This window comes from Sphingomonas sp. (genome assembly GCF_042095875.1).
GTDB lineage: Bacteria > Pseudomonadota > Alphaproteobacteria > Sphingomonadales > Sphingomonadaceae > Sphingomonas.
Genome location: NZ_JBELMJ010000020.1, coordinates 1 through 53283, shown reverse-complemented (window position 1 = coordinate 53283; position 53283 = coordinate 1). Strand labels below are relative to the sequence as shown.

The window sequence follows — 53283 nt, the reverse complement described above, 5'->3', positions numbered from 1 at the left end:
TCGCGTCGGCGAAGCTGCGCGGGTAGATCTGGTAGATGACCGCGCCCTTCCACCACGGCTGGCCGGCGTTGGTCGCGCCCGTCGTCATGTCGCTCACTGCTTTCCCCCGAGTGCGCATATCGCGCGGCCCAACGTCTGGCGCACCCGCTATACCAGCTTTCGGCGCGACCTCGATCCTGCTTCTCCTCGTGTGCGCGCAGCATCTGTTGCCAGCGGACGCCCTTGTCGATGCAGGTGTACTCGCCAGCGTACCAGCAACGCTCAGTCAGACGAACATCAGCATACGCAGCGTTTCGCCAGGCGGGTTCGACTGTCGGGCGCGTCGCGAGTTCGCCTAGGCAGCGAGCTTACACATCGGTTGCGAGCACACGTATGGGTTCCCCCGCATCGACCCCGTGCACGATATAATGGCCGACTTGGTGAAGCTGTGACCGCGGAGTTGCTAGGTCGGTGACCGGAGTGTCGCCTGCTCTATCTCAGAAGATATGAGAGGGGTCAGCCAGGACGGTTCAGACCGGTGCTAATGTGCCTGCCCGTGGCACGTGATCGGAGCCCGACAGCATGGCCGCGGAGCCGATCGCGGTCAGGTGCGCCGGCAATCCGACTATTTCCGCTGCCCAGACTTCACAAGCGACGGCTTTCGGGACCAGCAAAACGGCGAGCAGGCCTGTTCGTCTCGTTTGCTTGCGCTACCATAGCAGAACCGCGACGGGTGCGTAGGGAGGACAAGCATGCAGATCGTTCGGAGAATGCTGATGGTGCTTGCCGGTGCGCTGTTGATTGCGGCGGGTGATCCCGCGCCCGTGGTACCGCCGGCGTCGACCTCCATCCGGATCTGGCCGCACGGCGCGCCCGGATCGGCGGCGCGGGCGGGCGAGCCGGAGATTGCACGCGATTACTGGGTACGAAACATCCACGATCCCACGCTGATCGCCTTTCCAGCGCCCGCCCGGCGCAACAGCGGTGCGGCGCTGGTCATCCTGCCAGGCGGGGCGCACAAGTTCCTGGTGTGGGAGAATGAAGGCACCAAGGTCGCCGCCGCGCTCAACCGGATGGGGGTGTCGGCCTTTGTGCTGAAGTATCGGCTCGCGAAGGAAGAAGGGTCGCCTTATTCGGTCGCGGGTGAGTCCGCCGACGACGTACGCCGGGCGATCCGCTGGGTGCGCGGCAATGCCGCGCGGTACGGCATCGATCCGTCGCGCGTCGGATTGATGGGGTTCTCGGCGGGCGGCGAGCTGGTGACGCTGGTCGCGGACAATCCGACGCCGACGGGAAGGCCGGCGACCGACGCGCTCGATCGGCTGTCGGCACGTCCTGATTTCCAGGTGCTGGTCTTTCCTGGACCGGCGGGGCAGCCTGCCACCGCCGTGAAGAGCGCGCCCCCTGCCTTCATCGTCGCGGGGTCGCGCGACGAATGCTGCGCGGCGCCCTCGGTAGCCTTGTACGAGCAGTTGCGGCGTGCGGGGGTATCGGCGGAGCTGCACCTGTTCGCCGATGCCGGTCACGCCTTCAACCTGGATGAAACTGATCGGTTATCGGTGCTGCACTGGCCCGACCGGCTGCACGACTGGCTGGTCGACGGCGGCTGGCTCGACGCGCGCCGACCTCAAGCCGCGGCGGCGCAGTAACGGTCGACGAAGACCTGGTGCGCCGGGAGCCGCGCGGCAGCGGCGGCGATACCGCTCTGCATTTCCGCCAGCACCTGCGCCAGCCGCTCGCGCGGCATGATGGAGCCCAGCGGATGGTAGCGCGCAGGCTCCAGCCGCTGGCCCAGCATCACCTGCACCCACGAGGCGACGCGGAACAGGTCGTGCGTGTCCTGATAGGCGTGGGCTCCTTCGGCGAACAGCGCAATCCGCTCGGCCAGACTGTCGGGCGGCGCGGTCTCGCGGCAGCGCTGCCAGAACGGCTCGGGACGCTGGTTGAGGTGATAATGGAGAATGATGAAGTCGCGCACCGCCTCCATCTCGCGGCGGGCTTGCTCGTTGTAGCGCGCCGCCGCCGCCGGGCTGATCGCGCCGACCGGGATGAGTTGCAGGAGCCGGGTGAGCGCGATCATGATGAGGTGGATCGAGGTGGATTCGAGCGGTTCGACGAAGCCGGCGGCGAGGCTGAGTGCGACGCAATTGCCCTCCCACGCGCGCAGGCGGCGGCCGGTGCGGAAGCGGATGGGGTTGGGCTCGACCAGCCGTTCGCCGTCGACGTTGGCGTAGAGACGCGTCCGCGCCTCGTCGTCCGAAAGATAGTCGCTGCAGTAGACCAGCCCGTTGCCGACCCGGTGCTGTAACGGGATGCGCCATTGCCAGCCGGCATCGTGCGCGATCGCGCGGGTATAGGGGCGGGCGGGCTCGACCGCGCCGGTCTGAACGGGCAGCGCGCGGTCGGCAGGCAGCCACCGACTCCAATCCTCGAAGCCGACACCGAGTGCCTCGCCGATCAGCACGCCGCGCAAGCCGGTGCAGTCGAGGAACAGATCGCCCGCGATCCGACGTCCGCCGGACAGATGGAGTGCGGCGATGTGGCCGCTCTCGCCGTCGCACTCGACGCGGTCGATCCGACCCTCGACGCGGGTGAGGCCGGACGCCTCGCACCGGGCGCGCAGGAAGCGCGCGTAGCGGCCCGCATCGAAATGGTAGGCGTAGTTGAGGCGCGGCTCGCCACCGATCGCGAAGCGGCCCTCGACGGCGGCGCGATGTTCCAGGCAATAGTCGCCCAAGTCGGCAGCGATGCCCTTCGCGCGCGCCTCCAGCCAGAAGTGGTGGAACTCGCCCATCCAGGTCGTGCGGCCAAGGTCGCCGAAGGAGTGGATGTAGCGATCACCGATCCGCGCCCAATTCTCGAACGATATGCCCAGCTTGAAGGTGGCGCCCGTCGCGGCCATGAACTCGGCCTCGTCCAGGCCGATGAGGGCGTGGAACGCCTGCACGGTGGGAATGGTCGATTCGCCGACACCGACGGTGCCGATCTCCTCCGATTCGATCAGCGTCACCTCGACCAGCGGGGCGAGCTGTCGCGTCAGTATCGCGGCGGCGAGCCAGCCGGCGGTGCCGCCGCCTGCGATGACGATCCGGGTCTTCATCGGTTCAGCCGATCGGACACCTGGGCGCGCAGCCGCCGCGCGGCACGCTCGTCGAGGGTGGCGAGCTCGCCGCGGACGTGGTCGGGCAGGTGGGCACCGGCGAGCGCGGGATCGCCGAAGACATAATGGTCGAACAAGGCGCGCCACGCCTCCTTCTCGGCCACTGGTCGATCGCGGAGCGACAGCAGCGCGTGCAGCAGCGTCGTCATCGGCGTGTCGGTGAAGGCAGGCGTCGCGTTCCACCAGTAATTGACCAGCACGTTGAAAGAGTCGAGCGCCTCCACATGGTGCCACCACATCGCCGGGAAGAAGAGCAGGTCGCCCGGTTCCAGCTCGGCGACCTCCGCGGCGGCGAGCGCGTCGGCGAAGTGCGGGAAGCGGACGAGGTCGGGCGCGTGCAGGTCGACGGTGCTGACGACCTGACCGGCGGGAGTCGGGGAGAGCGGGCCGGGATACAGGTTGGAGACCTGCGACGGCGGAAACAGGGTGAAGCGGCGACGGCCCACGGCGCAGACCGCCAGGTTGTTCGACATGTCGTAATGGGTCTGCGCGATCGTCCGATTGCCGATCCAAATGCTGGCTAGCGCCGCATCGTGACCCGGTGGCGGCGGGGGCAGGGCGAGGTCGTTGGCGGCGCGAAAGCCCGGCAGGTAAGCGTCCAAGTCGGTCGAGCCGACGTAGAAGGAGGGCGAAGTCGGCTCACCAAGGCTCGCGGCAATGCGATCTAGGTACTCCGACAATCCGACCCGTGCCGCGTCGAAGTTCAGTCCCGACCAGTCGTCGCGGTAGAAGAAGCGGCCGCCGATCTCCGGCGCGCCGGTGTAGCCAACCACCGGGCGACCGATGTCGAAGCGTTTGACATAGGCGATCGCGGCGGCAGGGCCAGCGCGCCCGGCGACGACCAGCGGCCAGTCGGCAGCGTAGCCGCGAATGATGGTGGGGCGCCCGTCGGCGAGCAGCGCATCGGATGCCAGCGCGTCCGGCCGGTCGATCACGCGTGTACGGCGCAGGTCGGCGAGCAGGGGCGCCGCGGGCGCGTTCATGCCGCGATCCGGCGACGCTTGAGCTCGATCAGTCGGGCGACGTTGTCGAGCGAGGCGGACGCCATGATCGCCGCGCGCAGTACGCCGCCGCGGTGAAGGTGGCCGAGGTCGGCGTCGGAGAGTGCCGCCAGACGATCGCCGTCGATCGCGTAGACGTCGTCGATTCGGTAATGCAGGCCATCGTCGATCTCTACGTCGAGGTTCACCGGCTTGATCAGCTCGTATCTGACGAGCGACTCGAAGAAGGGAGCCTGCGCTTCCACGCCGCGGCGAAGCGTTTCCAGCACGCGGCCGATATGGAGCAGATAGGGCGCAGTCCCGCCGTGTCGCAGGAACAGGGGCTCGCCGGTCGGGTCGCCCACGCGTGGGTCGTTTAGGTCCACGCAGATCTCGGTTTCTCCCGCATCTCCGATGCGGAGCACGAACGGTCTGTGCTGACGAACGGCGGGAACGTAGTGCGCCGTCCAACCCTTCGGTCCGAGGAAGAGGTTCTCGTCCAGGTCCAAGCCGGTCAATGCGATGGCGTAGAAGTCACGGTCCGGGTCCTGTCGAAAGAGGATCGGATAGTCGCGCTGAACCTGTTCGAATTCGGTCGGGAACACCGCCACCTGATTAACCGCGTCACCGAACGCCGCGTCGTGGCGGACCGCCACGGTCAGGTCGCCGTGATCGACGTTGTCGAGCTTGACGATCTGCGGGGAAGAACCGGGCGATGAAGGGGAAAGCATATCGGCCTTACCTGCTTTGCTGTGCCGCTGCCCGGCATATCCGCGAAGCGCGCCGAAAGAAAAGGGGGCCGCCGGATGGCGGCCCCAGTGGGGAGGTCGAAGGGTCAGAAGCGTAGGCGACCGCCCAGCAGCAGGCGGGGCTTCAGTTCCTGGGCGAACACCAGGGCGGTCTTGTCGCGGCCGTACTGGACCAGCGGTTCGCTGGTCAGGTTCACGCCCTCGAACGAGACCGCGAAGTTCGGTGTCACGTCGTAGCTGATGTTGAAGTCCAGCGTCCCGAAATCGTCGGTGAAGATCGGGTTGCGGTCGTCGCCCTGGTTGACGGCCGACAAGTACTTGGCGCGCCAGTTGTATGTGACGCGGGCGGACAGGCCGTCCTTGTCGTAGATGAGTGACGCGTTGGCGCTGTCGCCGAGGCCGGTCAGCGCGAACACGTTTACGTCCGGGCTGGAGGTCACGTCGACGTTCACGTTGCCGTCCACCTTGGTGTAGGAGGCGGCCACGCCGAAGCCGGTATTGCCAAAGAAGTGCTGCCCGGCCAATTCGAAGCCGTAGATATGGCCGTCCTGGCTGTTGATCGGCTGTGATATGGCGAAGTTGAACAGCGGGTCCTGCGCGTTCGCGATCACGTCGACCGCGGCGAGCAGGTTGTTGGCGAACACCTGGTTGAACTCGCCGTTGGTCGAGTTCGCGCGGTAGGTCGCGTCGGCCGCGGCGGTGTTGCTTCCGTTCTGCTGGAGCAGCGCGGTGTAGCTGAACAGGTTGACGTCGTTGATCGTGGCACCCAGCGCGCGCAACCGGTCGAGTGCGACGCCTGAGCGTGACCCCGCCGCGCCCGAGGAGGGATCGCGCAGATCGAAAGCGGAACGGTTGAAGACGCCCGAGCCCAGGAAGTTGCGGACGCGCTTGTCGAAGAAGCCCACGGACACGAAGCTCGACGGCTTGTAATACCATTCAAGCGACAGGTCGAAATTGTCCGAGACTAGGGGATCGAGGTCGGCGTTGCCGCTCGTGCCGGTTGCGACGCCGTCCAGCGCGGTCGGGCGGGTCGGACCGCCGACGGTGGTGGAAGCGAACTGGTTGCCGTAATCGGGGCGCGCCAGCGTGCGACTTGCCGAAGCGCGGGCGATGAGGTTGCGCGCCACTTCGATGTTGAAATCGACCGCTGGCAGCAGATTCTCGTACTTGCCCGATTGCGACAGGTTGACCGGTGTCGCCGTCGCGATGTCCGGCAGCAGGTTGGAATAATCGTTGTCGGACTGCCACAGGATCGCCGTAGGCGCGACCTGGCGCGCGCGTGACCGGGTGCGGGTCTGCTCGTAACGGGTGCCGAACACCAGATTGGCCTCGCGGCCGGCAATCTCGCCCTTCCAGGTAATCTGGCCGTAGATGGCCCACACCTTCTCACCCACCTGGTCGAAGTCGAAGGCGGTAGTGTTGACCGGGTTTCCTGCACTCAAGGGATTGGCCGCCGCGTAATAGGGCGACAGGATGTTGAGTAGCGAAATCGCATTGCCGCGGAAGGCCACTCGTGCCGGCCCTTCCGACCGCGGTTTGAAGTGGTCGAACTTGCAGGTCAGGCAGAAGGTGTCGACGAGGTTGGGCGCGAGTTGCGCGATGAGGCCGGGATCGCCGATCCCCCAGTCACCCAGCTGCTGCTGCGTCTGGGTGCGGGCGCTGGTCATCTTGGTCGACGTGTAGTTGCCGCCGAAATCGAAACGGCTGCCGCCGCCGAGATCCCATCCGAAGTCGACGCGTCCGCCATCGATCCGCTGACGCTGGCTGGACGCGACGGTGCGCGCTACCTGCGATCCCAGATCCCCAAGATCGAGCATGTCGTTGCCGTTGCCGCGGATACGGTCGTTGATGACCTGCACCTGCACGGGGAAGCCGCTGGAGAAGTCGACCGACTGCGCCGCGCCGACGGGGGCGCCCAGGCTGACCAGCGTTGCCGACGTGCCGTTTGGATTGTCGGGATCGGACTTGGAGATGGCGTGGTAGCCGTCGGCGTTGACGGTGAAGGTATCCGTCAGTTCCCACTTGGCGTTCAGGCCGTAGGACTGGAGCTGCGTACGGGTGGCGCGCTGCTGCTGCTCGTAGCCGAAGTCCTTGGTACCGTCGTCGGTGCGTTGCAGGAAGACGGTAGTCGGGATGGCGGGATTGCCGCCGAAACGCACCTCGTTGAACGGGCGGTTGAACCAGTTCGTCTGTTCCGAGCGCTGCTCGCGCAACTTGTTCTGCGCGAAGAGCGCGTCGGCCGTGAAGGTCAGCGTGTCCGTCGGCTTGAACTGCGCCACGCCCTGCGCGTTGATGCGCTCGCGTCGGTTTTCCGAGAACTGATAGCGGCTGTCGTTGGGCACCAGCACGTATTGCGAACTGGGCCGAGCATCAACGCGCGTCGCGTTATTGATGAAATTACCCGGCGTGAAGAAGTCACTGGTATTGACGACGTTGAAGTAGTTGGGTGCGCTCTGCACCGAGGTGCTGTCGCGGCGCTGGTAGCTGCCGAACGCCGACACACCGAACTTCTGATCCGGATCGGACCAGCTGACCAGGCCGGAGAATTCCGGCAGCACGTCCTTGCCCCGGCCATCGCTGACGCTGAAGTCGTGCAGCGCCTTGGCACCGATGGAGCCGGACAGGCCGGATTCGCGTGCGTCCAGCGGCCTGCGGGTGACGACGTTGATGGTGGCGCCGATGCCACCCGACTGGTTGGCGGCGCGGCCGGTCTTGTAGACCTCAAGCGCGCTGACGCCTTCGGAAGCGAGATTCTGGAAGTCGAACGAGCGGCTGGTGCCGCGCGCGAAATCGCCCGCGCCGCTGGTGTCGACATTGGACGCGGGCAATTGGCGACCGTTCAGCGTCACCAGGTTGAAGCCGCCCGAGAAGCCGCGCACCGACACCTGCGAGCCTTCGCCGTTCACGCGGCTGATCGACACGCCGGTGATGCGTTGCAGCGACTCGGCCAGGTTGGTGTCGGGGAACTTGCCAATGTCCTCGGCCGAGATGGCGTCCACCACGCCCGCCGAGTTGCGCTTGATGTCGATGGCGCGATCAAGGCTGGCGCGAATGCCGGTCACCACGATGTCGTCGGGTGTGGGCTGCCCCTGCGGATCCTGGCCGGTAAGCTGGACGCTGGTCGGCTCTGCCTGCGGAGCGTTGGAGGGTTGAGCGTTGACCGCCTGCGATCCGGGCTCCGTCGTCACCGTGGTCTGAGCGGCAGCGGCCACCGGCAGCGTCAGGCACGTCGCCACCGCGATCGCGGATGTCGAGCGTACGAGCGCCGCGATCAAGATAGATCCCTTCATTATCACCTCTCCCTTTGGCATCCGTGAACGCCCACCTTCACACGGTTCGTTGACCGCGATGATATCGCTACCAATTTGTCCTACGTTGTCAATCGTCGATATTATGAAAGTCGCGATATCGACAATTAATCAGGATTCAGGTCTTTGCCGCTTCCGGCCTTGATCTCGCTTGGCCGACGGGATGCCCTGGACCGATGGACCACACACGACGCAAGACCATCATCGACGTTGGCCGCCATGCCGGCGTTTCGACCAAAACAGTGTCGCGCGTGTTCAACGACGCACCCCATGTGAGCGACTCGATCCGCCAGCGCGTGCTTGCCGCAGCGGCAGCGCTCAATTACCATCCCAACGTCATGGCGCAGGCGCTGGTCCGACGGCGCTCTCACATGATCGGCCTGGTGTACGAGAACCCGTCACCCAGCTACGTGACCGAACTGCAGATGGGCGTGCTGCATCGCCTACGCGACGAACGATACCGGTTGGTCGTGATTCCGGTCGAGTCGATCGCCGATCGCGCGGGCGAGGTGGTGTCGCTGCTCCGCTCCGCGGCGCTGGACGGCGTGGTGCTGGCGCCGCCCGCGTCGGACAACCCGCGCATCTTGGACGATCTCGCGGCGGCAGGCATCCGCTTCGCGCGCATCACTCCTAATCGCCTGCTCGACGCGGGGCCGAGCAACATCGTTGATGACGTGACCGCCGCCCGCGAGATCGCCGCGCATGTCATCGGCCTCGGCCATCGCGATATCGCGATCATCAAGGGCGATCCGACCCACGCATCGTCCGATGCTCGCCTGCTCGGCTACAGCCAGGCGTTCTATGCCGCCGGCGTGATCATGCGACCCGAGTGGATCGAACAGGGACTGTTCACCCGGGAAAGCGGGCAGATCGCGGCGGCAAGGTTGCTGGCGGGCTCTCGCCGGCCAACCGCCATTCTCGCGCAGAACGACGAGATGGCGGTGGGAGCGTTGATGGTGGCGCGGGAACGCGGATTATCAGTGCCGCAGGATTTGTCGATCGCCGGCTTCGACGACTCAGATGTCGCACGGATTGCTTGGCCGCCCCTCACCACGGTACGCCAGCCGGTGTTCGAGATGGCGCAGGCGGCGGCCGACATGGTGATTGCGCAACTTGAAGGTACGTCGTTCCAAATGCGACGGGACCATGCCCACGAGCTCATCCTCGGCGGCTCGACCGCGCCGCCTGCAGGCTGACGGAAGACTGACAGCGTTGGCGAGCGCTCAACGCCGCCGCTCTCGCAAGAGGGGAGACGAGCAACACGAACCGACACTCCGTCCTGTCCGACGCGAGGCGTAACAGAGCGTCAGGCGGGGAGAACACCCGAGGGCTAGGCCGGCCGGTTGCTTGGCGTGTTTCAGCCTGCGCGCTACAGAGGCTTCACGGCGACCGAGCCTGCGCTAAGTCAACTGCGCCCGCGCGGCCTTCAATGCGAGAACCCATCCATAGCCTAGGCGTTTGATCTCACAAACTTATGGTGTGATCCCTACATCGCGATGGAGGGCGGTCTTAGAGAACAGGTGCTTCACGGGAGCGCCACCGCCACGCATGCCATCCGAGCAGCACTACAGCAATCCCAAGCTTCGTTCGAGACGCTGAGCCGAGAGCTGGAGATGAACGCGAAGGCGGTTGCGAAGTGGCGTGAGAGAGCGACGCTCAAGAATCTGAAGACCGGGTCGAAGCTTATCGTGGAACTGCCCTTACTGGAGACGAGGAGGCGGTGATCGTCGTGCCGTGCTTTACCGCATCCACACGATCCTGACGGACGACGGCATTCGGTTGCCGAGCAGCCGCGCAACTAAAACGCCGTTCGATTACGTCAGATGCGCTTCGATTTGATCTACGAGGGGACAATATCGTACACCGGCTCACCAAGCCAGATCGTATCAAAACCAACGGCCAAGTCGAGTGATTGAAACGCATCATCATAAGTTGATTGTTAAGCGCTCCCACTAGGAAAGCCATGATCAGCTCCAGATGAGCTCCGCCGAGTTAATGGCTGTATACAACTTTGCTCGCCAACTCGAGCGGCCCTGCGCCGAATACATCGCAAACATCTGGAGGTCCGAGCCCGCCCGGTCGATCGTCTACCCGATCCACCATTACCCAATCGACGGGAGCAAAGACGCGCGTTGAAGGCGTGGGTCGCGAGATGGAGTACTTTACCGCTCCATGCCACATAGAAGTGAGGCGTCGTTGCGCTCCTGATGGCGAGTCTGATCGTCTAGATCAAACCTTAAGTTTTTGACAGTGTATCGAGGCACGTTAGGCGCGCGTCCGAACGACGATAGCCGGTGAGATCATCAACACATAGATGGTGCCCAGGGACGGGATCGAACCGCCGACACTGCGATTTTCAGTCGCATGCTCTACCAACTGAGCTACCTGGGCCAAGCCGCCGATCGGCGGTGAGCGGCGTCCTTAGTCATGGTTGGCGGGGCTGTCCAGCGCTTCTTCGTCGACGCGCGGGCCGGGGATGCGATATCCTTCGCCGAGCCATTGCAGCAGGTCGCGGTCCTTGCAGCCGCGGGTGCAGAAGGGCGCGTGTTCGGGGGTGGCGGGCGCGGAGCAGATCGGGCAGCGGGCGGTGGTCATGCGTCCAATATAGGCGAGCGGCCGGTGCGGCGCACGAGGTCGGCGAGCCAGGCGGGATGCGCGTCGAGGCATGCGCTGACCTGCGGCGACAGGCGGTGGTGGTTGGGTGCACTAGGCGGCGTCCGCTCGATCAGGCGCAGCGCGGCGCGGGTGGCCGCGGCCGTCGCGTCGTCGCGCAGCAGCTCGGGCAGAGAGGCGCGGGAGCGTGGACGGACGATCTGGAGAAAGCCGAAGCCGTTGACCGCGGTCCGCTCGAAGGGCGGGGCGAGGTGCGCGTCGATCGCGGCGGCGACCGCCTGTCTTGCGGCCTTGCCGGTAATCGTGGGGAAGTCGACGCCGATCGACCCGCCGATGCCGTGGCGACGAATCGCCTGTGCGACAGCCACGGCGGCGCGCTCGGCGAGTTGGTCGAGTGCGCCGTCGCCGTCGACGTCGAACAGGGTCATCGCGGGCGTCGGCGACATGCGCAGCGCGCCGCCCGCGAAGGCGATCTCTCCGGACAGCGCCTCATCCAGCACCTCGGACCAGCCCGCCTGTTCGAGCAGGTCGGGCTCGTGCGTGCGCAACGTGCGGACCGGGTAGCCGGTCGCGGTGATGCGGGCGAGCAGGTCGGGACCGGGCGCGGGTGCCGCGTCGGACAGGCGGGCGCGGGCGCGCTTGGCGCGGCCGGGCTCGGGGATCGCCTCGCGCGTGACTTCCACGGTCAGCGCGGCGCCGAGCGTCACTGCGGGCGGGCGGCGGTCGAGCACCACCTGCTCGCCGGTGTCGAGCGTCGCCAGCTGGAACTCGGTCAGGCGGGCGCGGGCGACGGTGCCGACGCGCAGCCGGCCGGGCAGTTCGACGCGGGCGGCGAGGATGCGGTCGTCGTGGACCAGCGCGGCGCGCGCCTCGCCGATGCCGTCCTCGTAGAGCCAGTGCGCGTCAGGCAAGGATGCCGGCAGTGACGAGCAGCGCGCGCGTCTCGAACAGGGGCAGGCCGATCACGCCGGAGTGGCTGCCGGAGAGGAAGCGGACCCAGCCCTCGGCGCGGCCCTGGATCGCGTAGCCTCCTGCCTTGTCGAGCCCCTCGCCGCAGGCGACGTAGGCGTCGATCTCCTGCGTGGTAAGCGGCTTGAACGCGACGATCGTGTCGGCGAGGCGGGTGCGCTCGGCCCCAGCTGCGTCGATCACGCAGATGGCGGAGAGCGCGTGGTGGCGGCGGCCGGAGAGCGCGGAAAGCAGGTCGCGCTGGACCTGCTCGTCGCTGGCGGGGGGCAGGATGCGGCGGCCGAGCGCGATCGTGGTGTCGCCGGCGAGCACGACTTCGCCCTCCGCGCGGGTGACGGCGCGCGCCTTCTCCACCGCCATGCGCAGCGCGTAGGCGCGCGGCAGCTCGCCCTTCGTCGGCGTCTCGTCGATATCGGGCGCGGCGACGCGGTCGGGCGCGGCGCCGAGGCGCGCGAGCAGGTCGCGCCGGCGCGGCGAGGAGGAGGCGAGGACGAGCGGCATAGGGGAGCGGGGCGGAAGCGCCGCCCGGCGTGATTATTGCGGGCCGGGGCCGCCGCGGCCGGGCATGAAGCGGTAGGTGATCCGCCCCTTGGTCAGGTCGTAGGGGGTCAGTTCGACCAGCACCTCGTCGCCGACGAGCACGCGGATGCGGTTCTTGCGCATCTTGCCCGCGGTGTGGCCGAGGATCTCGTGGTCGTTCTCGAGCCGGACGCGGAACATCGCGTTGGGCAGCAGCTCGACCACTTGGCCGCGCATTTCGAGGAGTTCTTCTTTCGCCAAACGGTGTCTCTTTCGGGATTGGACGTGCGCGCCCTTAGCCGAGGTGTGGCCAAAAGGGAAGGAAGCGCGGAAAGTTAGTCAAAGGTGAGGCCAAGACGCGCTGGCGTCCGTTCTCCTTAAGAAGATGGGGTGGCGCGTCGTGGCGGGCAAGGTGGCGCGGCGCGCGCGGAAGGTGAGGCTAAGGTGAGGCCAAGACGTGTGGGTGCGTAGAGGGTTCAGTCTGTGCAGCGTCGTGGGGGTGCCGTGTCGTAGTTGGTCGCTTGGGGAAGGATGGATCCCGGCCTGCGCCGGGATGACGGCAAGGGGGAGGGTATGGGTCTGCTCGCCGCCGGGCCGGGCAGGTGGAGTGGGCAGTGAGAAAGAGCGGTTCGTCCGGCGTGCGTCCGGCAGGACTCCGCTCATACCGCGCACCAGCGCTGTAGGACAGCGGCGCCGGGGTCGAGCCGGCGCCGCGTGGCCGTTTACAGCCCGAAGGAGAGGCGCAGGTAGCCGAACTGGCCCGGCACGTCGTAGGTCGTGGGGTCGTAGTTGTTGAGGCTGCAGCTGAAGCAGGCCGGCGGGTCCTTGTCGAACAGGTTGTTGACGCCGATCGTCAGCGCGAGGCGATTGTCGATCCAGCTGGGGCGGAACTGCAGCTGGACGTCGGTGTAGAAGCGCTTCTCCAGCCGGTTGCCGTTCTGCGTCTCGATCACGTTGTCGATGTAGCGCCCGGTTACCGTCGCGCCGATCGGGCCGCCGCTCCAGTCGAGGATCGCCTGCCCCTTGAAGTGCGGATAGGCCTGGTCCGGGCTGCCGCGCTCGGTCCCCTCGTAGCGGGTGGTGGTGGTGCCGGCGGTGGCGGGCACCGTTTCGGCGTAGCGCAGCAGGTAGTTGCCGAGCACCGACAGGCCGAACGTGCCCCAGCCGGTCTGGCGCGAGCGGAAGGTGAAGGTGCCGTCGAGCCCGCGCGTGCGGATGCCGCCGGTGTTGAGCAGCACGCCGTTGATCGCGGTGACGATGCCGCTGGGCGCGCGACGGATCGCGGCGCAGCTGAGCGCGTCGGCGGCCTGCGCGCAGCGGCCGAGCAGCACGTCGGCCGGGATCGCGGCGATCGCGCCGTCGACCTTGATGTCGTAGTAATTGACCTCGAGGCTCAAGGCGCTGGCGAAGCCGGTGCGCGCCCAGGCCGGGCTGTACACGCCGCCGAACAGCAGGGTGCGCGCGGTTTCCGGCTGGAGCGCGCGGTTGCCGCCGGTCAGCACGGGTAGCTGTCCGTCGGGCTCGGCGTAGCTGCCGTTCGCCGGAACGCCGTTGGCGGTGCAGTTGGTCCGCACGGTGGCCGAGGCGCGATAGGGCGAGCCCGCGATATTGCTGCACGGATCGCCGAGCGGCTGATCGAAGCGCGACTGCGCGCCGAACAGCTCACCGATCGAGGGTGCGCGCAAGCTCTCGGCGTAGGAGCCGCGCAGCAGCAGGTCGGCGACCGGTTTCCACAGCGCGCCGCCGGTCAAAGTCGTGTTGCCGCCGAAGGTCGAGTAATCGGCGTAGCGCACCGCGCCATTCAGTTCGAGCGAGGAGAAGAACGGCACGTCCTTGAGCAGTGGCAGGCGCAGCTCGCCGTAGACCTCGTCGGTGTTGAAGCGGCCGGAGGCGGGCTGCGCCGGGATGTCGGCGCTGAACCCCGCGGCGGTGACGGGATCGGGGTTGAAGCTGCCGAACTGGTCGCGGTGCTCGTAGCCGATCGCGATGCCGACGGGGCCGCCGGGCAGGTCGAACAATTCGCCCGACAGGTTGGCGGTGTAATCCTGCAACCGCTGACGCGAGCGCGAGCGTTCGTCGAAGCCGACGAAGGCGAGCATCGCGGGCGTGATCGAGCCGACCCCGCCGAAGAAGTTGAACGGCACGCAGTCGCCGGTGCATTGCGCGACCGGGCCGAGCGCCTGTTGCAGACGCGACGAATTGACGTTGCCGGTGAAGAGCTGCTTCGCCTCGTTGTAGCCGATGACCGCGTTGGCATCCCAGTACCAGTTGCGGCCGAACAGCTGGAACCTGCCGTCGAGCGTGCCGGTCAGGCTCATCGTGTCGACGCGCTGCGAGTAGGTGCGCTGCCCCGCCTCCACCAGCCGGCGGAAAATCGCGGTGTAGTTCTGCCCCGGGACCAGCGTGACGCCGAACGGATTGAACGGGTTGGTGGCGTCGACCGACAAGGTGTCGAGCAGATTGCCGTTGCCGACGTCGGGCCCGATGCCGAGCGGCAGGAACGCGGCCTGGTTCTGCGAATTGCGGCGGTTGTACACCGCCTTCACGCGCAGGTTGAGCGCGTCGGAGAAGGAGGTGCGCGCCGAGATGAAGCCGCCATAGCGTTCATTGGGGGTGAGGAAGTAGTTGAACGGCGCGAAGTTGAAGCGGTCGGCGGCGGTGAACGCCTTGAAGTCGCCGCCGGCGAGCGTCGGGTCGTACACCGGACGCCCCGACGCGACGGGGCCGCGCAGCGTGATGTTCTGGCCGTTGACGAGGAAGCGGCCGAGCGGGGTGAAGCTGGAGCAGCCGCCGATCGGGTCGGCGCACGAGGTCTGGCCGGGGTTGGGGAATTGCGAGATGTCGCGATCGCGCGCGCTGACGTCTTCCTGCTTGACGTAGTAACCGCCCGCGACGACGTGCGCGACGTCGTCGCCGACGCCGTAGCTGAGCTGGTAGTTCTGCGTCTCGCCGTCCTTGGTGTCGAGGTACTGGCCGTATTGCGCGGTGGCGCGCAGGCCGACCTGGCGCTCCTTGGTGATGATGTTGACGACGCCGCCGACCGCGTCGGAGCCGTAGAGCGCGGAAGCGGCGGATTGCAGCACCTCGATCCGGTCGATCATCACGTCGGGGATCGAGTTCAGGTCGACGGTGCCGGGAATGCCGCTGGCCGAGGCACCGTTGACGTAGCGCAGGCCGTCGACCAGCACGAGCGTGCGCTTGGCGCCGAGATAGCGCAGGTCGATCGCGGCCGAGCCCGCGCCGACGCCGCCGCCGTCGGGCGGGTTGCCGAGGTTGCCCGAATTGTTGAACTTGGTGTTGAGGCCGCCGGCCGAGGCGGGGATACGTTGCAGCACGTCGGCGATCGACGACAGGCCGGTGCGCGCGATCGATGCCTCATCGACGGTAATGACGGGCGAGGGTTGATCGAGCGGATCGCGGCGGATGCGCGAGCCGGTGACGACGATGTCGTCGGCCGGGCTCTGTGCCGCCACTTCCTGCGCCGCCACGACGCCCGATTCCTGCGCGGCGGCGGGCGCGGCGTGGAGCGCGGCGATCATCGCGGCGGCGGCGATACCGGTCGAGAGGCGATAGGCTGTGCTGTGCATGAGACCCCCGGTGCGCGCGCTCGCCGTAACATTCGGCGATTGTTCGTCACGCACGCGCAACATTCCGTGGATCAAGGGCGAGGACAAGCGCACAAAGCTGCGCAATGCGCGAAGCCGTCGCACTGTGTCGCGGATGTCGCAGTGGTGCAGCAACGATGCCGTATCGCGCGGGGCGGGTGGCAGGCCCGCCCCGGCGCAGCTGTTACCCCGCGCCGCCCGCCAGCGCGGCGAGCAGCAGGAGGGCGACGATATTGGTGATCTTGATCATCGGGTTGACCGCGGGGCCGGCGGTGTCCTTGTAGGGATCGCCGACGGTGTCGCCGGTGACCGCGGCCTTGTGCGCCTCCGATCCCTTGCCGCCGTGATTGCCGTCCTCGATGTACTTCTTGGCATTGTCCCACGCGCCGCCACCCGAGGTCATCGACAGCGCGACGAACAGGCCGGAGACGATGACGCCCAGGAGCATCGCGCCGACCGCGGCGAAGGCGCTCGCCTGCCCGTCGACCAGCCGGACGACCAAGTAGAGCGCGATGGGGGAAAGGACGGGGAGCAGCGAGGGCACGATCATCTCGCGGATCGCGGCGCGGGTGACGAGATCGACGGTGCGGCCGTAGTTCGGACGGCTGGTGCCCGCCATGATGCCGGGATTGTCGCGGAACTGCTCGCGCACCTCCTCGACCACCGCGCCCGCCGCGCGGCCGACCGCGGTCATCCCGAATGCGCCGAACAGGTACGGCAGCAGCGCGCCGAGCAGCAGGCCGACGATGACGTACGGGTTGGACAGGCTGAAATCGACGGTCAGGTCGGGGAAGTAGGTTGCGAGATCGGTGGTGTAGGCGCCGAACAGGACGAGCGCGGCGAGCCCGGCGGAGCCGATCGCGTAGCCCTTGGTCACCGCCTTGGTCGTGTTGCCAACCGCGTCGAGCGCGTCGGTACGCGCGCGGACCTCGTCCTCCAGCCCCGCCATCTCGGCGATGCCGCCGGCGTTGTCGGTGACGGGCCCGTAGGCGTCGAGCGCCACGACCATGCCGGCGAGCGCGAGCATCGAGGTCGCGCCGAACGCGATGCCGATGATGCCGGCGAGCTTGTAGGCGGCGATGACCGCGACGACGATCACCAGCGTCGGCAGCGCGGTCGCCTCCAGGCTGATCGCGAGGCCCTGGATCACGTTGGTGCCGTGGCCGGTCTCGGACGCCTTGGCGATCGACTTGACGGGCCGGTAGTTGGTGCCGGTGTAATATTCGGTGATCCAGACGATCAGCCCGGTGACCGCGAGCCCGATCAGCATGCACCAGAACAGGTCGTTGCCGGTAAAGGAGGCGAGCGTGCCGCCCGCCTGCGTCGCGGCCTCCGCGCCCGTGGTCAGGTCGTCACCCGCGGGGTCGAGGAAGCCCGCGCCGCCGATCACCGCGTCCATGTCGCCCAGCGTCCAGCGCGTCACCGCGTAGATCGCGGGAATGGAGAGCAGCGCGCTCGTCCAGAACCCCTTGTAGAGCGCGCCCATGATCGAGCCGCCGCGCCCGAGCCGCACCATGTAGGTGCCGATGATCGAGGTCAGGATACACACGCCGCCGACGATCAGCGGCAGGCTCATCAGCCGGAGCAGCTCGGTAGCATCAGCGCGGATCAGCAGCGCGATCGAGATCATCGTGACGCCCAATGTGACGACGTAGGTCTCGAACAGATCGGCGGCCATGCCGGCGCAGTCGCCGACATTGTCGCCGACATTGTCCGCGATGACCGCGGGGTTGCGCGGATCGTCCTCCGGGATACCGGCCTCGACCTTGCCGACCAGGTCGGCGCCGACGTCGGCGGCCTTGGTGAAGATGCCGCCGCCCAGCCGCGCGAAGATCGAGATCAGCGACGCGCCGAAGGCGAGCGCGGTCAGCGCCTCGACGATCGCGCGGTCGTTGGGGGCGCGCCCGCCGGGGCCGACGAGGTACCAGAAGAAGCCCGCAATCGCGAGCAGGCCGAGCCCGGCGACGAGCATCCCCGTGACCGCGCCCGAGCGGAACGCGGTGGTGAGCCCGCCCTGCAGGCTGCCGCGCGCGGCCTCCGCGGTGCGGACGTTGGCGCGCACCGAGATGTTCATGCCGACGAAGCCCGCGACCCCCGACAGCAGCGCGCCGATGACGAAGCCGACCGTCGACAACGTGCCGAGCGTCGCGAACAGGATCACCGCGACGATCACGCCGACGATCGCGATGGTGGTGTACTGCCGCCCGAGATACGCCTTGGCGCCTTCCTGGATCGCGGCGGCGATGTCCTGCATGCGCGCGTTGCCGGCGGGTTGTCGCAGCACCTGGCCGCTGGTGAGGATGCCATAGGCCACGGCCACCAGGCCGCAGAGGATGGCGACATAGACGCTCGTCATGCCCGTTCTTCCCTCCTATATTCGGGGCGGCGCAATGTTGGCTCGCGCTCGCCCGGAGCAGAAGGGGCGCTCAACCGGGCGCGAAGTCAAGCGCCGTGCTGATAACCCAGGTGGTGGGGCAGCGGCACGCGGGTGCCGTCGCGCGTCAACGACAGCCCGCTGCCTGCGGCGAAGTGGCCGACGCGGGTCGCGTGGACCGGCGGGACCCAGTCTGCCGGCGCGGCGAACAGCAGCTCGTAATCGTCGCCCGCGGTGGCGGCGGCGAGTGCGTCCAGCCCGTAGCGACGCGCCGCGCGCGACAGCGGCACCTGGTCGAGCGCGACCGCGACCGCCAGCCCGCTCGCCTCCGCCATGCGCGCGGCGTCGATCAGCAGCCCGTCGGACACGTCCATCATCGCGTGGACGTGGGGGGCGAGTGCGCGCCCCTGCCCCAAGCGCGGTGTGGGTCGGCGATAGCGCGCGAGCAGATACGCCTCGTCCTCGTCGCGCGCGTGCCCGATGCGCGCGATCGCGAGCCCGGGCCTCGCGTCGCCGATGGTGCCGGTAACCCACAAGGCGTCGCCCGCCTGCGCGGCCCAGCGCGGCGGCGCGGCGGCGTCGGCGCCGAACGCGGTCAGCGTCAGCACGCGCGGCGCGCCGGGCGGGAGCGACACGGTGTCGCCGCCGAGCAATCGCGCGTCGTAGCGCTCCAGCACCGTGGCCAAACCGCGGAGAAACGCATTGTCCCACGCCGGATCGGACAAGGGATAGTTGAGCAGCACGCCCTCGACGCGCGCGCCCTTGGCCGCGAGATCGGACAGGTTGGTCGCGACCAGCCGCCACGCGACGTCCGCCGCCGGATCGGACGCGAGGAAGTGGACGCCCTCCACCAGCGTGTCGGTGGTGACGACCAGCCCGGCGAGCCGCGCCGCGTCGTCGCGCAGGTCGCCAGCACCGGGGTGGAGCGGCAGCGCGCGCAGGGCGATCAGGAAGGCGCGCTCGTCCACCGGCTCAATTCTCCTCGATCCGGCGATCCTCGTCGCCCGAGACGGTTAGCTGTCGCCAATCGAGCGCTTCCTGGAGCAGGAGGTAGGTGTCGCTGCTGATCGACTGGTCGTGGCGCAGCGCCTCGAGCCGGTCGCGCTGCGCGAGCACGGCGGCGATGGCGAGGCCGTGGCGGCGGTTGAGCGTGTCGGGATCCTTGCCCGATACGCCGTCGCGAATGTCCTGGTACTCGCGGCGCAACTGCTCGGCCGCGTCGCCTTCTTCACCGTCGAGCCGCGCGAGCGCGGCCTGGGCGAGTTCAAGCCGGGCGTGGTCGACCTCCTCGCGCGCCTCCTTCGCCCGCCCGATCCCGAGCCAGCGGATCAGCGGGTTCAACGTCGCGCCCTGTATCACCACGGTCGCGAGCACGACCGCGAAGGCGGCGAGCACCACCGCGTCGCGCTGAGGGAAGCCGGTGGGCAGCGCGAAGGCGGTGGCGAGCGTGACGAGCCCGCGCATCCCCGACCAGCCGAGCAGGAACGTCTCCGCCGGGCTGATCGGCTTCATCTCGCGGCCGTGGAGCACGCGCCAGAGCACAACCGCGCGGTAACCGAACGCGATCAGCAGCCGCGTCGCGACCACGCCCAGCACTACCCACACGGCGAGCCAGCCGGCGTTGACCAGTTCCGCGCCCGACATCGCCGACAGGATGTTCCTTGATTGCTCGCCCATCAGCAGGAAGGCGAAGACGTTCAACAGGAACACGACGGTGGTCCACACCGCGTAGGAGTGAACACGCATCCTGGGCGAGGTGTGATTCGTGTTCGCCGCGATCGTCATTGCGCTGGCCACCACCGCGAGCACGGCAGAGAGGTGCAGATGCTCGGCTACAATCCAGGTGACGAAGGCGTGGAGGAATTGCAGCAGCGTGCCACCGACCGTCTTCTCGACGTGCGGCTGCAACCGGCGCACCAGCAGCCCGTAGGCAATGCCGAACACGATGCCGCCGGGTGCCGCGAGCGCGAAGCGTGCACCCGTGCCCCAGTCGAACGTGCCGCTCATCTGCGCGGCGAGCGCGGCGTTGAACAGCAGCAGCGCCGTCGCGTCGTTGAACAGGCTCTCGCCCTTCAGCACCGCCTCGACCCGCTTGGCGACGGGGAGGTTGGTCAGCACGGCAGTGGCGGCGGCCGCATCGGGCGGCGCGACGATCGCGCCGAGTGTCAGCGCAGCCGCGACCGGCAACCCGATCGTGTACCAGCCGATCCAGGCGACGAACCCCGCGGTCGCGAGCACCGCCACACCCGCGTAGACGATGAGCGGCAGCATCAACCGCCGCGCCGCGCCCACCGGGAAGTCGAATGCCGCGTCGACCAGGATCGGCGCGATGAACAGCGCGAGCGCGGTCGCGGGATCGATCGACAGCACCGGCGCACCCGGGATCGCGGCGACCGCGACGCCCGCTGCGGCCATCACGGTCGGGTAGGGCAGCGACAGGCGACGCGCGACCTGGAGCATCGCCACCGCGGCGAGCATCAGCGCGAGAAGGCTCTCGAAGAAGGTCACGCCGCGACGGTAGCGGTCTGGGCGGTGATGTCACTCACCTGTATTGGGCGACTGCGGTCAGTCCCGGTCGCGTTGCGCGCCGTCGAGCGCGGCGTCCAGCCGGTCGCGCGCGGCCCGGTCGCGCTGCTTCTCCGCCTTGGTGCGGCCGAAGGCGGCGCGGTTGGCGGCGGCGGTCGCCTGCGCCCCGGCGCGCGCCTTTGCCTTGCGCGCGCGGCCGAGGTTGACGACCTCGCCCACGGATCAGTCGACCTTGGTAGTGGTGGCAGAAGGCGAGGAGGGGGCGGGCGCGCTGCCGCCGCGCACGTCCTTCGCCACCGCGTCGAGGATGCCGTTGACGAAGCCCTTCTCGCGCCGCTCGTAGAAGGCATCGGCGACATCGACGTACTCGCTGATCGCGGCGCCGACGGGCACGTCGCTGCGGGCGAGCAGTTCGTAGGTGCCGACGCGCAGGATCGCCTTCATCGGCTTGTCGAGCCGGTCGAAGCTCCAACCCGACGACAGCCGCGCGGCGATCAGCCGGTCGACCTCGTCGAGCCGCGCCTGCGTGCCCTTCACCAGATCGTCGAAGAAGACGATGTCGGCGTCGGCGTACTCGACGTCCTCGATCGTCGCGCCGAGGCGGTGGTGGTGGAACTCGGTCAGCAGCTGCGGAACCGGCGTGGCCTCCATCTCGTGCTGGTAGAGCGCCTGAACGGCGGCGAGGCGAGCGGCGGCGCGGGCGCGCGAGCGGGCAGCGGTGCGGGACATAAGGGCGGCGATGTAGTCGCGCGGGCGCGCTTCGTCACCCCTTCGCGTCGCGCGGGCCTCGGCGAGGATGAATTGTCGTGCGCAGGCAACGACTTCGCCGCTGTCCCGTTACGAGGATGGATCAAGAGGAGTGACGACCATGGGCCTGTTCACCAAGGACATCAAGACGTTCGACGACCTGTTCCTGCACCAGCTGCAGGACGTGTACTATGCCGAGAACCAGATCACCAAGGCGCTGCCCAAGATGATCGACAAGGCGAGCGACGCCGGGCTGAAGGCCGGGTTCGAGCAGCATCTGAGCGAGACGCGCGGGCAGATCGACCGGCTCGACCGCATCTTCGGGCTGATGGGCGAGAAGGCGACGGGCGTCACCTGCCCGGCGATCGACGGCATCATCAAGGAAGCGAACGAGGTCGCGGGCGAGATCGCGGACAAGAAGGTGCTCGACGCGGCGCTGATCGCGGCGGCGCAGGCGGTCGAGCATTACGAGATCACCCGCTACGGCACGCTGATCGCCTGGGCCGAGCAGATGGGCCGCGGCGAGATCGCGTCGATCCTGAAGGAAACGCTGGCGGAGGAATATGCCACCGACGACAAGCTGACCGCGATGGCGACGGGCAAGACCAACCGCCAGGCGGAGATGGCGTCGGCGGGGTGAGCCGAAAAGGCTAAAGTCCTACCTCCGTCATCCCGGCCTCGAGCCGGGATCCCGCTTCCTTTCGGCGCACAGAGAAGAGGCGGGACCCCGGATCAAGTCCGGGGTGACGGGGTCAGGAGTTCGTCCTGATCCTGAGCGCGACCGATTTGGCGTGCGCGGGGAGCCCTTCCGCATTCGCTAGTGCTACGGTTGCCGGGCCGAGTTCGTTGAGCGCGGTCTCGTCGAGTTGCAGGAAGCTCGTCCGCTTCATGAAATCGGTGACGCCGAGCCCGCTGGCGAAGCGCGCGCGGCGCCCGGTGGGCAGGACGTGGTTGGGACCCGCGACATAGTCGCCGATCGCCTCGGGCGTATGGCGGCCGAGGAACGCGCTGCCGGCGTGGCGCAGCTGGTCGAACAGCTCGCGCGCCTGGTCGGGGTCGCAGGCGAACTCGACGTGCTCGGGCGCGAGGCGGTCGACCAGCGGGATCGCGTCGGCGAGGCTGGACGTGACGATCACCGCGCCATTGTCCGCCCAAGCGACACGCGCGGTGGCGGCGGTGGGCAGGTCGGCGAGCTGGCGCTCGACCGCGGCCTCGACGCGGGCGGCGAAGTCGGTGTCGTCGGTCAGCAGGATCGACTGCGTGGTCACGTCGTGCTCGGCCTGGCTGAGCAGGTCGGCGGCGATCCACTCGGGATCGTTCCGCGCGTCGGCGACGACGACGATCTCGCTCGGGCCCGCGACCATGTCGATGCCGACGACGCCGTAGACCTGCCGCTTCGCCTCCGCGACCCAGGCGTTGCCGGGGCCGGTGACGACGTCGACGCGCGCGATGCGGGGCGTGCCGTAGGCGAGTGCGGCGACCGCCTGCGCGCCGCCGACGCGCCATACCTCGTCGGCGCCCGCCAGGTGCGCGGCGGCGAGGACGAGCGGGTTGACGTGGCCGTCGGGGGTCGGGGTGACGACCACCAGCCGCTCGACCCCGGCGACGCGCGCGGGAATCGCGTTCATCAACAGCGTCGAAGGGTAGGCGGCGCGCCCGCCCGGCACGTAGATGCCCGCCGCGTCGACCGCGCGCCAGCGTGCGCCGAGCCGCACGCCCGCCGCGTCGGTGAAGTCGGTGTCGTCGGGGCGCTGGCGCTCGTGATAGGCGCGGATGCGCGCGGCGGCGAGTTCCAGCGCGGCGCGCAGCTCCGGCTCCAGCGCGTCGAACGCCGCCGCGCACGCGGCCGGCTCGACCTGCCAGCCGGTGTCGTTCAGGTCGTGGCGGTCGAGCTTCTGCGTGAAGGCGTGGAGCGCGGCGTCGCCGTCATCGCGCACCGCGCGGATGATCGTCGACACGTCGCGCGCGACATCGACCGACGTCTCGCGGCGATCGTCGACCAGCGCGGCGAAGGCGGCGTCGAACCCGGCGTCGGTGGCGTCGAGGCGGATCATGCCGCCTGCTCCTGTCCGGCTTCGCCCGACGACGCGGCGGCGCGGCGGAACGCTTCCACCAGCGGGAAGACGTGCGCGCGCGTCTTCATCGCGGCGCGGTTGACGACGAGGCGCGCGGACACGTCGAGGATCGGCTCGACCTCGACCAGCCCGTTCTCCTTGAGCGTGCGGCCCGACGAGACGAGGTCGACGATCCGCGGCGCGAGGCCGAGCAGGGGGGCGAGCTCCATCGCGCCGTTCAGCTTGATGCACTCGGCCTGGACGCCGCGGCGCGCGAAATGCTGCGCGGTCAAATGCGGGTATTTGGTCGCGACGCGCACGTGGCTCCACCCGCGCGGATCGTCGTGCTCGGCGAGCGCGGCGGGCTCGGCGACCGACAGGCGGCAGTGGCCGATCCGCAGGTCGACCGGCGCGTAGAGTTCGGGATAGTCGAATTCGGCGAGCACGTCCGACCCGACGATCCCGAGCTGCGCCGCGCCGTGCGCGACGAAGGTCGCGACGTCGAACGCGCGCACGCGGATCAAGGCGATGCGCGGGTCCTGCGTCGCGAAGCGCAGCGCGCGGCTGTTCTCGTCGGAGAAGGCGGCCTCCGGCACGATGCCGGCGCGCGCGAGCAGCGGCAGCGCCTCGGCGAGGATGCGGCCCTTGGGCACCGCGATGACGGTCACGTCTTGCTGGTCGGCTGGCATGGCGGAGGCTTTACGAGCGCCGGGGAAGGGGCGCAATGTCGCGCGACGCGGGGCGTGGCAGAGGAGGCGGCGCGGTGGCGAGCGAGGCGGAGAACCGGGCGGCGTTCGAGGTGCAGGCGGGTTACTGCGATGCGATGGCGGCACCGGTCACCGCGCGGGTGTCGCGCGCACTCGGCCGCGCGCTGACGCGTGAGACGCGGGTGGGGCGGCGCGTGCTCGACTGGACGGGTGAGCCGGTGGCGGACGCGCTGGTGCTGCGCCTGATCGGGGGATTGCACGCGCTGCACCGGCGCGCGGCGGACGCGGCCCTGACGCGCGTGTTCTCGGGTGCGGTTACCGACGAGGACGCGGTCGAGGCAGTGCTGGGGCAGGTGGTGGCGCGGCACGACGCGGCGCTGCTGCCGTGGCTGGACGGGCCGCCGCAGACCAACGAGGCGGCACGATCCGCGGGCCTGATGACCGGGCTGCTCCACGTCGCCGCGCGCTTCGGTCCGCGGGTCGAGGTGCTGGAGATCGGGTCGAGCGCGGGGCTCAACCTGCTGATCGGGCGGATGCGCTTCGACTTGGGCGGGGTGCGGGTCGGCCCTGAGGACTCTCGGATCAGGATCGTGCCCGAGTGGCGCGGCACGCCGCCGCCCGAGGCCGCGGCCAACGTCGTGTCCGCGCGCGGGGTCGATATCGCGCCGGTCGATCTAGGCGATCTGGCCGCGGCCGAGCGGTTGCAGGCCTATGTCTGGGTCGACGCGGGCGAGCGGCAGGCGCGGCTCGACACCGCGATCCGGGCGGTGCGCGAACACGGCGTCGATCTGGTTGAGGGCGACGCCGCCGACTGGGTCGAGGCGCGGCTGGCGGAGCCGCAGCCGTCGGGGGTCACGCGGGTGCTGATGCATTCGGTGATGTGGCAGTACCTGCCGCCCAAGGGGCAGGCGTGCATTCGCGAGGCGATGACGGCGGCGGGCGCGCGGGCGAGCGCGGAGCGGCCGCTCGCCTGGGTGATGATGGAACCCGACCGCGACCTGCACCGCCACGAGGTGAGCGTGCGGTGCTGGCCGGGCGAGACGCCGATGGAGCTCGTCGCGCTGACCCACGCGCACGGTGCGTGGGTCGAGGGGCTCACCCCGCCGTTCGAGACGCGCGACTACGCGATGCGGCGGGCGGCGGACTAGCCCGCGCGCGCGTGGAGCGCCTGCGTCGGCGGGCCGATCGCGGCGGCGCGGGCGACGAGGCTGGCGGCCATGAAGGTCGTGCCCTGTGCCATGAAGCGGCGCGGCGTGGTGCCCAGGAACGTGTTGGCGTCGCGCAGGAAGTGCGAGGAGTCGTAGTAGCTGCTGTCGATCAGCTCGTAGGACATCGGCTCGCCCGAGCGGAGCAGCGCGATGAAGGAGCGCAGGAAGCGCGCGCGCCGCAGCAGCAGCTTGGGCGGCATGCCGAAGGCGTGGATCGCGACCCGGCGCAAGGTGGTGGCGGGCAGCGCGAGCCGCTCGGCCGCGTCGGCGATCTCGATCACGCCGTCGACCAGCATCAGGTCGGTGAAGCGGCGCACCGCGTCGGCGTGGGGGTGCTGGCGGTTGAACAAGGGCGCGAGGACCCTGTCGACGGTGGCGGCGATCCGCGTCTCGTCGTCGAGCTGGGTGAGCTCGGCCAGCAGCTGCGCCGACACTGCGGGATCGAGCAGCTGGTCGAGCGGCACCACGCGGTTGTGGAGCGCGCCCGCCGACCCCGGCATCAGGCTGATCCAGCCGAGCGCGGTCAGGCCGACCCCGACCTGGATGCCGCCGGTGGTGGAGGCGCGCAGCGCGCAGCTGGTCGGGCCGTAGAGGCTGACTGGTGCGGGCTGGAACCGATGATTGCGGATCGCGATGTTGACCGGGCCGGCGTCGAGCAGGATGCAGATCATCGCGGGCGCGGGCAGGAACCAGTTGATCATCTCGGCACGGCTCTGCGCGCCGTAGATGGCGTATCCGCTGATCAGCTCCTTCAGGCCGGTCGCGGGCAGATCGTAGCGGATCGCCATGCCGGGCGGCATCGCGAACGCCGCCGCGGCTATGCCCGGCCGATTGGTGCCGCCGCGCAGGTCTTCCGCTCTCATCGCCTCTGCTTCCCCGTTCGGCGACTGCGACATGGTCAGCGCCTGGTGACTTGTGTGTCAGCAAGGTTGACCTGGATCAAGGCTGCGCGCGCCGCCCCGTTACGGATAGCTGACCGTTTTAGGGACCTCGGGGATCGGGATCCATTCCCCGTCGTCGCCCGGCACGGCGGCGAACTCGCCCGCCTTCCACGCGCGGCGCGCCTCGCGGATGCGGTCGCGCGACGAGGAGACGAAATTCCACCATACGTGGCGCGGTGTCGGGAAAGCCGCGCCACCCGCCAGCATCACGCGCCCGCCGGCGTGCGACCTGAGCGTCGCCGCGGTGCCCGGGCGCAGCACGTAGAGCCGTTGCGGCTCCAGCGCCAAACCGTCGAGCGTCGCCTGCCCGTGCACGAGGTACACCGCGCGCTCGTCGGTGGAATGGTCGACGGGCACGCTGCCGCCCGCGTCCAGCATAATGTCGGCGTAGATCGTGTCGGCCCAGGTCGTGGTTGGCGCGCGCTGTCCCCAAAGCGAACCCATGATGATGCGCGCGCGGGCGCCGGCGTAGGCGATCTTGGGCAAAGCGTCGGCACCGACGTGCTCGAACGCGGGATCGTGCTCCTCCAAATGGTCGGGCAGCGCCAGCCAGGTCTGTATGCCGGCGAGCGCGGGGCCGTCGGGGCGCACGTCCTGAGGCGAGCGCTCGGAATGGACGATGCCCGAGCCGGCGGTCATCAGGTTCACCGCGCCAGGCGTGATACGCACGTCGCTGCCGAGCGAGTCGCGGTGCTGGAACGCGCCCTCGAACAGGTAGGTGACGGTCGACAGCCCGATATGGGGGTGCGGGCGCACGTCGACGCCGTCGCCCGGCGGCAGGTGTGCGGGTCCCATCTGATCGAAGAACAGGAATGGACCGACCATCGTCCGATCCTTGTGCGGCAGCGTGCGATAGACCTTGAACCCGCCGAGATCGTGCGTCGCGGGCTCTAGCGTCTGCAGGATCAGCGCGTCGCCGTCATTCGGGGGCGTGGACATCGGTTTCCTCCAGCATGGCGAGCAGGTCGGCGGGGTAGATCACTTCGGGCCAGGCGGCGAGTTCGTCGCGTGCGAACCAGCGCGCCTCCGCCATCAGTTCGCGTTCCTGGTCGGTCAGCGCGGCACCCGCCACGTCGTGCGCGTCGACATCGACGCGGAACCAGCGCTCGTCCGCGGTCACCTCGACCCGGTCGAAGGTGAGAAAATCGACGACGCGGCGCGCGACCTGGCGACCGCAGTCGCGATCGAGCCCCGTTTCCTCCCACAATTCGCGCCGGGCCGCCGCCTCGTAGCTCTCGCCCGGATCGACCGCGCCGCCGGGCGTGCACCACAGCGGCGCGCGATCGGGCGGCGTGAAGCGGAACAGCAGCACGCGATCCCGCGCATCGGCCAGCAGGATACGCGCGGCGGGACGCGGCACGCGCGTGACCGTCGCGCTCACCCGCCCGATCGTCCCGTCACGCGGCATCGAGTTCGGGATAATGGCGGAAGATACCCTGTTCGTTGAACGCGATGCGGCGATCGCTGGCGATATAGGCGCGGATGCCGGGCAGCTTGGCGACGAGGTCGTGGACGCGTGCGAGCCCGGGATAGTCGGGCGCGAGCGTCGCCATGCGCCGCGGGAACATGTAGCGCAGCCCCTCGATCAGCTGGAAGGTCGACGTGTCGGCGTAGGTCCAGCGATGGTCGATCATCCACGGGCCGTCGTTGCACTCGGCCGCTTCCTCCAGATGGTCGAGGAACTTGGGCAGACGCTCGTCGCGGAACTGGCGCGCGGCGCGCGCGGCCTCGGGCTTCTGGTCGTCGTAGTAATCCATGACGGCGACCGGATGGTGCACGTTGTGCACCTCCATCACCAGGTCCGCGATCGTGAGCTGGAGCTGGTGGATCCAGTAGCGGTCGACGATCGCGGAGGGCGCCAGCTCGCGGCGGTCGCCGAGGTAGAGCAGGATGTTCGCGACCTGCGCGATCACCAGCCCGTCGATCTCTAGGTAGGGCGGCGCGAACGGCGCGCGTCCGGCGCGCTCCTCCATGTCGGCGATCAGCGCGTCGGTGCCGCGATCGCGCGCGCAATCCTCGTACGCGATGCCCGCGGCCTCGAGTGCCAAGCGGATGAACTCGCCGCGGCCCTGTATCTCAGGCCAGTACCACAGTCTCGGCGTCATCGCGTCGCCTCCGCCGGCGCGCGCGCTTGGATCGCGAGCGCGTGGACGTGGTCGGCGAGCAGGTCGGCGAGCGCGCGATTGACCATGCGCTGCTGCGCCACGCGCGACTGGCCGGTGAACGCCGCGCTCTCGATCACGACGCGGAAGTGGCTCTCGCCCGACCCGTCGTCGCCCATGTGGCCGCGGTGCTGCGCGCTCTCGTTGATTACCTGCAGGTGCGTGGGCGACAGTGCGGCGGTCAGGCGCTCGATCATCGCGCGCTCGACCGACCCGGCGCTCGGGCCGGCGTTCGAGGCATTCGGGCTGGTGGCAGGGTCGGTCATGGACCCCATATAGCGTGTTTTCGCGGGAAAGGCGCCAGGCTCGAACATCGTGACCGTCAGGAAGGAACGACCCAATGCGCGGTTTCACGGCCGCATCGAAGGGACCGGTCGCGCGTGCGACCACCCGGGCTGCGACGAGGCGGGCGAGTTCCGCGCGCCGCCGCCCGAGGGGGCCGCGAATGCCGACGGTCCGCCGCGCTTCCGCTGGTTCTGCCTCGACCACGTGCGCGCGTTCAACGCGGGCTACAATTTCTTCGAGGGCATGAGCGCGGACGAGATCCACCGCGCGCAGAGTCCGACCGCGGGGTGGGAGCGCGAGACGCGCGCCTTCGCGCGCGGCGGCCGCGGCGACCAGCCGCCGCGATGGGCCGATTTCGCCGATCCGCTCGACGCGATCGGCGCGCGCTTCCGCCGGACGGTCGCGCCCGAGCGGGCGGACGGCAAGCCCTTGTCGGGCGAGGACCGCCGCAGCCTCGACGTGCTCGCCCTCGCGCCCGACGCGGACCGCGCTGCCTTACGCAAGCGCTATTCCGAGCTGGTGCGCAAATACCACCCCGACCGTAACGGCGGCGACCGCAGCCACGAGGAGCGGCTGACCAAGGTGATCGCGGCGTACCAGCAGTTGCGCCAGGCCCCCGCCTTCGCGTGACGCTTTCGTGCGCGAACAGGCAACCGCCGCGCGCGCGGCGGGTTGACGTGGACACCCGACCTTCGCACTGATCGCGACCACTCCAAACAAGCGGCTCAAGCTCGATGAACGACCTCTCCAACACCCAGCCCGACAGCCGGGACAGCACGATCATGGACGCGCCCGACAAGATGGTGGGCGTGCGCGAGCTGTTCGGGATCGACAGCGACATGGAGGTGCCCGCCTTCTCGGAGGCCGACGAGCGCGTCCCCGACCTCGACCCCGCCTACGTGTTCGATCCCGACACGACGCTGGCGATCCTGGCGGGCTTCGCGCACAACCGCCGCGTGATGGTGCAGGGCTATCACGGCACCGGCAAGTCGAGCCACATCGAGCAGGTGGCGGCGCGGCTGAAATGGCCGTGCATCCGCATCAACCTCGACGCGCACATCAGCCGCATCGACCTGATCGGGCGCGACGCGATCGTGCTGCGCGACGGCCAGCAGGTGACCGAGTTCCGCGAAGGCTTGCTGCCTTGGGCGCTGCAGACGCCGACCGCGCTGGTGTTCGACGAATATGACGCGGGCCGCCCCGACGTCATGTTCGTGATCCAGCGCGTGCTGGAGGCGGAGGGCAAGCTGACCTTGCTCGACCAGAACCGCGTGCTGCGCCCCAACCCGTATTTCCGGCTGTTCGCGACCGCCAACACGGTCGGGCTGGGCGACACCAGTGGCCTCTACCACGGCACGCAGCAGATCAACCAGGGTCAGATGGACCGCTGGAACATCGTCGTCACCCTGAACTACCTGCCTGCCGCAACCGAGGCGAACATCGTGCTCGCGAAATCGGGCGAGTACGACAAGCCAGAGGGCAAGAAGACGGTCGAGAACATGGTCCGCGTCGCCGACCTGACGCGCAAGGGGTTCATCAACGGAGATATCTCCACCGTGATGAGCCCGCGTACCGTCATCACCTGGGCGCAGAACACGCTGATCTTCAAGGACGTCGGCTTCGCGTTCCGGCTGTCGTTCCTCAACAAGTGCGACGACGCCGAGCGGCCGCTGGTGGCGGAATATTACCAGCGCGTGTTCGGGCGCGACCTGCCCGAGAGCGTGGCCCAGAAGGCGTAAATGGCGAACGACACGCCCCTCGATCGGTTCAAGGCGGTGCTCGGCGGGACCGCGCGCGCGCTGTCGGACGAGGCGGAGGTGGAGCTCGCCTTCACCGCCGACGCGCCGACGCAATCGGGCAAGCATATCCGCGTGCCGATGCCCGCGCGCTCGCTGCCCGCGGATCAGGTGGCGGAGGCGCGCGGGTTCGCCGACGCGTTCGCGCTCAGGCTGAAGCATCACGACACGTCGCTCCACGCGCGCGGCGCGCCGGTCGAGGCGGTGGCGCGCGCGGTGTACGACGCGGTGGAGACCGCGCGGGTCGAGGCGCTGGGCAGCCGCGGCTACGCCGGGATTTCGGACAATCTCGCCACCGCGCTCGACGTGCGGCTGCGCTCGGACCCGATCACGCGCGCGCGGTCGCAGAGCGAGGTGCCGCTGTCGACCGCGCTCGGGCTGATGGTGCGCGAGGCGCTGACCGGGCTGCCGTCGCCGGTGGCGAGCGAGCCGGGGCTGGCACTGGTGCGCGAGTGGGTGGGCGAGCGGGTCGACCTGGACGCGCTGTCGCTGGTGCTGGACGACCAGCGCGCGTTCCAGGGGCTGACGCGCAAGCTGCTCGAGGACCTGGAACTCGTCGAGGGCGAGCAGGTGCCCGAGGAGAGCGACGAGGAAGGCGGCGAGGACGAGGCCGGCGGCGAGGGCGAGGACAGCGACGAGGCCGACGAGGGCGAGGCCGAGGGCAGCGAGGGTGAGGCGCAGACCGAGGCGCGGGGCGAGGAGCGCCAGTCGGACGAGCAGGAAGGCGAGAGCCAGGAGAGCGACGGCGACGACATGGACGACGTCGACGGCGAGCCGGGCGACGAGGGCGAGGAGGGGATGCAGCCCGTCCGTCCCAACCGTCCGCCGTCCGACCACATGCCGCAGTTCGACTACAAGGTGTGGTCGACCCAGTTCGACGAGATCGTGGCGGCGACCGACCTGTGCGACGCCGACGAGCTGGTCCGCCTGCGCGGCTATCTCGACCAGCAGCTCGTCCACCTGCAATCGACGGTGTCGAAGCTCGCCAACCGGTTGCAGCGGCGGTTGATGGCGCAGCAGTCGCGCTCGTGGGATTTCGACCAGGAGGAAGGCTTGCTCGACGCGGCGCGGCTGGCGCGCGTCGTGGTCGCGCCCGGTCAGTCGCTCAGCTACAAGATCGAGCGCGACACCGAGTTCCGCGACACGGTGGTCACGCTGCTGATCGATAATTCCGGGTCGATGCGCGGGCGGCCGATCTCGATCGCGGCGATCAGCGCGGACATCCTCGCGCGCACGCTGGAGCGGTGCGGGGTCAAGACCGAGATCCTGGGCTTCACGACGCGCGCGTGGAAGGGCGGGCAGTCCAGAGAGACGTGGCTGTCGGCGGGCCGCCCGCCGCAGCCCGGCCGGCTCAACGACGTGCGCCACATCGTCTACAAGAAGGCGGACGAGCCGTGGCGGCGCGCGCGCACCGCGCTGGGCCTCATGATGCGTGAAGGGTTGCTCAAGGAGAATATCGACGGCGAGGCCTTGATGTGGGCACACGCGCGGATGATGGCGCGCCCCGAAGAGCGGCGCATCCTGATGGTCATCTCCGACGGCGCGCCGGTCGACGATTCGACGCTGAGCGTCAATTCGGGCAGCTACCTGGAGCGTCATCTGCGGCAGGTGATCGACTGGATCGAGCGGCGCTCGCCGGTCGAGCTGGTCGCGATCGGCATCGGGCACGATGTGACGCGCTATTACAGCCGCGCGGTGACGATCATGGACGCCGAGCAATTGGGTGGCACGATCATCGAGCAGCTCGCGGCGCTGTTCGACGCGGAGTAGCCGTCATGCGGACGATCGGGCTGATCGGCGGAATGAGCTGGGAAAGCTCGGCGCAATATTACCGCATCATCAACCAGGCGGTGCGACGCCGGCTGGGGAGCACGCACTCGGCCAGGAGCGTGATGGTGTCGGTCGACTTCGCCGAGATCGCCGCGCTCCAGCACGACGGCGAGTGGGACGCGCTGGCGGCGCGCATGGTCGAGGCGGCGCGGGCGGCTGAGCGCGGCGGGGCCGAGCTGCTCGCCATGTGCACCAACACGATGCACCGCGTCGCGGAGGCAGTCGCGGCCGAGGTCGACGTGCCGCTGGTCCACGCGGTCGACGCGACCGCCGCGGCGGTAACGCGGGCGGGGCACACGCGCGTCGGGCTGCTCGGCACCGCGTTCACGATGGAGCAGCCATTCTACGTCGAGCGGCTGCGCGAGTACGGGCTGGACGTGATCGTGCCGACGAGCGCCGATCGCGGGATCGTCCACGACGTGATCTACCGCGAGCTGGTGCAGGGCGTGGTGCTCGACTCGTCGCGCGCGCTGTACCGCGACGTGATCGCGCGGCTGGTCGCGCGCGGCGCGGAGGCGATCGTGCTCGGCTGCACCGAGATCATGCTGCTGATCGGGCCCGACGACAGCGCCGTGCCGCTGTTCGACACGACCGAGCTACATGCGCTGGCGATCGTGGACGCCGCGTTGCAATGATCGAGTCGCTGGCGTGATCGCCGCGCCGCCCGGCGGGTTCGTCGGCCCGGTCAAACGGTCGATCACGATCGCGGGACACCAGACCTCGATCAGCCTTGAACCGATGTTCTGGGAGGTGCTGGAAGCCGAGGCGGTGGCGCGCGCGCTGCCCTTGTCGGCATTGGTCGCGCAGATCGACGCGCTGCGGATCGTCGAGCGCGACCCGCCTAACCTCGCCAGCGCGCTCCGCACGTGGTTGCTGGCACAATCGCGCGACGAAGGTGCGAGTGGGTCGCATTAGCGTTGACAGTGCGAACGACTCTCAATAGCTGAAGTCCCACAAAAAGGGGGTTCGTTTCATGTCATCCACCGCGTCGTCGTTCCTGGCGCTGTCCTGTGTCGGGTTCATCGCCAGCGCACCCGCCGCCGCGGAGGCGCCGAGGAGCGCGCCGCTGGCCGCCGGCGTCGGCGCGAACGTGCAGGACGGGCGCGGGCAGATCGAGCGCGACGACATCGTCGTCACCGGCACGCCCGAGGCGAAGCCGCCCGCGGTCGAGAGCCCCAAGGCGACCTCCGCGCTGATCGACACGCCGCAGACGATCACCGTCATCTCCGACCAGACGCTGAGGAAGCAGAACCTGCTGACGCTGCGCGACGCGTTGCAGACGATCCCCGGCATCACCTTCGGTGCGGGCGAGGGCGGCGGGGGCTACGGCGACTCGATTAACCTGCGCGGCTTCTCCGCCAACAACGACGTCACCGTCGACGGGGTGCGCGACAGCGCGCAATACAGCCGCACCGACCCGTTCAACCTCCAGCAGATCGAGGTCTATAACGGGGCCAATTCGGTGTTCAACGGAGCTGGCAGCGTCGGCGGCACGATCAACCTCGTCACCAAGGAGCCGCGGGCGGAGGACCTGACGATCGCGCAGGGGGCGGTCGGCACCGACGATTACTATCGCGCCTCGATCGACGCCAACAAGCGCGTCGGCGAGATGGTGGCGGTGCGATTGAACGGCATGTTCCACCGCAACGACGTGCCCGGGCGCGACGTGGAGAAGTTCAAGCGCTGGGGCGTCGCGCCCGCGGTGACGATCGGCGTCGGCGGCCCGACCAGCCTGACGCTCGCCTACGTCCACCAGGAGGATCGCAACACGCCGATCTTCGGCGTTCCATATTTCGAGAACACGATCAACGACGGCCCGCTGCCCGGCACCAGCCGGTCCGATTATTACGGCATCGTCAATCTCGATCGGCAGGACATCACGGTCGACCGCCTGACCGCCACCTTCCGCCACGCGGTCAACGACCAGCTCTCGGTGCGCAACCTGACGCGGTGGCAGCGCGTCGGCCAGAACAGCGTGACCAGCGCACCGCAGGGGACCTTCTGCTTGGCGGGCACGGGACGCCAGCCGGTGACGGCGACGATCAACGGCACGGTCGGCGCGCCGTGCCCGACCGGGCTGGCGCCCGGTTTCTGGCAGCCGTCGGGCCCGCGCGGGCTGGTGCGCGAGCAGGAGAACCAGCTGCTATACAACCAGACCGACCTGCGGATCGAGGCGGGCGAGAAGGGCGGCATCCGCAACGTCGCCAACATCGGCGTCGCGGGCACGATCGAGGATTACGACCTGGTGCAGGGTTCGCTGACGCGCACCGCGTCAGGTGCGGCGGTGCCGTTGCCGATCCTGCCGATCGTCGCGCCCGACACGACCTATACCGGCCCGGTCAATCGCACGGTGACCGCGATCTCCTCCGCCGAGTCGCGCAACCTGGCGGTGTACGCGTTCGACACGCTGGAGCTCGGGCCGCTGTTCGAGCTGAACGGCGGCGTGCGGTGGGAGACCAACCGCAACACCTTCCGCGCGCACCCGCTCGCGTTCGTGCCGCCGGGCGCGACGCAGGTGACCGCGCTGGCGCAGGTGCCGCAGCTCAGCCGCGAGCGGTTGTTCTCCTACCGCGTCGGCGCGGTGTTCCACCCGGCCCAGAACGTCAGCCTGTACGGCGGCTACGGCAATTCGAGGACGCCGTCGTCGGCGACCGTGCGCGCGGGCTGCGGCACGCTCGCCACGCCGACCGCGGCCGATCCGTGCGCGGTGGCGCCGGAGACGGCGAAGAACTACGAGGTCGGCGCGAAGGCGGGGCTGTTCAACCGGCGGCTGGAGCTGACCGCCGCGCTGTTCCGCAACGAGCGCACCAATTACCGCGTGCCGTCGAACGACCCCGCGCTGCCCAGCTCGCTCCAGGTGCTCGACGGGCGCAGCCGCGTCGACGGCATCGCGCTGGGCGCCAGCGGCAACGTCACGCGCGATTGGACGATCTTCGCCAATTACACCTATCTCGACAGCGAGGTGCTGCAGTCGGTGTCCGACTTCTGCCGCGACAATCCGCGCGGCTCGGCGGCCAACCCGGCCGGCAACGGATGCACCAACTCGGTCGCGATCCCCGACCCGCAGGCGGGGAGCCGGCTGGTGCAGACGCCCAAGCATTCGGGCAGCCTGTTCACCACCTATCGCCTGCCGTTCGGGTTGGAGGTCGGCTACGGCCTGACCTATCAGGGATCGTTCGTCGCGAACTCGCCGGTGGTGGCGACGGGCGACGTGGTCGCGCCGCAGTTCACGGTCGACGATTACCTGATCCACCGCGCGTACATGGCGTACAGCTTCCGCGAAGGATTGACCCTGCAGCTCAACGTGCAGAACTTCACCGACGAGCGCTACTTCACCTCCGTGCGCAACAACATCAACGCGACCACGGGCGTGGTGTCGGGGGGATGGGCGGCACCGGGCGAGCGGCGGCAGGCGGTGCTGAGCCTGTTCTACAGCTTCTGACCCAAGGACGGCGCCCATGTTGATCGCGATTCCCGACGTGCTGGACGACGCAGGGATGGCGCGGTTGCGCGGCGTGATCGACGCGGGCGCGTGGGAGGACGGCAATGCGACGTCCGGGCCGCAATCCGCGCTTGCCAAGCGCAACGAGCAATTGCCCGAGGACGACGCCGCCGCGCGCGAGGGCGGGGCGCAGGTGCTCGACGCGCTGGGGCGCTCGGCGCTGTTCGTGGCCGCCGCGCTGCCGCTCAAGGTCTATCCGCCGTTGTTCAACCGCTACGCCGGCGGGCAGGCGTTCGGCATGCACGTCGACAATGCGGTGCGCATCCGCCGCGGCAGCGACTTCCGCATCCGCTCCGACCTGTCGGCGACGCTGTTCCTGTCCGATCCGGTCAGCTACGATGGCGGCGAGCTAGTGATCGAGGACCAGTTCGGCGAGCAGCGCGTCAAGCTGCCCGCCGGGCACCTGGTGCTCTACCCCGCCTCCAGCCTCCACCGCGTCGAACCGGTGACGCGGGGCACGCGCGTCGCCTCGTTCTTCTGGATACAGTCGATGGTGCGCGACGACGGCGCACGCCGCATCCTGTTCGAGCTCGACCAGGGCGTGCAGGCGGTGGCGCGGTCGCCCGAGCAGGGTGGGCTGGGGCAGGCGGACGCGGCGACGATCCGGCTGACCGGCGTGTACCACAATCTGCTGCGCCGCTGGGCTGATGCGTGAGCGTTGCGATTGACTTGCAATAGCCCGCGTGCGAGCGTGATCGCGCGGGTCGGGGGACATCTGGCATGAACAAGCTGAAGTGGCGCAAGGCGTGGTTCCAGGTTCACAAGTGGATCGGGCTGCTGCTGGTCGCGCTGATCATCCCGATCTCGCTGACGGGCGCCGCGTTGGTGTGGCACGACGCGCTCGACCGGCTGGTCAACCCCGCGCGCTACGCGGTGTCGGGGCAGGCGCTGCTGCCGCTCGACCGCTACGTCGCGGCGGCGCGCACGCGGATGGCGCCGGGCGACCGCGTCGCCAATCTGGTGCTGCCCGAGGAAGGGAACGGTCCCGTCACCGTGACGGTCGCGGGCGCGCCCAAGCCCGGTGCCAGGCCGCAGCCCGGCCCGCCGCCGCGCACGATGATCTTCCTCGATCCGCCGAGCGCGCGCGTGCTCGACGTGGCGAGCAACCGCGGCGGGCTGGTGCGCACGTTGCACGTGCTGCACGGCAGCCTGATGGTGCCGGGCGTGGGGCGCAGCATCGTCGGCTGGATCGGCGTCGCGATGATGCTGTCGAGCTTTACCGGATTGTGGCTGTGGTGGCCGACCGTCGGGCGCTGGGCGCGGGGCTTGCGCTGGAAGCGGCATCGCAACACCGACACCAATCTGCACTACCTGACCGGCTTCTGGGTCGCATTGCCGCTGTTCGTGCTGTCGCTGACGGGGGCGTGGATCAGTTTCCCCGCGTTCTTCGGCGCGCTGGTGGGTGAGGGCGCGCGGGGGCCCGGCGGTCCGGGTGGCGGGCGCGCTGCCATGATGCGCGCGCGCCCGCTCGACCGGCCGGCGCTGCCGCTGGCGCAGGTCGTGGCGCGCGCCAAGCCGGTCGGGCCGGAGGCGCGGCTGCGCACGATCGTGTGGCCGACCGATCTCAAGTCCGACTGGACCGTGTCGTACGACACGCAGCCGATGCGCACGGTGACGGTCGCCGACGACAGCGGCGTCGCCGCGCCCGAGCGCAGCCGCGGCGGCCCGAGCGTCGCGCGCTGGATGCGGCGCATCCACGACGGCACCGACATGGGCTGGCTGTGGCAGGCGATCATCTTCGCAGGCGGCGTGATCCCCGCGCTGCTGGGCGTCACGGGCGTCATCATGTGGTGGCGCGCGCGCGGGTGGAAGGCGGACCTGGCGCGGCGGCAGCGCGCGAAGCGCGTCGCGGTGGCGGCGGAATAGGCGCGCGCGGCGGCGGCGCGGGCCGAGGCACGCAGCGGGCGCTTTCGCAATCGCTTCGCCGCCGCTATCGCGCGCAGCCATGACCGAACCCACCTTCACGCCGTCGCTCAAGGCCGAGACCTTGGTCGAGGCGCTGCCCTACCTGCAACGCTATGCGGGCAAGACGTTTGTTGTGAAATACGGCGGGCACGCGATGGGCGATGAGCAGGCGCAGCGCGACTTCGCCGAGGACGTGGTGCTGCTGAAGGCGGTCGGCATCAACCCGGTGGTGGTGCACGGCGGCGGGCCGCAGATCGGATCGATGCTGAAGCGGCTGGGCGTCGAGTCGCGCTTCGTCGACGGCCTGCGCGTCACCGACGCGGAGACCGCGCGGATCGCGGAAATGGTGCTGGCGGGCTCGATCAACAAGGAGATCGTCAGCTGGATCGGGCGCGCCGGCGGGCGCGCGGTCGGCATCTCGGGCAAGGACGCGGGGCTGGTCCAGGCGGAGAAGGTCGGCACCAGCCGCGAGGCCGATCCGCTGCAGGGAATCGAGCGCCACGTCGACCTGGGCTTCGTCGGCGAGCCGGTCGCGGTCGACCGCCGCATCATCGACACGCTGTCCGCCGACGGGATCATCCCGGTGATCGCGCCGATCGGGATCGGCGCGGACGGCCACACCTACAACATCAACGCCGACACGATGGCGGGCGCGATCGCGGCGGCGCTGGGCGCGGCGCGGTTCTTCCTGCTGACCGACGTGGCGGGCGTGCTCGACAAGCAGCGCGAACTGCTGACCGATCTCGACCCCGGGCAGGTCCGCCGCCTGCGCGACGATGGCACGATCACCGGCGGGATGATCCCCAAGCTGGAGACGTGCGTCGCCGCGGTAGAGGCCGGGGTCGACGCGGCGGTGGTGCTCGACGGCCGCATCCGCCACGCGATGCTGCTGGAAATCTTCACCAAGCGCGGTGCGGGTACGCTGATCCGGCGCGGCGCCTAGCGCCGATGGCTCGGTGGAGCGCGACCGCGTGACGTTGAAGCGGCTCTGCGCGGCGCTGTCGATGATGGCGGCGCTGCCGTGTTCGGCGCAGGTGCCGCCGCCGCCGCCGCTGCCGGGGCAGGATGCGCTGGCAGCGCGGCTGATGCGGGCGATCACGCACAAGGATCTCGACGCCTACGCCGCGCTGCTCTCCGACGCGGTTCGCGTCGACGAGGATGGGCGGCAGGTGGCGTCGAACAAGGCGGAGTGGCTGAACCGCTACGGCCCGAAACTCGCCGCGAAGGGCGTGACGTTCAGGATCGTCTCGGGCTTCTCCTCCACCCCGCGGTTGCTGTTCGTCGAGTATTACAACTCGGCCGCCAGTTGGGGCGGCCTGCCGCGGCATTGCTGCTGGTCGTACGACGCGGTGGCGTACGACATCCGCGACGACAAGGTGATCGCCATCCACCGCCTGCGCGGCGGGGACCGGCAGGTACCGATCGATGGTCAGCCGGGCGAGTGAGGCCCGATCAACCGCGGAGGCTCGCGGCGAAGCAGGCGAGGGGAACCCGTATCGTCCGCTCGCGTAGGACGTTTCGTTTCACGCCCGCATCGTCTAGAGCCGGCGTGACCCGTTCGGAGACGATTGCCCCGTGCTGACGCTGACCATCATCCAGATCCTGCAGGTTCTGCTCAACGTTTTGTGGTGGGTGATCATCATCCAGTTCGTGCTGTCGATGCTGATCGTGTTCAACGTCATCAACACGTCGAGCCCGTTCATCCGCTCGCTCCACGACGGGCTCGACCGGCTGACCGAGCCGCTCTACCGCCCGATCCGCCGCATGCTGCCCAACACCGGCGGCATCGATTTCGCGCCGATGATCGTGCTGGTGGCGATGGCGATCCTGAACATCATCCTGAACAACGTGGGTGCGGCAATGTTGTCGGGCGGCAACGCGATCTGAGCGGGCGCGGCACCGCGGCGGTCGCGGTGCTGGCGAAGCGGGCCGCTGCGCTCTAAGGAGGTCGGCATGAGCGCACGGATCATCGACGGCAAGGAGTTCGCGGGGCGCTTGCGCGCGCGGGTGGCGACACAGGTCGAGCGCGTCGTCGCCGCGTCGGGGCGCAAGCCTGGGCTGGCGGTGGTACTGGTCGGCGAGGACCCCGCTTCGTCGGTCTACGTCCGCAGCAAGGGCAAGGCGACGACCGCCGCCGGCATGGAGAGCTTCGAACACCGCCTGCCGGCCGATGTGGGCGAGGACGCGCTGATCGCGCTGGTCGACCGGTTGAACGCCGATCCTGCGGTCGACGGCATCCTGGTGCAGCTGCCGCTGCCGCGCCACATCGACGAGCGGCGCGTCATCACGCGGATCGACCCGGACAAGGACGTCGACGGTTTCCACCCGGTCAATGCCGGGCGGCTCGCCACCGGGCTGCCAGGCTTCGTGCCGTGCACCCCGCTCGGCTGCCTAATGCTGCTCAAGGACGTGCATCCGCACCTGGCGGGGCTGGAGGCGGTGGTGATCGGGCGATCGAACATCGTCGGCAAGCCAATGGGGCAGCTGCTGCTGCAGGAAAGCTGCACCGTCACGATGACGCACAGCCGCACGCGCGACCTGTTCGCGCACGTCCGTCAGGCCGACATCGTCGTGGCGGCGGTCGGCATTCCCGGCTTTGTCAAGGCGGAGTGGATCAAGCCGGGCGCTAGCGTGATCGACGTCGGCATCAACCGCACCGATGCGGGCCTGGTCGGCGACGTCGATCCGGCGGCGGCGGAGGTCGCGGGCGCGATCACCCCGGTGCCGGGCGGGGTCGGGCCGATGACGATCGCGGTGCTGATGCGCAACACGCTGATCTCCGCCGCGCGGCGCGAGGGCGTGACGCTGGACGACGATCTGTGAGCGGTCGCGTGCGCCGCCGGGTCTGGGCGGGTGAGCGCGGCTGATGCTCGAGCTGTTCGTTTCCTCGTTCGTCACCTTCTTCGTGGTGATCGACCCGCCGGGGTGCGCGCCGATCTTCGCCGGGCTGACCGCGGGCGCGACCGCGGCGCACCGCCGCGCGATGGCGGTGCGCGCGGTGATCGTGTCGGCGGTCATCCTGCTGGTCTTCGCGCTGGTCGGCGAGCCGCTGCTCCACGGGCTCGGCATCGAGCTGGCGTCGTTCCGCATCGCGGGCGGCATCATGCTGTTCCTGATCGCGCTGGAGATGGTGTTCGAGAAGCGCACCCAGCGGCGCGAGGACCGCGCGGCGAAGGTACAGGCGACCTCCGAGGTCGAGGACGTGTCGATCTTCCCGATGGCGATGCCGATGATTGCGGGGCCGGGGTCGATCGCGACCGTGATGCTGCTGATGGCGCGCAACAACGGGATCGAGCGCTCGCTGGTGGTGTTCGGCGCGCTGCTCGCCAACCTCGTGCTGATGTTGGTCGCACTGCTCGCGGCGGGCCCGCTGATGCGCGTGGTGGGGGCGAAGATCGAGGCGGTGGTGACGCGCATCCTGGGCGTGCTGCTCGCCGCACTCGCGGTGCAGTTCGTGATCGACGGCGTGATGGAGCAGCTGCACTAACGGCAGAAGCTGGTGCGGTCGTCCTCCAGGTGGAGGTGGTCGCGGTGCGCGGCGTTGTAGTCGGGCGACAGCACGGTGCCGAAGCGGCGGCACGCCGAGGTGTGGATCGTCTGCAGGAAGCGGCGCACATCGGCGTCGGGTGAGTTCCAGTCGCGCTCGACGCTGACGCGGCGGCCGTCCTTCAACTCGAACGTCGCGACGTCGATCGCGTTGGCGATCGCGTGGCCGGAACGGCGCGCCGGTCCGCGCGTGCCGACGGTGTTGCGGCACGCGTAGCTGCCCATGCTGACGATGCGCGACAGTTCGGCGCCGAGAATCTGGTAAGCGGCGGGTGCGACGCCGTTGCGCGCCCACGCGGCGAAGGCGCGCGCCTCGCCGCAGCGGATCGCGCCGAGGTTCGCGGTCGGCACGCCTATGTCGAGCAGCTTGACCGTGCCGGTCAGCGCGCAGCCCGGCCCCATCTGACGATCGGGCAGCGGCTGGAACGTGACGCCCATCTCGCGCAGGTCGGCGAAGCAGCGCTGCGTCTCGCGCGCGCTCGGCGCGTCGGCGATGCGCGGCGCGGTGGCGGGACGCTCGCCGCGGCCGCAGGCGGCGAGCGCCAGCAGCGACGCAACAGCGAGGCTGCGCGCGATCACGCGGTGGTCGCCCGGCCCGGCGCGCGCGTGCGGCGTGGCCCGCGCGTCGGCGCGAGTGCGCGGGCACTGGCGATGAACGGGTCGAGCAGCGCGGCGCGCAGCCCGTGCGGGTCGGGCGTGCCGTCGTCGACGCCGAAGCGGCGCACCTCGCGATCGGCTGAGGGCATCCAGAAGGTGCCGAACAGGTGATCGAACACCGCGAGCACGTCGCCCATGTTGCGGTTGTGATGGCGCGGATCGTCGGAATGATGGATCTGGTGGTGCGCGGGCGCGAGCAGCCAGCGGCCCCAGCGCGGACCGAAGGTGATCCACAGGTGGCTGTGCTGTAGATGGGTCAGCAAGGTCGCGACCGTCAGCGCGATCAGGTTGGTGCCGCCGATCGTGAGCGGCGTCGCGGCGTGGCCGAGCACGACCACCAGCACCGCCTGCGTGCACCCCAGGAACAATGCGAGAATGTTAGCGAACAGAATCGTGTCGACCGGGTGGACGCGGAAGTTGGTGAGCAGCGACAGGCTTTCCGCCTGGTGATGGACCTTGTGGAAATGCCACAGCCACGGCACGCGGTGCATCAGCCAGTGATCGATGAAATAGGCGAACTCGTAGGCGACGAACAGCACCAGCGTGGCGAACGCGACGGCGAGCCAGCCGGGCAGCCACGGGTGGAGCGGCGTGCCGAGCCACGGTTGAAGCTCAGCGCGGACGAACTCGGCGCTGACCAGCGTCCAGCCGATCGCGACGCCGGTGATCGTGATCCCCGTCAGCGCGAACCAGGCGTCGGTGCGTCCCGACGGTGTGCCGAACAGCCGCCGCGGCAGCAGCACGCGCCGCAGCACCCGCCACGACACGCCGCGTCCGCGCCGCCGGTGCGCCACCGCCACCGCGAAGGCGGCGAGCGAGAGGAGGAGTGCTGGCAGCGACATGGTCGAGCCGGGCGCGAGGAACGTGGCGGCGAGCCGCGTCGCCGACGCGCCCGCGAAGCCGGTCACCGCGTGCGCCAGCGCGGCGAGCGCCTCGCTCGCGCGCGCGGTCCAGTCGGCCAGCCATGATGCGTCCACGTTCGCGCTGCTCCGCGTAGGGTGAAGCCGCGGGGTAGCGCGCGCTTTCCTGCTGCCGCGTTAACGATGCGCTCGGCTGCGGCGGACCGGTGCGCTCGGTCGATCAGTCGCGCCAAACCAGCGAACGGCGAGGCGCATCGACCCACGTCAGCGGTTGACGCGCGCGGCCAATTGCTTCAGCGCGGTCGACGGGCCACGCGGTCCCAACGCCGCGCGTGCTCTCTGTGAGGAGAGTTATACATTGACTGACACGTTCACCGCCGACGCCACCCGTCCGTCCGCCGACCAGGCGCCCGCGAAGCCCGCGACCAAGCCGGCTCGCCCGCATTTCTCGTCCGGCCCCTGCGCCAAGCCGCCGGGCTACGATCCTGCCAAGCTCGCCATCGACGTGCTGGGGCGCTCACACCGTTCCAAGCTCGGCAAGCAGCGGCTGCAATATTGCATCGACCTGATGCGCGAGCTGCTGCGACTGCCCGACACGCACCGGATCGGCATCGTCCCGGGCTCCGACACCGGCGCGTACGAGATGGCGATGTGGACGATGCTGGGCGCGCGCCCGGTCACCGCGCTGGCGTGGGAGAGTTTCGGCGAGGGCTGGGTGACCGACGCGGTCAAGCAGCTGAAGATCGATCCGACCGTGATCCGCGCCGACTACGGGCAACTGCCCGACCTCACCCAGGTCGACTGGTCGAACGACGTGCTGTTCACCTGGAACGGTACCACCAGCGGCGTGCGCGTGCCGAACGGCGACTGGATTGCGGAGGATCGCGAGGGTCTGTCGTTCGCCGACGCGACCAGCGGCGTGTTCGCCTACGATCTGCCGTGGGACCGGATCGACGTCGCGACGTTCAGCTGGCAGAAGGTGCTGGGCGGCGAGGGCGCGCACGGCGTGCTGATCCTGGGGCCGCGCGCGGTCGAGCGGCTGGAGAGCTACACCCCCGCCTGGCCGCTGCCCAAGGTGTTCCGCCTGACCAGCAAGGGCAAGCTCTCCGAAGGTATCTTCAAGGGCGAGACGATCAACACGCCGTCGATGCTGGCGGTCGAGGACGCGATCTGGTCGCTCGAATGGGCGAAGTCGCTCGGTGCGGGCGGGCTGATCGCGCGTTCCGACGCCAATGCCGCCGCGCTCGACCGGATCGTGGCGGAGCGCGACTGGCTCGGGCATCTGGCCGCGGACGAGGCCTCGCGGTCGAAGACCAGCGTGTGCCTGACGGTCGCGGGCGCGGACGAGGCCATGATCAAGAAGATGGCGTCGCTGCTCGAGGCGGAGGGCGCGGCGTACGACGTCGCCGGCTACCGCGACGCGCCGCCGGGCTTGCGCATCTGGTGCGGTGCGACGGTCGACAGCGCCGACATTGAGGCGCTCGGGCCGTGGCTCGACTGGGCCTACGCGCAGGCGAAGGCGTAATCTTTCCTAGCCCTCTCCCCTCTGGGCAGAGGGTTGGGTGAGGGGGCGGCCCGAGACGTTGTTATCGGTGAGACACGCGCCCCTCACCCCGACCCTCTCCCCGGCGGGGAGAGGGAGCTATTCACTCCCATATCGGAGCTTCCCCATGCCCAAGGTACTGATTTCCGACAAGATGGACCCGCGCGCGGCGCAGATCTTCCGCGAGCGCGGGGTCGAGGTCGACGAGATCACCGGCAAGACGCCCGACGAGCTGAAGGCGATCATCGGCGATTACGACGGCCTCGCGATTCGTTCCTCGACCAAGGTGACCGCCGACATCTTGGAGCACGCGACCAATTTGAAGGTGGTGGGCCGCGCCGGGATCGGCGTCGACAACGTCGACATCCCGGCGGCGTCGGCGAAGGGCGTGGTCGTGATGAACACGCCGTTCGGCAATTCGATCACCACCGCCGAGCACGCTATGGCGCTGATGTTCGCGCTCGCGCGGCAGCTGCCCGAGGCGGACGCGTCGACGCAGGCGGGCAAGTGGGAGAAGAACCGCTTCATGGGGGTCGAGCTGACCTCCAAGACACTGGGGCTGATCGGCGCGGGCAACATCGGCTCGATCGTCGCCGACCGCGCGCGTGGGCTCAAGATGCGCGTGGTCGCGTTCGATCCGTTCCTGACGCCTGAGCGAGCGGTCGAGATCGGCGTCGAAAAGGTGACGCTCGACGAGCTGCTCAGCAGAGCCGACTTCATCACGCTGCACACGCCGCTGACCGACCAGACCCGCAACATCCTGTCGGCGGAGAACATCGCCAAGACCAAGAAGGGCGTGCGCATCATCAATTGCGCGCGCGGCGGCCTGATCGACGAGGCGGCGCTGAAGGACGCGCTCGATAGCGGCCAGGTCGCGGGCGCCGCGCTCGACGTGTTCGTCGAGGAGCCGGCCAAGGCGTCGCCCTTGTTCGGCACGCCCAATTTCGTCTCCACCCCGCACCTGGGCGCGTCGACCACCGAGGCGCAGGTCAACGTCGCGATCCAGGTGGCCGAGCAGATGGCCGACTACCTCGTCTCGGGCGGCGTCACCAACGCGCTCAACATGCCGAGCCTGTCGGCGGAGGAAGCGCCCAAGCTGAAGCCCTACATGGCGCTGGCGGAGAAGCTCGGCAGCCTGGTCGGGCAGCTGTCGCACGGTGCGATCGACCGCATCTCGGTTCACACCGAGGGTGCCGCCGCCGAACTGAACCAGAAGCCGATCACCAGCGCGGTGCTCGCGGGGTTCCTGCGCACGCAGACCGCGACCGTCAACATGGTCAACGCGCCCTTGCTGGCGCGCGACCGCGGCGTCGAGGTGCGCGAGATCAGGAGCGAGCGCGAGGGCGACTATCACACGCTGGTGCGCGTTTCGGTCCGCACTGCGGACGGCGAGCGCTCGGTCGTCGGCACCTTGTTCGGCGACGCCACGCCGCGGCTGGTCGAGCTGTTCGGGATCAAGGTCGAGGCCGATCTGGCCGGGCCGATGCTCTACGTCGTCAACGAGGACGCGCCGGGGTTCATCGGCCGGCTGGGCACGTTGCTGGGCGAGGCGGGTGTCAACATCGGGACCTTCCACTTGGGGCGGCGCCAGGCGGGCGGCGAGGCGGTGCTGCTGCTCTCGGTCGATGAGGCGGTGACGGGCGACCTGCTCGCGCGCGTCAAGGCGCTGCCGGCGGTGAAGACCGCGATGGGGCTGATGTTCTGAGGTGACGCGCGGAGGGGAGGAAGGCGTCTAGTCCTCTCCCCTCCGGGGAGAGGGTTGGGTGAGGGGTTGCGCCAAGCGCTGCCCTCCGGAATGTTCGTGCCATGCAGACCGATCCCGTGCCTCGCAACCGCGCCCGTCGCTTAAGGCGCGAGATGACCGAGCCGGAACGGCTGTTGTGGTCGGTTCTCCGCAACCGCCAACTGCACGGCTATAGGTTCTCTCGCCAAGTCGTCATCGGCAGCTACATTGCCGACTTCTGCGCGCGCGAACACGGGCTCATCGTGGAGGTTGACGGCGACACCCACGCGAGCGACGGAGCGCGTGACGAGCGACGGACGGCGTGGCTCAAGACGCAAGGTTACCAAGTGATCCGTTTCACCAACGGCGAAGTGTTGCATAATCTGGATGGCGTGCTCGCCACGATTGCGATGGCGCTCCGGGCAGCCCCTCACCCCAACCAGCGTCGGGTTCACCTTGCCCCGCAAGGTGAAGGTCGTGCTGGGAGCACGACCGACCCGACGCTCCCCGCAGGGGAGAGGGAGCAGGTAGCGTGACCGCGCTCCTCCCCGAAGGGCTGCGCGACCGGCTGCCGCCGCACGCCGACGCTGCCGCGGCGATCGAGGCGCGCGTGCTCGCCGCGGTCGGCCTGCACGGCTACGAGCGCGTCGACCCGCCGCTCGCCGAGTACGCCGAGAGCCTGTCGACGCGGCTCAAGGCCGGCGGGCTGACCGACGCGGTGCGCTTCGTCGATCCGGTGTCGCAGCGCACGCTCGCGGTCCGACCCGACCTGACCGCGCAGGTCGCGCGGGTCGCCGCGACGCGGATGGCGCACCACCCGCGTCCGGTGCGCCTCAGCTACGCCGGCTCGATCCTGAAGCTGCGCGGCGGGCAGCTGTCGCCCGCGCGCGAGCTGCGCCAGATCGGTGCCGAGCTGATCGGGCTCGACTCGGTCGCCGCCGCGCGCGAGGTCGTGACCGTCGCGGTCGAGGCGCTGGAGGCGGCGGGCGTGTCGGGCGTGTCGATCGACTTTACGCTGCCCGACCTGGTCGACGCGCTCGCCGCCGGCGCGCTGCCGGTCGCGGCCGACCGGCTCGCGTCCTTGCGCGACCGGCTCGACGCCAAGGATGCCGGCAGCGTCGCGCAGATCGCGCCCGCCTACCTGCCGCTGGTCGAGGCTGCCGGGCCGTTCGACCAGGCGCTGGCGCGGTTGCGCGCGTTCGACACCGCGGGGGTGCTGGCATCGCGGCTCGACGGCCTGGCCGAGATCGCGCGCGCGGTCGACGGGCGCGTCGCGATGACGCTCGACCCGACCGAGCGGCACGGGTTCGAATATCAGAGCTGGCTCGGCTTCTCGCTGTTCGCGCGCGGCGCGGGTGCGGAGATCGGTCGCGGCGGCACCTACACGATCGTTCACGAAGGCGGCGCGGAGGAGGCGGCGACCGGCTTCTCGCTCTACGGCGACCGGCTCGCGAGCGAGCCCGCACCCGAGCGACGGCGCCTGTTCCTGCCGCTCGGCACGCCGGCGCGGGAGGGCGCGGCGATGCGCGCCGCGGGCTGGGTCACGGTCGCGGCGCTGGAGGCCGGCGACACGCCGGAGGCGCAGCTGTGCACGCATCGCTACGCCGACGGTGGCGCGCAGCCGCTGTAGGGCACGACCGCTGGGCTCGCGCGTTTCCAAGCCATCGATAGCGACGCGGGATGGCAGATGGGCAGGATGGTCGACGGCGCGTGGCACGCCGGCAAGGTGACGGACGACGCCGAGGACGGCGTGTTCGAGCGGCAGGAGTCGGGGTTCCGCGACTGGATCACCGCGGATGGCGAGCCCGGGCCCGACGGGCAGTCCGCCCGGCCTGCGGCGAGGGGGCGCTACCATCTCTACGTCAGCTACGCCTGTCCGTGGGCGCATCGTACGCTGATCGTCCGTGTGTTGAAGGGGCTGGACGCGATCATCCCGGTGTCCGTCGTCGACCCGGTGATGCTCGACGATGGCTGGACGTTCGACACCGCGCGCGGCGGGACCGGCGATCCGCTGCACGGTGCCGATTTCCTGTGGCAGCTCTACGCGCGCGCACGCCGCGATTATACCGGCAAGGTCACCGTGCCGGTGCTGTGGGACCGCGAGACGGAGACGATCGTCAGCAACGAGTCGGCGGAGATCATCCGCATGTTCAACGCGGCCTTCGACGAACTGGGCGCGACGCCCGGCGACTTCTATCCCGCGCCGCTGCGCGCGGAGATCGACCGGGTCAACCACGACGTCTACGAACGGGTGAACAACGGCGTGTACAAGGCCGGCTTCGCGACGACGCAGCAGGCATACGAAGAAGCGGTCCACCCGCTCTTCGCGACGCTGGATATGCTGGAGCAGCGGCTGCACGGGCGCGAGTGGCTGGTCGGCGACCGGATGACCGAGGCCGACATCCGGCTGTTCACCACTCTGGTCCGGTTCGACGCGGTGTATCACGGCCATTTCAAGTGCAACATCCGCCGGATTCAGGACTATCCGGCGCTGGAGGCCTTGCTGGAGCGGATGCTCGCGACCCCGGCCATCGCCGAGACCGTGCACCTCGATCACATCAAGACTCATTACTACGCCAGCCACCGCGACCTGAACCCGTGCGGCATCGTTCCGGCCGGCCCCGACTTGCCCTGGGCCGGACGCACTGCCGGCGGTTGACCCGCCTTCGCCGCGCGGCTACCCGCGCCGCGAACAATTCGGAACCGTTCGCGCGCCGAGCCCTGTCGAAGGGCGCGCGGACCATACGCGGCAGGCGGAGTTCTGTATCTCATGGCGAACGTAGCGGTGGTCGGCGCCCAGTGGGGCGACGAGGGCAAGGGCAAGGTCGTCGACTGGCTGGCCGAGCGCGCCGACGTGGTGGTCCGATTCCAGGGCGGGCACAATGCCGGCCACACGCTGGTGGTGGGCGAGAACGTCTACAAATTGTCGCTGCTGCCGTCGGGCATCGTGCGCGGCACGCCGTCGGTGATCGGCAACGGCGTGGTGCTCGACCCCTGGGCGCTGCGCGACGAGGTCGGGCGGTTGGGCGAGCAGGGCGTCGTTGCGACGCCCGATACGCTGCGCATCGCCGACACCTGCGCGCTGATCCTGCCGTTCCACCGCGATCTCGACGGGTTGCGCGAGGACGCGAGTGGGGCGGGGAAGATCGGCACGACGCGTCGCGGCATCGGTCCGGCGTACGAGGACAAGGTCGGCCGGCGCGCGCTGCGCGTCTGCGACCTGGCGCACCTGGACGACCTGGGGCCGCAGCTCGACCGGTTGTGTGCGCATCATGATGCGCTGCGCGCCGGTTTCGGCGAGGCGCCGATCGACCGCGACCGCCTGCTCGCCGACCTGCGCGAGATCGCCGACTTCGTGCTGTCGTTCGCCAAGCCGGTGTGGCGCGACCTGAACGAGGCGCGCGAGCGCGGCCGCCGCATCCTGTTCGAGGGCGCGCAGGGCGTGCTGCTCGACGTCGATCACGGCACCTACCCCTACGTCACCTCGTCCAACACGATCGCGGGCACCGCGGCGGGCGGGTCGGGGCTGGGGCCGGCGGCGGTCGGTTTCGTGCTCGGCATCGCCAAGGCGTACACGACGCGCGTCGGATCGGGGCCGTTCCCGACCGAGTTGGACGACGAGACGGGCGAGCGACTGGGTACGCGCGGGCGCGAGTTCGGGACGGTGACGGGGCGCAAGCGGCGCTGCGGCTGGTTTGACGCGGTGCTGGTGCGCCAGTCGGCGGCGGTCAGCGGCATTACCGGCATCGCGCTGACCAAGCTCGACGTGCTCGACGGGTTCGAGACGATCAGCATCTGCACGGGTTATCGCCTGCGCGGGGAAGAGCTCGATTACTATCCGGCGCATGCGAAGGATCAGGCGGAGGTGGAGCCGATCTACGAGGAGATGGAAGGCTGGTCGGGGTCGACCGCGGGCGCGCGCAGCTGGGCCGATCTGCCGGCGCAGGCGATCAAGTACATTCGCCGCGTCGAGGAACTGATCCGCTGCCCGGTGACGCTGGTGTCGACCAGTCCCGAGCGCGAGGACACGATCCTGGTGCGCGATCCGTTCACCGATTGAGCGCAGTCCAGGCGCGTGAATATGGAAAGGCCCGGGAGTGATCCCGGGCCTTCGTCGTTTCAGCGATGTGCGCGGATCAGAAACGCGGCGGCGTGGTGCCGGTCGTCGTACCCATCGTGCTCATGGTGCCGTTCGGGTCGGTCGGGCTCGGCGTCATGGTGCTCGAGTTGGGTGTCATGGTGCTCGAGTTCGGCGTCATGGTCGACGCGTTCGGCGTCGTCGTGCGCGGTGTCATCGTCGAGCGGTTGCGCGTGCGCGAGCGGGTCGAGCGCGTCGTGCTGGTCGACGGGTTGCTCATCGTCGAGTTGGTCGTGGTGGTGGTCGTCGACGTGCTCGGCGAGGTCTGATCCATCGTGCCCATCGTGCCGGTGGGCGACCCCATCGTGCCGGTCGGGCTGCCCATCGTGCCGGTCGTGGTACCCATGCCGGTGCCGGTCGAACCGCCGGTCGTCTGCGCCGACGCGAGGGCGGGAAGTGCGAGTGCGGCGGCGGCGATCGAAATCATCATACGCATGTTGTTCTCTCCTACGAACTGTCGCCAACAACGGCGTGATCGCCAGGACGTTCCATGCGAAGAGCGCCGCCAGCCCGAATGGTTACGGGCGTCCGATAAAGATTATGTGGGATTACGCGCGTCTATTTACTTGCCATAATCGGCATCGTGTCTGCCGTCCGCGCGTAGAACTGCTCGCCGATGGGCGAAGACATTACCGTTTCGAAACGATCACCCGCATTGCGCACGGTGGAGCAGCGACTGATCGGCGAGCACCAGCGCCATCATCGCCTCGACCACGGGCACGCCGCGGATGCCGACACACGGGTCGTGCCGCCCGCGGGTGGCGATCTCGGCCGCTGCACCGTCGCGGTCGACCGTTTTCACGGGTGTCAGGATCGAACTGGTCGGCTTGAACGCCACGCGTAGCCGGATCGGCTGGCCGGTCGCGATCCCGCCCGCGATGCCGCCGGCGTGGTTGGCGAGGAAAGCCGGGCCGTCCGGGCCGGGGCGCATCGGGTCGGCATTCTGCTCGCCCGACAGGCTGGCGGCCGCGAAGCCGTCGCCGATCTCGACGCCCTTCACCGCATTGATCGACATCGCGGCGGCGGCGAGTTCGCTGTCGAGCTTGGCGTAGAGCGGCGCACCCCAGCCGGCGGGGACACCGGTCGCTTCGCACGCGACGATCGCGCCGAGCGAGGAGCCGGCCTTGCGCGCGGCGTCGACCTTCGCCTCCCACCGCTCGGCGGCCTGCGCGTCGGGGCAGAAGAACGGGTTGGCGTCGATCTGCGCGTCGTCGAAGTTCGCTGGGTCGATCGCGTCGCCGCCGATCGCCTCGACCCAGGCGCGCACGCGCACCTGCGGCACGACCAGCCGCGCGACCGCGCCCGCCGCGACCCGCGACGCGGTCTCGCGCGCCGACGATCGCCCGCCGCCGCGATAGTCGCGCAAGCCGTATTTCGCGTCATAGGCATAGTCGGCGTGGCCGGGACGATAGGCCTTCGCGACCTCCGAGTAATCCTTCGAACGCTGGTCGACGTTCTCGATCATGAGGCTGATCGGCGTGCCCGTCGTCCGGCCGTTGAACACACCCGACAGGATGCTTACTTGGTCGGGCTCGCGGCGCTGCGTGGTGAAGCGCGAGGTGCCGGGGCGGCGGCGGTCGAGCCACGGCTGTATGTCGTCCTCGGTGAGCGCGATGCCGGGCGGGCAGCCGTCGACCACCGCGCCGATCGCAGGCCCGTGGCTCTCGCCCCAGGTGGTGAAGCGGAACACGCGGCCGAAGGTGTTGTGGCTCATGCAGCGTGACGGGTGCCGGTCACCGTTGTCTGCGTGCCATTCAGCAGAGAAGCGATCGAGAGATCCTCGTCGAGTTCGTCCCAATGGAGGCCCGTCGGGCTTATCCAAACTTGATCTAATTCATGACGTGATCGGTTCAGCAATCGCGGGAACCAGGCGAGCGGTACGCCGATGGTACGACCATCGTCGAGGCAGACCCACATCTGGTCTGTGTCGAAGGTGACCTCAGTCGCTCGTACCGAAATGTTCATGCCATGCTTTCTCGATCTCTGCTCGTCGGGCACCAACGACATTGCTGATCCACCGCTGGGTACGAGCATCGAAGCCATGATTATAGGCAAACTTGACGTCTGGATAAAGCCACAGCTTGGCGTCGCCCAACCCGCGCTTCGCGACATGAATATGGACCGGCTCACGCGGGTCGCCTTCGCCGGAGTAGAAATGGAAGCGGAAGCCATCCTCGCTGAAAACCTGTGGCATCAACGCTTCCTCAGCGTGTCGGCCGACACGAGCTTGCCGGCCTCATCGCGCAGGAACCAGAAAAGCCACCCGTTGAGCTGGTGGCCCGCGACTGCCACCCCGGCAGGAGACAGGCCGGAGTAGACGACACCGTTCATCTCGACACCGTGATCGGTGATGGTAGCTTCGACGATGCGGCCGTCGCGGAAACGATGTTCGAGCTTCGAGCCCACTTCGAACTGCACGCCTTCGCTTTCCCAGAAGGTGGCGTTTGTTACCGCATCAGGTTCTTCGGAGCGCGTGAGCCCCAGAGCCTCCCGCACGACGTCCCCTTCGGATACGCTCTCGCTGGGGCGTCGGCGCGTAATCTCCTTGAACGTCTCGAAGTCAATCTCGATCATCGGCATACGTGCGCCTATTACAGATTAGGGCACCTCGCCTAAAGCTATTTACACTCTACGTAAAGCGTCATTCACTTTGCCCGCTCACGCCAGCGCGATGTCGGGTGCGTCCTCGGCCTTCATGCCAATGACGTTGTAGCCGGCATCGACGTGGTGGATCTCGCCCGTCACGCCGGACGCGAGGTCGGACAGGAGGTACAGCCCCGCGCCGCCGACGTCGTCGATCGTCACGTTGCGGCGCAGCGGCGAGTTGAGCTCGTTCCACTTCAGGATGTAGCGGAAATCGCCGATCCCGCTCGCCGCCAGGGTCTTGATCGGACCCG

At 69.1% G+C, this 53283-nt stretch carries 52 protein-coding genes and 1 tRNA gene; 24 read left to right on the top strand and 29 right to left on the bottom strand.

Features of this window, described 5'->3' with window-relative positions:
- Window positions 1-731 precede the first annotated feature (731 nt).
- Window positions 732-1628: an alpha/beta hydrolase gene (locus ACFDS6_RS09080; protein WP_375271833.1), complete on the top strand. Its 897-nt coding sequence runs from the start codon at window positions 732-734 to the stop codon at window positions 1626-1628.
- On the opposite strand, the gene ACFDS6_RS09075 is transcribed toward ACFDS6_RS09080, so the two are convergent.
- From ACFDS6_RS09075 to ACFDS6_RS09060, 4 genes are all read right to left on the bottom strand, one after another.
- On the bottom strand, window positions 1607-3079 hold the full coding sequence (locus ACFDS6_RS09075) for a tryptophan halogenase family protein (protein ID WP_375271832.1): 1473 nt from the start codon (window positions 3077-3079) through the stop codon (window positions 1607-1609). The genes ACFDS6_RS09080 and ACFDS6_RS09075 overlap by 22 nt on opposite strands.
- Window positions 3076-4122 (bottom strand): cupin-like domain-containing protein, encoded by a 1047-nt coding sequence (locus ACFDS6_RS09070; protein ID WP_375271831.1) that lies wholly within the window; start codon window positions 4120-4122, stop codon window positions 3076-3078. The genes ACFDS6_RS09075 and ACFDS6_RS09070 overlap by 4 nt, the downstream gene beginning before the upstream one ends.
- The gene (locus tag ACFDS6_RS09065) at window positions 4119-4850 is read right to left on the bottom strand and encodes a SapC family protein (protein WP_375271830.1); all 732 of its coding nucleotides are present in this window, start codon (window positions 4848-4850) and stop codon (window positions 4119-4121) included. The genes ACFDS6_RS09070 and ACFDS6_RS09065 overlap by 4 nt, the downstream gene beginning before the upstream one ends.
- 104 nt (window positions 4851-4954) lie before the next feature.
- A complete protein-coding gene (locus ACFDS6_RS09060) occupies window positions 4955-8158 on the bottom strand; it encodes a TonB-dependent receptor (RefSeq protein WP_375271829.1) in 3204 nt (1067 codons plus the stop codon).
- Window positions 8159-8352: 194 nt separating this feature from the next.
- On the opposite strand from ACFDS6_RS09060, the gene ACFDS6_RS09055 reads away from it, so the two are divergent.
- Window positions 8353-9372 carry a LacI family DNA-binding transcriptional regulator gene (locus tag ACFDS6_RS09055; protein ID WP_375271828.1) on the top strand — a complete coding sequence of 340 codons (1020 nt, stop codon included), beginning with the start codon at window positions 8353-8355 and terminating at the stop codon, window positions 9370-9372.
- 1119 nt (window positions 9373-10491) lie between these two features.
- Here the strand turns inward: ACFDS6_RS09055 and ACFDS6_RS09050 are convergent.
- From ACFDS6_RS09050 to nusB, 11 genes are all read right to left on the bottom strand, one after another.
- Window positions 10492-10567, bottom strand: a tRNA-Phe gene (locus ACFDS6_RS09050).
- A 30-nt stretch (window positions 10568-10597) separates the two neighbouring features.
- Window positions 10598-10771, bottom strand: coding sequence for a DNA gyrase inhibitor YacG (locus ACFDS6_RS09045; protein ID WP_375271827.1), 174 nt, complete (start codon window positions 10769-10771; stop codon window positions 10598-10600).
- Window positions 10768-11700: a ribonuclease gene (locus tag ACFDS6_RS09040; protein ID WP_375271826.1), complete on the bottom strand. Its 933-nt coding sequence runs from the start codon at window positions 11698-11700 to the stop codon at window positions 10768-10770. Before ACFDS6_RS09040 ends, ACFDS6_RS09045 begins: the two co-directional genes overlap by 4 nt.
- Complete coding sequence (locus ACFDS6_RS09035; RefSeq protein ID WP_375271825.1) at window positions 11693-12259, bottom strand: Maf family protein; 567 nt, start codon at window positions 12257-12259, stop codon at window positions 11693-11695. The genes ACFDS6_RS09040 and ACFDS6_RS09035 overlap by 8 nt, the downstream gene beginning before the upstream one ends.
- Window positions 12260-12292: 33 nt before the next feature.
- A complete protein-coding gene (gene infA, locus ACFDS6_RS09030; protein ID WP_026325702.1) occupies window positions 12293-12538 on the bottom strand; it encodes a translation initiation factor IF-1 in 246 nt (81 codons plus the stop codon).
- Window positions 12539-12999: 461 nt separating this feature from the next.
- Window positions 13000-15864, bottom strand: coding sequence for a TonB-dependent receptor domain-containing protein (locus ACFDS6_RS09025; protein ID WP_375271824.1), 2865 nt, complete (start codon window positions 15862-15864; stop codon window positions 13000-13002).
- A gap of 202 nt (window positions 15865-16066) precedes the next feature.
- On the bottom strand, window positions 16067-18238 hold the full coding sequence (locus ACFDS6_RS09020) for a sodium-translocating pyrophosphatase (RefSeq protein ID WP_375271823.1): 2172 nt from the start codon (window positions 18236-18238) through the stop codon (window positions 16067-16069).
- Between the two features lie 86 nt (window positions 18239-18324).
- The gene (gene thiL, locus ACFDS6_RS09015; RefSeq protein WP_375271822.1) at window positions 18325-19224 is read right to left on the bottom strand and encodes a thiamine-phosphate kinase; all 900 of its coding nucleotides are present in this window, start codon (window positions 19222-19224) and stop codon (window positions 18325-18327) included.
- Window positions 19225-19228: 4 nt separating this feature from the next.
- Complete coding sequence (locus ACFDS6_RS09010; protein ID WP_375271821.1) at window positions 19229-20764, bottom strand: cation:proton antiporter; 1536 nt, start codon at window positions 20762-20764, stop codon at window positions 19229-19231.
- Between the two features lie 57 nt (window positions 20765-20821).
- Window positions 20822-21001, bottom strand: a complete 180-nt coding sequence (locus tag ACFDS6_RS09005) for a DUF4169 family protein (RefSeq protein ID WP_375271820.1) — start codon at window positions 20999-21001, stop codon at window positions 20822-20824.
- Window positions 21002-21004: 3 nt separating this feature from the next.
- Window positions 21005-21511: a transcription antitermination factor NusB gene (nusB, locus tag ACFDS6_RS09000; protein WP_375271819.1), complete on the bottom strand. Its 507-nt coding sequence runs from the start codon at window positions 21509-21511 to the stop codon at window positions 21005-21007.
- Between the two features lie 139 nt (window positions 21512-21650).
- Here nusB and ACFDS6_RS08995 point away from each other — a divergent pair, with 139 nt between their 5' ends.
- Entirely contained in the window at window positions 21651-22169 is a 519-nt protein-coding gene (locus ACFDS6_RS08995) for a ferritin-like domain-containing protein (RefSeq protein ID WP_375271835.1), read from the top strand.
- Between the two features lie 112 nt (window positions 22170-22281).
- On the opposite strand, the gene hisD is transcribed toward ACFDS6_RS08995, so the two are convergent.
- Together hisD and hisG are read right to left on the bottom strand one after the other, a co-directional pair.
- Window positions 22282-23583 carry a histidinol dehydrogenase gene (gene hisD / locus ACFDS6_RS08990; RefSeq protein WP_375271818.1) on the bottom strand — a complete coding sequence of 434 codons (1302 nt, stop codon included), beginning with the start codon at window positions 23581-23583 and terminating at the stop codon, window positions 22282-22284.
- A complete protein-coding gene (gene hisG / locus ACFDS6_RS08985; protein ID WP_375271817.1) occupies window positions 23580-24272 on the bottom strand; it encodes an ATP phosphoribosyltransferase in 693 nt (230 codons plus the stop codon). The genes hisD and hisG overlap by 4 nt, the downstream gene beginning before the upstream one ends.
- A 35-nt stretch (window positions 24273-24307) precedes the next feature.
- On the opposite strand from hisG, the gene ACFDS6_RS08980 reads away from it, so the two are divergent.
- Window positions 24308-25438, top strand: a complete 1131-nt coding sequence (locus ACFDS6_RS08980) for a DUF2332 domain-containing protein (RefSeq protein ID WP_375271816.1) — start codon at window positions 24308-24310, stop codon at window positions 25436-25438.
- Here ACFDS6_RS08980 and ACFDS6_RS08975 read toward each other — a convergent pair.
- The 5 genes from ACFDS6_RS08975 to ACFDS6_RS08955 form a co-directional block, all read right to left on the bottom strand.
- Window positions 25435-26361 carry a hypothetical protein gene (locus ACFDS6_RS08975; RefSeq protein ID WP_375271815.1) on the bottom strand — a complete coding sequence of 309 codons (927 nt, stop codon included), beginning with the start codon at window positions 26359-26361 and terminating at the stop codon, window positions 25435-25437. The two genes, ACFDS6_RS08980 and ACFDS6_RS08975, sit on opposite strands and share 4 nt — an antisense overlap.
- A gap of 99 nt (window positions 26362-26460) precedes the next feature.
- Window positions 26461-27378, bottom strand: a complete 918-nt coding sequence (locus ACFDS6_RS08970; RefSeq protein ID WP_375271814.1) for a pirin family protein — start codon at window positions 27376-27378, stop codon at window positions 26461-26463.
- Window positions 27359-27820 (bottom strand): NUDIX hydrolase, encoded by a 462-nt coding sequence (locus ACFDS6_RS08965; protein WP_375271813.1) that lies wholly within the window; start codon window positions 27818-27820, stop codon window positions 27359-27361. The genes ACFDS6_RS08970 and ACFDS6_RS08965 overlap by 20 nt, the downstream gene beginning before the upstream one ends.
- A 16-nt stretch (window positions 27821-27836) precedes the next feature.
- The gene (locus ACFDS6_RS08960; protein ID WP_375271812.1) at window positions 27837-28544 is read right to left on the bottom strand and encodes a glutathione S-transferase; all 708 of its coding nucleotides are present in this window, start codon (window positions 28542-28544) and stop codon (window positions 27837-27839) included.
- Window positions 28541-28867: a BolA family protein gene (locus ACFDS6_RS08955; RefSeq protein ID WP_375271811.1), complete on the bottom strand. Its 327-nt coding sequence runs from the start codon at window positions 28865-28867 to the stop codon at window positions 28541-28543. The genes ACFDS6_RS08960 and ACFDS6_RS08955 overlap by 4 nt, the downstream gene beginning before the upstream one ends.
- Before the next feature lie 49 nt (window positions 28868-28916).
- Here ACFDS6_RS08955 and ACFDS6_RS08950 point away from each other — a divergent pair, with 49 nt between their 5' ends.
- The 13 genes from ACFDS6_RS08950 to ACFDS6_RS08890 all read left to right on the top strand — a co-directional run bounded on the left by ACFDS6_RS08950 (window position 28917) and on the right by ACFDS6_RS08890 (window position 41406).
- Complete coding sequence (locus tag ACFDS6_RS08950; protein WP_375271810.1) at window positions 28917-29516, top strand: J domain-containing protein; 600 nt, start codon at window positions 28917-28919, stop codon at window positions 29514-29516.
- Window positions 29517-29620: 104 nt separating this feature from the next.
- Window positions 29621-30625: a cobaltochelatase subunit CobS gene (gene cobS / locus ACFDS6_RS08945; RefSeq protein WP_375271809.1), complete on the top strand. Its 1005-nt coding sequence runs from the start codon at window positions 29621-29623 to the stop codon at window positions 30623-30625.
- Window positions 30626-32452 carry a cobaltochelatase subunit CobT gene (gene cobT / locus ACFDS6_RS08940; RefSeq protein ID WP_375271808.1) on the top strand — a complete coding sequence of 609 codons (1827 nt, stop codon included), beginning with the start codon at window positions 30626-30628 and terminating at the stop codon, window positions 32450-32452.
- A 5-nt stretch (window positions 32453-32457) separates the two neighbouring features.
- Window positions 32458-33147 carry an aspartate/glutamate racemase family protein gene (locus ACFDS6_RS08935; protein ID WP_375271807.1) on the top strand — a complete coding sequence of 230 codons (690 nt, stop codon included), beginning with the start codon at window positions 32458-32460 and terminating at the stop codon, window positions 33145-33147.
- A 13-nt stretch (window positions 33148-33160) separates the two neighbouring features.
- Window positions 33161-33427 (top strand): ribbon-helix-helix domain-containing protein, encoded by a 267-nt coding sequence (locus tag ACFDS6_RS08930; RefSeq protein ID WP_375271806.1) that lies wholly within the window; start codon window positions 33161-33163, stop codon window positions 33425-33427.
- Window positions 33428-33485: 58 nt separating this feature from the next.
- Window positions 33486-35954: a TonB-dependent receptor gene (locus tag ACFDS6_RS08925; protein ID WP_375271805.1), complete on the top strand. Its 2469-nt coding sequence runs from the start codon at window positions 33486-33488 to the stop codon at window positions 35952-35954.
- Between the two features lie 16 nt (window positions 35955-35970).
- Window positions 35971-36669 (top strand): Fe2+-dependent dioxygenase, encoded by a 699-nt coding sequence (locus ACFDS6_RS08920; RefSeq protein ID WP_375271804.1) that lies wholly within the window; start codon window positions 35971-35973, stop codon window positions 36667-36669.
- Between the two features lie 65 nt (window positions 36670-36734).
- Window positions 36735-37880 carry a PepSY-associated TM helix domain-containing protein gene (locus ACFDS6_RS08915; protein WP_375271803.1) on the top strand — a complete coding sequence of 382 codons (1146 nt, stop codon included), beginning with the start codon at window positions 36735-36737 and terminating at the stop codon, window positions 37878-37880.
- 79 nt (window positions 37881-37959) lie between these two features.
- Window positions 37960-38862 (top strand): acetylglutamate kinase, encoded by a 903-nt coding sequence (gene argB / locus ACFDS6_RS08910; RefSeq protein WP_375271801.1) that lies wholly within the window; start codon window positions 37960-37962, stop codon window positions 38860-38862.
- A gap of 13 nt (window positions 38863-38875) precedes the next feature.
- The gene (locus ACFDS6_RS08905) at window positions 38876-39364 is read left to right on the top strand and encodes a hypothetical protein (RefSeq protein WP_375271800.1); all 489 of its coding nucleotides are present in this window, start codon (window positions 38876-38878) and stop codon (window positions 39362-39364) included.
- Window positions 39365-39494: 130 nt separating this feature from the next.
- Complete coding sequence (locus ACFDS6_RS08900) at window positions 39495-39806, top strand: YggT family protein (RefSeq protein ID WP_375271799.1); 312 nt, start codon at window positions 39495-39497, stop codon at window positions 39804-39806.
- Between the two features lie 66 nt (window positions 39807-39872).
- On the top strand, window positions 39873-40742 hold the full coding sequence (gene folD / locus ACFDS6_RS08895; protein WP_375271798.1) for a bifunctional methylenetetrahydrofolate dehydrogenase/methenyltetrahydrofolate cyclohydrolase FolD: 870 nt from the start codon (window positions 39873-39875) through the stop codon (window positions 40740-40742).
- Between the two features lie 43 nt (window positions 40743-40785).
- Complete coding sequence (locus tag ACFDS6_RS08890; protein ID WP_375271797.1) at window positions 40786-41406, top strand: MarC family protein; 621 nt, start codon at window positions 40786-40788, stop codon at window positions 41404-41406.
- On the opposite strand, the gene ACFDS6_RS08885 is transcribed toward ACFDS6_RS08890, so the two are convergent.
- Complete coding sequence (locus ACFDS6_RS08885) at window positions 41403-42041, bottom strand: extensin family protein (protein ID WP_375271834.1); 639 nt, start codon at window positions 42039-42041, stop codon at window positions 41403-41405. The two genes, ACFDS6_RS08890 and ACFDS6_RS08885, sit on opposite strands and share 4 nt — an antisense overlap.
- Window positions 42041-43099 (bottom strand): sterol desaturase family protein, encoded by a 1059-nt coding sequence (locus ACFDS6_RS08880; RefSeq protein WP_375271796.1) that lies wholly within the window; start codon window positions 43097-43099, stop codon window positions 42041-42043. Before ACFDS6_RS08880 ends, ACFDS6_RS08885 begins: the two co-directional genes overlap by 1 nt.
- Before the next feature lie 241 nt (window positions 43100-43340).
- On the opposite strand from ACFDS6_RS08880, the gene ACFDS6_RS08875 reads away from it, so the two are divergent.
- The 7 genes from ACFDS6_RS08875 (at window position 43341) to ACFDS6_RS08845 (ending at window position 50655) form a co-directional block, all read left to right on the top strand.
- Window positions 43341-44507, top strand: a complete 1167-nt coding sequence (locus tag ACFDS6_RS08875) for a phosphoserine transaminase (protein WP_375271795.1) — start codon at window positions 43341-43343, stop codon at window positions 44505-44507.
- Between the two features lie 145 nt (window positions 44508-44652).
- Window positions 44653-46230 carry a phosphoglycerate dehydrogenase gene (gene serA / locus ACFDS6_RS08870; RefSeq protein ID WP_375271794.1) on the top strand — a complete coding sequence of 526 codons (1578 nt, stop codon included), beginning with the start codon at window positions 44653-44655 and terminating at the stop codon, window positions 46228-46230.
- A gap of 101 nt (window positions 46231-46331) precedes the next feature.
- On the top strand, window positions 46332-46784 hold the full coding sequence (locus ACFDS6_RS08865; RefSeq protein ID WP_375271793.1) for an endonuclease domain-containing protein: 453 nt from the start codon (window positions 46332-46334) through the stop codon (window positions 46782-46784).
- Window positions 46781-47878, top strand: coding sequence for an ATP phosphoribosyltransferase regulatory subunit (locus ACFDS6_RS08860; RefSeq protein WP_375271792.1), 1098 nt, complete (start codon window positions 46781-46783; stop codon window positions 47876-47878). Before ACFDS6_RS08865 ends, ACFDS6_RS08860 begins: the two co-directional genes overlap by 4 nt.
- A 57-nt stretch (window positions 47879-47935) precedes the next feature.
- Window positions 47936-48907, top strand: coding sequence for a glutathione S-transferase family protein (locus ACFDS6_RS08855; protein WP_375271791.1), 972 nt, complete (start codon window positions 47936-47938; stop codon window positions 48905-48907).
- 111 nt (window positions 48908-49018) lie between these two features.
- Entirely contained in the window at window positions 49019-50308 is a 1290-nt protein-coding gene (locus tag ACFDS6_RS08850) for an adenylosuccinate synthase (RefSeq protein WP_375271790.1), read from the top strand.
- Window positions 50309-50373: 65 nt separating this feature from the next.
- Window positions 50374-50655, top strand: coding sequence for a hypothetical protein (locus ACFDS6_RS08845; protein ID WP_375271789.1), 282 nt, complete (start codon window positions 50374-50376; stop codon window positions 50653-50655).
- 377 nt (window positions 50656-51032) lie between these two features.
- Here ACFDS6_RS08845 and aroC read toward each other — a convergent pair whose 3' ends face one another.
- The 5 genes from aroC to ACFDS6_RS08820 form a co-directional block, all read right to left on the bottom strand.
- Window positions 51033-52100 (bottom strand): chorismate synthase, encoded by a 1068-nt coding sequence (aroC, locus tag ACFDS6_RS08840; RefSeq protein ID WP_375271788.1) that lies wholly within the window; start codon window positions 52098-52100, stop codon window positions 51033-51035.
- A complete protein-coding gene (locus tag ACFDS6_RS08835; protein ID WP_375271787.1) occupies window positions 52097-52351 on the bottom strand; it encodes a DUF2442 domain-containing protein in 255 nt (84 codons plus the stop codon). Before ACFDS6_RS08835 ends, aroC begins: the two co-directional genes overlap by 4 nt.
- The gene (locus ACFDS6_RS08830) at window positions 52326-52580 is read right to left on the bottom strand and encodes a DUF4160 domain-containing protein (protein ID WP_375271786.1); all 255 of its coding nucleotides are present in this window, start codon (window positions 52578-52580) and stop codon (window positions 52326-52328) included. The genes ACFDS6_RS08835 and ACFDS6_RS08830 overlap by 26 nt, the downstream gene beginning before the upstream one ends.
- Window positions 52580-52966, bottom strand: coding sequence for a hypothetical protein (locus ACFDS6_RS08825; RefSeq protein WP_375271785.1), 387 nt, complete (start codon window positions 52964-52966; stop codon window positions 52580-52582). Before ACFDS6_RS08825 ends, ACFDS6_RS08830 begins: the two co-directional genes overlap by 1 nt.
- A 78-nt stretch (window positions 52967-53044) precedes the next feature.
- On the bottom strand, window positions 53045-53283 hold a 239-nt coding region (locus tag ACFDS6_RS08820), incomplete at its 5' end, for an SDR family oxidoreductase (RefSeq protein ID WP_375271783.1).

Bases quoted from the DNA above. Each gene is read 5' to 3' on its own strand.
- ACFDS6_RS08830 (WP_375271786.1), bottom strand. From the start codon at position 52,580: ATGCCACAGGTTTTCAGCGAGGATGGCTTCCGCTTCCATTTCTACTCC.
- ACFDS6_RS08845 (WP_375271789.1), top strand. From the start codon at position 50,374: ATGTGCGCGGATCAGAAACGCGGCGGCGTGGTGCCGGTCGTCGTACCC.
- ACFDS6_RS08855 (WP_375271791.1), top strand. From the start codon at position 47,936: ATGGGCAGGATGGTCGACGGCGCGTGGCACGCCGGCAAGGTGACGGAC.
- ACFDS6_RS08960 (WP_375271812.1), bottom strand. From the start codon at position 28,544: ATGACGCCGAGACTGTGGTACTGGCCTGAGATACAGGGCCGCGGCGAG.
- hisD (WP_375271818.1), bottom strand. From the start codon at position 23,583: ATGATCCGCCTCGACGCCACCGACGCCGGGTTCGACGCCGCCTTCGCC.
- ACFDS6_RS08975 (WP_375271815.1), bottom strand. From the start codon at position 26,361: ATGAGAGCGGAAGACCTGCGCGGCGGCACCAATCGGCCGGGCATAGCC.
- ACFDS6_RS09045 (WP_375271827.1), bottom strand. From the start codon at position 10,771: ATGACCACCGCCCGCTGCCCGATCTGCTCCGCGCCCGCCACCCCCGAA.
- argB (WP_375271801.1), top strand. From the start codon at position 37,960: ATGACCGAACCCACCTTCACGCCGTCGCTCAAGGCCGAGACCTTGGTC.
- ACFDS6_RS08825 (WP_375271785.1), bottom strand. From the start codon at position 52,966: ATGCCGATGATCGAGATTGACTTCGAGACGTTCAAGGAGATTACGCGC.
- serA (WP_375271794.1), top strand. From the start codon at position 44,653: ATGCCCAAGGTACTGATTTCCGACAAGATGGACCCGCGCGCGGCGCAG.
- ACFDS6_RS08925 (WP_375271805.1), top strand. From the start codon at position 33,486: ATGTCATCCACCGCGTCGTCGTTCCTGGCGCTGTCCTGTGTCGGGTTC.
- cobT (WP_375271808.1), top strand. From the start codon at position 30,626: ATGGCGAACGACACGCCCCTCGATCGGTTCAAGGCGGTGCTCGGCGGG.
- nusB (WP_375271819.1), bottom strand. From the start codon at position 21,511: ATGTCCCGCACCGCTGCCCGCTCGCGCGCCCGCGCCGCCGCTCGCCTC.
- ACFDS6_RS09065 (WP_375271830.1), bottom strand. From the start codon at position 4,850: ATGCTTTCCCCTTCATCGCCCGGTTCTTCCCCGCAGATCGTCAAGCTC.
- ACFDS6_RS08980 (WP_375271816.1), top strand. From the start codon at position 24,308: ATGTCGCGCGACGCGGGGCGTGGCAGAGGAGGCGGCGCGGTGGCGAGC.
- ACFDS6_RS08970 (WP_375271814.1), bottom strand. From the start codon at position 27,378: ATGTCCACGCCCCCGAATGACGGCGACGCGCTGATCCTGCAGACGCTA.
- cobS (WP_375271809.1), top strand. From the start codon at position 29,621: ATGAACGACCTCTCCAACACCCAGCCCGACAGCCGGGACAGCACGATC.
- aroC (WP_375271788.1), bottom strand. From the start codon at position 52,100: ATGAGCCACAACACCTTCGGCCGCGTGTTCCGCTTCACCACCTGGGGC.
- ACFDS6_RS09035 (WP_375271825.1), bottom strand. From the start codon at position 12,259: ATGCCGCTCGTCCTCGCCTCCTCCTCGCCGCGCCGGCGCGACCTGCTC.
- ACFDS6_RS08835 (WP_375271787.1), bottom strand. From the start codon at position 52,351: ATGAACATTTCGGTACGAGCGACTGAGGTCACCTTCGACACAGACCAG.
- ACFDS6_RS08995 (WP_375271835.1), top strand. From the start codon at position 21,651: ATGGGCCTGTTCACCAAGGACATCAAGACGTTCGACGACCTGTTCCTG.
- ACFDS6_RS08955 (WP_375271811.1), bottom strand. From the start codon at position 28,867: ATGACCGACCCTGCCACCAGCCCGAATGCCTCGAACGCCGGCCCGAGC.
- ACFDS6_RS08915 (WP_375271803.1), top strand. From the start codon at position 36,735: ATGAACAAGCTGAAGTGGCGCAAGGCGTGGTTCCAGGTTCACAAGTGG.
- ACFDS6_RS09075 (WP_375271832.1), bottom strand. From the start codon at position 3,079: ATGAAGACCCGGATCGTCATCGCAGGCGGCGGCACCGCCGGCTGGCTC.
- hisG (WP_375271817.1), bottom strand. From the start codon at position 24,272: ATGCCAGCCGACCAGCAAGACGTGACCGTCATCGCGGTGCCCAAGGGC.
- ACFDS6_RS09025 (WP_375271824.1), bottom strand. From the start codon at position 15,864: ATGCACAGCACAGCCTATCGCCTCTCGACCGGTATCGCCGCCGCCGCG.
- ACFDS6_RS08920 (WP_375271804.1), top strand. From the start codon at position 35,971: ATGTTGATCGCGATTCCCGACGTGCTGGACGACGCAGGGATGGCGCGG.
- ACFDS6_RS08890 (WP_375271797.1), top strand. From the start codon at position 40,786: ATGCTCGAGCTGTTCGTTTCCTCGTTCGTCACCTTCTTCGTGGTGATC.
- folD (WP_375271798.1), top strand. From the start codon at position 39,873: ATGAGCGCACGGATCATCGACGGCAAGGAGTTCGCGGGGCGCTTGCGC.
- ACFDS6_RS09020 (WP_375271823.1), bottom strand. From the start codon at position 18,238: ATGACGAGCGTCTATGTCGCCATCCTCTGCGGCCTGGTGGCCGTGGCC.
- ACFDS6_RS08865 (WP_375271793.1), top strand. From the start codon at position 46,332: ATGCAGACCGATCCCGTGCCTCGCAACCGCGCCCGTCGCTTAAGGCGC.
- ACFDS6_RS09080 (WP_375271833.1), top strand. From the start codon at position 732: ATGCAGATCGTTCGGAGAATGCTGATGGTGCTTGCCGGTGCGCTGTTG.
- ACFDS6_RS09055 (WP_375271828.1), top strand. From the start codon at position 8,353: ATGGACCACACACGACGCAAGACCATCATCGACGTTGGCCGCCATGCC.
- ACFDS6_RS09070 (WP_375271831.1), bottom strand. From the start codon at position 4,122: ATGAACGCGCCCGCGGCGCCCCTGCTCGCCGACCTGCGCCGTACACGC.
- ACFDS6_RS09060 (WP_375271829.1), bottom strand. From the start codon at position 8,158: ATGAAGGGATCTATCTTGATCGCGGCGCTCGTACGCTCGACATCCGCG.
- ACFDS6_RS08850 (WP_375271790.1), top strand. From the start codon at position 49,019: ATGGCGAACGTAGCGGTGGTCGGCGCCCAGTGGGGCGACGAGGGCAAG.
- ACFDS6_RS08935 (WP_375271807.1), top strand. From the start codon at position 32,458: ATGCGGACGATCGGGCTGATCGGCGGAATGAGCTGGGAAAGCTCGGCG.